The 57,671-nt window shown below is 62.8% G+C and carries 47 protein-coding genes and 2 tRNA genes (1 of these 49 running past the window's edge); 19 read left to right on the top strand and 30 right to left on the bottom strand.

The window, feature by feature from the left end:
- Positions 1-141: 141 nt before the first annotated feature.
- From msrQ to mrcB, 9 genes are all read right to left on the bottom strand, one after another.
- Complete coding sequence (msrQ, locus tag NP552_RS17950) at positions 142-768, bottom strand: protein-methionine-sulfoxide reductase heme-binding subunit MsrQ (RefSeq protein WP_123753468.1); 627 nt, start codon at positions 766-768, stop codon at positions 142-144.
- Positions 768-1,781 (bottom strand): protein-methionine-sulfoxide reductase catalytic subunit MsrP, encoded by a 1,014-nt coding sequence (msrP, locus tag NP552_RS17955; RefSeq protein WP_054916522.1) that lies wholly within the window; start codon positions 1,779-1,781, stop codon positions 768-770. Before msrP ends, msrQ begins: the two co-directional genes overlap by 1 nt.
- Positions 1,782-1,844: 63 nt before the next feature.
- The gene (gene pssA, locus NP552_RS17960) at positions 1,845-2,705 is read right to left on the bottom strand and encodes a CDP-diacylglycerol--serine O-phosphatidyltransferase (RefSeq protein WP_043863786.1); all 861 of its coding nucleotides are present in this window, start codon (positions 2,703-2,705) and stop codon (positions 1,845-1,847) included.
- Positions 2,706-2,851: 146 nt separating this feature from the next.
- A complete protein-coding gene (gene ilvC / locus NP552_RS17965; protein ID WP_043863787.1) occupies positions 2,852-3,868 on the bottom strand; it encodes a ketol-acid reductoisomerase in 1,017 nt (338 codons plus the stop codon).
- Between the two features lie 53 nt (positions 3,869-3,921).
- Positions 3,922-4,413, bottom strand: a complete 492-nt coding sequence (ilvN, locus tag NP552_RS17970; protein ID WP_043863788.1) for an acetolactate synthase small subunit — start codon at positions 4,411-4,413, stop codon at positions 3,922-3,924.
- A gap of 2 nt (positions 4,414-4,415) precedes the next feature.
- Positions 4,416-6,140 (bottom strand): acetolactate synthase 3 large subunit, encoded by a 1,725-nt coding sequence (locus NP552_RS17975; RefSeq protein WP_043863936.1) that lies wholly within the window; start codon positions 6,138-6,140, stop codon positions 4,416-4,418.
- Positions 6,141-6,562: 422 nt separating this feature from the next.
- Positions 6,563-6,892: a YqcC family protein gene (locus NP552_RS17980; RefSeq protein WP_043863789.1), complete on the bottom strand. Its 330-nt coding sequence runs from the start codon at positions 6,890-6,892 to the stop codon at positions 6,563-6,565.
- Positions 6,892-7,629 carry a hypothetical protein gene (locus NP552_RS17985; RefSeq protein ID WP_078481315.1) on the bottom strand — a complete coding sequence of 246 codons (738 nt, stop codon included), beginning with the start codon at positions 7,627-7,629 and terminating at the stop codon, positions 6,892-6,894. The genes NP552_RS17980 and NP552_RS17985 overlap by 1 nt, the downstream gene beginning before the upstream one ends.
- 27 nt (positions 7,630-7,656) lie before the next feature.
- A complete protein-coding gene (mrcB, locus tag NP552_RS17990) occupies positions 7,657-9,978 on the bottom strand; it encodes a penicillin-binding protein 1B (protein ID WP_274096990.1) in 2,322 nt (773 codons plus the stop codon).
- A gap of 118 nt (positions 9,979-10,096) precedes the next feature.
- On the opposite strand from mrcB, the gene NP552_RS17995 reads away from it, so the two are divergent.
- From NP552_RS17995 to NP552_RS18005, 3 genes are all read left to right on the top strand, one after another.
- Positions 10,097-11,659, top strand: coding sequence for a bifunctional aminoglycoside phosphotransferase/ATP-binding protein (locus NP552_RS17995; protein WP_274096991.1), 1,563 nt, complete (start codon positions 10,097-10,099; stop codon positions 11,657-11,659).
- Between the two features lie 104 nt (positions 11,660-11,763).
- Positions 11,764-12,108 (top strand): pentapeptide repeat-containing protein, encoded by a 345-nt coding sequence (locus NP552_RS18000; protein WP_043863793.1) that lies wholly within the window; start codon positions 11,764-11,766, stop codon positions 12,106-12,108.
- A 167-nt stretch (positions 12,109-12,275) separates the two neighbouring features.
- A complete protein-coding gene (locus tag NP552_RS18005) occupies positions 12,276-12,548 on the top strand; it encodes a TfoX/Sxy family protein (RefSeq protein WP_043863794.1) in 273 nt (90 codons plus the stop codon).
- A 245-nt stretch (positions 12,549-12,793) separates the two neighbouring features.
- Here the strand turns inward: NP552_RS18005 and NP552_RS18010 are convergent, their stop codons facing one another.
- The 4 genes from NP552_RS18010 to NP552_RS18025 are packed head-to-tail and all read right to left on the bottom strand — an operon-like array spanning position 12,794 to position 16,386.
- On the bottom strand, positions 12,794-13,693 hold the full coding sequence (locus NP552_RS18010) for a ChaN family lipoprotein (RefSeq protein WP_088514008.1): 900 nt from the start codon (positions 13,691-13,693) through the stop codon (positions 12,794-12,796).
- Between the two features lie 10 nt (positions 13,694-13,703).
- The gene (locus NP552_RS18015; protein ID WP_274096992.1) at positions 13,704-14,471 is read right to left on the bottom strand and encodes a heme ABC transporter ATP-binding protein; all 768 of its coding nucleotides are present in this window, start codon (positions 14,469-14,471) and stop codon (positions 13,704-13,706) included.
- Positions 14,471-15,508 (bottom strand): FecCD family ABC transporter permease, encoded by a 1,038-nt coding sequence (locus NP552_RS18020; RefSeq protein WP_088514006.1) that lies wholly within the window; start codon positions 15,506-15,508, stop codon positions 14,471-14,473. The genes NP552_RS18015 and NP552_RS18020 overlap by 1 nt, the downstream gene beginning before the upstream one ends.
- Entirely contained in the window at positions 15,505-16,386 is an 882-nt protein-coding gene (locus NP552_RS18025) for a heme/hemin ABC transporter substrate-binding protein (protein WP_274096993.1), read from the bottom strand. Before NP552_RS18025 ends, NP552_RS18020 begins: the two co-directional genes overlap by 4 nt.
- Before the next feature lie 166 nt (positions 16,387-16,552).
- Here NP552_RS18025 and NP552_RS18030 point away from each other — a divergent pair, with 166 nt between their 5' ends.
- Positions 16,553-16,870 carry a Rieske (2Fe-2S) protein gene (locus NP552_RS18030; protein ID WP_043863799.1) on the top strand — a complete coding sequence of 106 codons (318 nt, stop codon included), beginning with the start codon at positions 16,553-16,555 and terminating at the stop codon, positions 16,868-16,870.
- Here NP552_RS18030 and sfsA read toward each other — a convergent pair.
- Positions 16,863-17,573: a DNA/RNA nuclease SfsA gene (sfsA, locus tag NP552_RS18035; protein ID WP_043863800.1), complete on the bottom strand. Its 711-nt coding sequence runs from the start codon at positions 17,571-17,573 to the stop codon at positions 16,863-16,865. The two genes, NP552_RS18030 and sfsA, sit on opposite strands and share 8 nt — an antisense overlap.
- The gene (locus NP552_RS18040) at positions 17,573-18,745 is read right to left on the bottom strand and encodes a pyridoxal phosphate-dependent aminotransferase (protein WP_274096994.1); all 1,173 of its coding nucleotides are present in this window, start codon (positions 18,743-18,745) and stop codon (positions 17,573-17,575) included. Before NP552_RS18040 ends, sfsA begins: the two co-directional genes overlap by 1 nt.
- A gap of 210 nt (positions 18,746-18,955) precedes the next feature.
- On the opposite strand from NP552_RS18040, the gene dksA reads away from it, so the two are divergent.
- From dksA to NP552_RS18110, 14 genes are all read left to right on the top strand, one after another.
- Positions 18,956-19,402 carry an RNA polymerase-binding protein DksA gene (gene dksA / locus NP552_RS18045; protein ID WP_043863802.1) on the top strand — a complete coding sequence of 149 codons (447 nt, stop codon included), beginning with the start codon at positions 18,956-18,958 and terminating at the stop codon, positions 19,400-19,402.
- 66 nt (positions 19,403-19,468) lie between these two features.
- Complete coding sequence (gluQRS, locus tag NP552_RS18050; protein WP_043863803.1) at positions 19,469-20,356, top strand: tRNA glutamyl-Q(34) synthetase GluQRS; 888 nt, start codon at positions 19,469-19,471, stop codon at positions 20,354-20,356.
- A 257-nt stretch (positions 20,357-20,613) separates the two neighbouring features.
- Positions 20,614-20,790, top strand: a complete 177-nt coding sequence (locus NP552_RS18055) for a hypothetical protein (protein ID WP_003250005.1) — start codon at positions 20,614-20,616, stop codon at positions 20,788-20,790.
- Positions 20,774-23,728, top strand: a complete 2,955-nt coding sequence (locus NP552_RS18060; RefSeq protein ID WP_162484883.1) for a sensor histidine kinase — start codon at positions 20,774-20,776, stop codon at positions 23,726-23,728. Before NP552_RS18055 ends, NP552_RS18060 begins: the two co-directional genes overlap by 17 nt.
- 22 nt (positions 23,729-23,750) lie before the next feature.
- Positions 23,751-25,187: a sigma-54-dependent transcriptional regulator gene (locus NP552_RS18065; protein ID WP_043863805.1), complete on the top strand. Its 1,437-nt coding sequence runs from the start codon at positions 23,751-23,753 to the stop codon at positions 25,185-25,187.
- Positions 25,188-25,884: 697 nt separating this feature from the next.
- Complete coding sequence (locus tag NP552_RS18070) at positions 25,885-27,270, top strand: polynucleotide adenylyltransferase PcnB (RefSeq protein WP_196932671.1); 1,386 nt, start codon at positions 25,885-25,887, stop codon at positions 27,268-27,270.
- A gap of 6 nt (positions 27,271-27,276) precedes the next feature.
- Entirely contained in the window at positions 27,277-27,753 is a 477-nt protein-coding gene (gene folK / locus NP552_RS18075; protein WP_043863807.1) for a 2-amino-4-hydroxy-6-hydroxymethyldihydropteridine diphosphokinase, read from the top strand.
- Positions 27,754-28,003: 250 nt separating this feature from the next.
- Positions 28,004-28,804, top strand: coding sequence for a 3-methyl-2-oxobutanoate hydroxymethyltransferase (gene panB / locus NP552_RS18080; protein WP_043863808.1), 801 nt, complete (start codon positions 28,004-28,006; stop codon positions 28,802-28,804).
- Positions 28,801-29,658: a pantoate--beta-alanine ligase gene (gene panC / locus NP552_RS18085; protein WP_274096995.1), complete on the top strand. Its 858-nt coding sequence runs from the start codon at positions 28,801-28,803 to the stop codon at positions 29,656-29,658. The genes panB and panC overlap by 4 nt, the downstream gene beginning before the upstream one ends.
- A gap of 103 nt (positions 29,659-29,761) precedes the next feature.
- Entirely contained in the window at positions 29,762-31,426 is a 1,665-nt protein-coding gene (gene pgi, locus NP552_RS18090) for a glucose-6-phosphate isomerase (protein WP_088514000.1), read from the top strand.
- Positions 31,427-31,558: 132 nt separating this feature from the next.
- Complete coding sequence (acs, locus tag NP552_RS18095; protein ID WP_274096996.1) at positions 31,559-33,493, top strand: acetate--CoA ligase; 1,935 nt, start codon at positions 31,559-31,561, stop codon at positions 33,491-33,493.
- A 33-nt stretch (positions 33,494-33,526) separates the two neighbouring features.
- Positions 33,527-34,396 (top strand): oxygenase MpaB family protein, encoded by an 870-nt coding sequence (locus NP552_RS18100; protein ID WP_253086408.1) that lies wholly within the window; start codon positions 33,527-33,529, stop codon positions 34,394-34,396.
- Positions 34,397-34,455: 59 nt separating this feature from the next.
- Complete coding sequence (locus NP552_RS18105) at positions 34,456-35,472, top strand: class I SAM-dependent rRNA methyltransferase (RefSeq protein WP_274096997.1); 1,017 nt, start codon at positions 34,456-34,458, stop codon at positions 35,470-35,472.
- 56 nt (positions 35,473-35,528) lie between these two features.
- Positions 35,529-38,510, top strand: a complete 2,982-nt coding sequence (locus tag NP552_RS18110) for a DUF748 domain-containing protein (RefSeq protein WP_443201041.1) — start codon at positions 35,529-35,531, stop codon at positions 38,508-38,510.
- A gap of 137 nt (positions 38,511-38,647) precedes the next feature.
- Here NP552_RS18110 and NP552_RS18115 read toward each other — a convergent pair whose 3' ends face one another.
- A complete protein-coding gene (locus tag NP552_RS18115; RefSeq protein WP_043863815.1) occupies positions 38,648-39,001 on the bottom strand; it encodes a BON domain-containing protein in 354 nt (117 codons plus the stop codon).
- 326 nt (positions 39,002-39,327) lie between these two features.
- On the opposite strand from NP552_RS18115, the gene NP552_RS18120 reads away from it, so the two are divergent.
- A complete protein-coding gene (locus NP552_RS18120) occupies positions 39,328-44,394 on the top strand; it encodes a hypothetical protein (protein ID WP_274096999.1) in 5,067 nt (1,688 codons plus the stop codon).
- A 75-nt stretch (positions 44,395-44,469) separates the two neighbouring features.
- Here the strand turns inward: NP552_RS18120 and pnp are convergent, their stop codons facing one another.
- The 14 genes from pnp to ftsH form a co-directional block, all read right to left on the bottom strand.
- Positions 44,470-46,575 carry a polyribonucleotide nucleotidyltransferase gene (pnp, locus tag NP552_RS18125; protein WP_043863817.1) on the bottom strand — a complete coding sequence of 702 codons (2,106 nt, stop codon included), beginning with the start codon at positions 46,573-46,575 and terminating at the stop codon, positions 44,470-44,472.
- Positions 46,576-46,825: 250 nt separating this feature from the next.
- The gene (gene rpsO, locus NP552_RS18130) at positions 46,826-47,095 is read right to left on the bottom strand and encodes a 30S ribosomal protein S15 (RefSeq protein ID WP_010222985.1); all 270 of its coding nucleotides are present in this window, start codon (positions 47,093-47,095) and stop codon (positions 46,826-46,828) included.
- Between the two features lie 153 nt (positions 47,096-47,248).
- Positions 47,249-48,166: a tRNA pseudouridine(55) synthase TruB gene (truB, locus tag NP552_RS18135; protein ID WP_043863818.1), complete on the bottom strand. Its 918-nt coding sequence runs from the start codon at positions 48,164-48,166 to the stop codon at positions 47,249-47,251.
- 3 nt (positions 48,167-48,169) lie between these two features.
- Positions 48,170-48,571 (bottom strand): 30S ribosome-binding factor RbfA, encoded by a 402-nt coding sequence (gene rbfA, locus NP552_RS18140; RefSeq protein WP_043863819.1) that lies wholly within the window; start codon positions 48,569-48,571, stop codon positions 48,170-48,172.
- 122 nt (positions 48,572-48,693) lie between these two features.
- Positions 48,694-51,198 (bottom strand): translation initiation factor IF-2, encoded by a 2,505-nt coding sequence (gene infB / locus NP552_RS18145; RefSeq protein WP_043863820.1) that lies wholly within the window; start codon positions 51,196-51,198, stop codon positions 48,694-48,696.
- Between the two features lie 26 nt (positions 51,199-51,224).
- Entirely contained in the window at positions 51,225-52,706 is a 1,482-nt protein-coding gene (nusA, locus tag NP552_RS18150; protein WP_043863821.1) for a transcription termination factor NusA, read from the bottom strand.
- Positions 52,707-52,765: 59 nt separating this feature from the next.
- Entirely contained in the window at positions 52,766-53,224 is a 459-nt protein-coding gene (rimP, locus tag NP552_RS18155; protein WP_043863937.1) for a ribosome maturation factor RimP, read from the bottom strand.
- Between the two features lie 130 nt (positions 53,225-53,354).
- Positions 53,355-53,431: transfer RNA gene (locus tag NP552_RS18160), tRNA-Met, on the bottom strand.
- Positions 53,432-53,529: 98 nt separating this feature from the next.
- Positions 53,530-53,615 (bottom strand) — tRNA-Leu (locus tag NP552_RS18165).
- A gap of 19 nt (positions 53,616-53,634) precedes the next feature.
- Positions 53,635-54,021 (bottom strand): preprotein translocase subunit SecG, encoded by a 387-nt coding sequence (gene secG, locus NP552_RS18170; RefSeq protein ID WP_078481335.1) that lies wholly within the window; start codon positions 54,019-54,021, stop codon positions 53,635-53,637.
- 3 nt (positions 54,022-54,024) lie between these two features.
- Positions 54,025-54,780 (bottom strand): triose-phosphate isomerase, encoded by a 756-nt coding sequence (gene tpiA, locus NP552_RS18175; protein WP_058540554.1) that lies wholly within the window; start codon positions 54,778-54,780, stop codon positions 54,025-54,027.
- Between the two features lie 66 nt (positions 54,781-54,846).
- The gene (gene glmM / locus NP552_RS18180; RefSeq protein ID WP_196932667.1) at positions 54,847-56,187 is read right to left on the bottom strand and encodes a phosphoglucosamine mutase; all 1,341 of its coding nucleotides are present in this window, start codon (positions 56,185-56,187) and stop codon (positions 54,847-54,849) included.
- Between the two features lie 20 nt (positions 56,188-56,207).
- Positions 56,208-57,059, bottom strand: coding sequence for a dihydropteroate synthase (gene folP / locus NP552_RS18185; RefSeq protein WP_043863824.1), 852 nt, complete (start codon positions 57,057-57,059; stop codon positions 56,208-56,210).
- Between the two features lie 8 nt (positions 57,060-57,067).
- A protein-coding gene (ftsH, locus tag NP552_RS18190) for an ATP-dependent zinc metalloprotease FtsH (protein WP_043863825.1) crosses the window boundary here: on the bottom strand, positions 57,068-57,671 show its 3' end. 1,304 nt of this gene lie beyond the right edge of the window; 604 of the gene's 1,908 nt are visible here — the last part of the coding sequence; the start codon falls outside the window, past its right edge; the stop codon is at positions 57,068-57,070.

Here is a 57,671-nt window from a genome sequence, read left to right on the forward strand (position 1 = left end):
TTTTCACCGCTACCGATCTTTCGATCGAAGCACCTCCAGCCTGACCTGAAACGTCCAACTCGTTGATATTCAAGGAGTTTTTCGTTCCGACTGCGCCGGAAGTGGGGCGAATTATAGAGAGATTAAATCGTGCGTCAAGGGCTAATTTGAAACTTTCGTCACCGATACACGCTTGCGCCCTCCCAGACGGGGAATGCGCCTCTCTATAGAAGGCACTCTCAGCAGCATCAACAACCCACCGATGACCGCGTACACCGTCCATTCCTTGAGGTCTGCCCGCACTATCCACAGAAAATGCAGCAGCCCCAGACCCAGGATCACGTAAACAAGCCGGTGCAGCTTCTTCCACCGCGCGCCCAAGCGGCGCTGGCTGTAGCGGTTGGAGGTCACCGCCAGTGCCAGCAGCCCGACAAGCGCCAAACTCCCAACAATGATGTAAGGGCGCTTGCGCAACTCGACGCCCAACTGCCCCCAGTCCAACCCGAGGATAAAGAACAGGTAGGCACACAAGTGCATCAGCACATAGGCAAAGCACCACAGGCCGAGCTGCCGGCGCACCACGATCCAGCCAGACCAGCCTGTCAGCTTCTGCAACGGCGTCATGCAAAGCGTTACCAGCAGCATGATCAGAGCACCCTGCCCCATCCTATCCACCAGCACCTTGCCCGGATCGGGGCCCAGCGCATCGAGCACAGCCTGGGCCAGCCAGTACAGCGGCCAGACACAAGCCAACAGAAAGGCCGCGAAACGAAACAGTGGATAGCGCATCAGTAGTTCTTCCGCAGGTCCAGGCCGCTATATAAAGAAGCCACTTCGTCCGCATAGCCGTTGAACATCTGCGTATCGCGAACGTTGGGGCTGAACAGGCCGCTGGGCAGCCTGCGCTCACGGGCCTGGGTCCAGCGCGGGTGGTCCACCGTGGGGTTCACGTTGGCATAGAACCCGTACTCTTCAGGCGCGATGTTCTGCCAGGTGGTGCGCGGCTGCTGCTCGACCAGGCTGATACGCACGATGGACTTGATGCTCTTGAACCCATACTTCCACGGCACCACCAGGCGCAGCGGCGCACCGTTCTGGTTGGGCAGTTCGCGGCCATACATGCCCACCGCCAGGATGGCCAGCGGGTTCATCGCCTCATCCAGTCGCAGCCCTTCCACATAGGGCCAGTCGATCAGGGCGAAGCCCGAACGCTGCCCGGGCATGTGCTTTGGATCCTGCAGGGTTTCGAAGCGGATGTACCGGGCCTTGGAGGTCGGTTCCACCTGCTTGAGCAATGCCGAAATCGGAAACCCCAACCAGGGGATCACCATCGACCAGGCCTCCACACAACGCAGCCGGTAGATGCGCTCTTGCAACTGATAAGGCTTCATGAAGTCTTCGAGCGCATAGCGGCCCGGCTTACCGACCTCGCCATCCACCACCACCGTCCATGGCGAAGTCGGCAGCGCACCCGCGTTGGCAGCAGGGTCGCCCTTGTCGGTACCGAACTCGTAGAAGTTGTTGTAGTGCGTCGCATCCTTGAACGGCGTGATCGCTTCACCCTTGACCGTTACCGCCTGCCATTGGGTGCCCGGCAGTTTTTCGGCAAACCAGTTGGGGGCAGCACCGGCGTCGACGTCCGCATACTGCGAAACCTCGGCGGCAGCGGCCCAGCGCGGCAAGCTGCCGACCGCCAATGCAGCCGCAGTGCCACCCAGCAGAGCGCGTCGGGAGAGATAGAGGGACTCAGGCGTGATATCCGATTCTTTGCAGTCGGAAGGCCGGGACAGCTTGATAAGCATAAAGACTCCGTAGAACCGGTGAGCTGATGCACCAGTAGACTACGGAGCCTTGGGGAAATTACATCACTGCTCGGTGGTTTTCTTGCGACGCGAACGCAACAGGTACTGGATAGGACCCGACGCGGCATACGCGAGGAAAATCAGCAGCAGAATGCGTGGCGGATCGCTGAACACCACCGCGAACACCAGCACCACCACAAGGATCGCCACAAACGGCACCCGCCCCTTGAGGTCCAGCTCCTTGAAGCTGTTGTACTTGATGTTGCTGACCATCAGCATGCCGGCAGCCGCCACCAGCAGCGCCACCAGGAACGAGAGCTTGGAACCCTGGATGCCATAGTCGCTGAACGCCCAGACCGTACCCGCAACCACGCCGGCTGCCGCCGGGCTGGCCAGGCCGATGAAGTAGCGCTTGTCGGCCTTGCCGACCTGGGTATTGAAGCGTGCCAGGCGCAATGCCGCACCCGCCACATAGATGAAGGCAACCATCCAGCCGACCTTGCCCATGTCACCCAGCGCCCAGCCGAAGGCCAGCAACGCCGGGGCCACGCCAAAGGCGACCATGTCGGACAACGAGTCGTACTCGGCGCCGAAGGCGCTCTGGGTGTTGGTCATGCGGGCAACACGCCCGTCCAGACCATCGAGCACCATGGCGACGAAGATCGCGATGGCAGCGAAAGCGAAGTACTTGCTCGCTTCGCGCGGATCACCGGCACTCAGGGCGCTCTGCGCACTCATGGAGTTGATGATCGAATAGAAACCGGCGAACAGGTTCGCAGTGGTGAACAGGTTGGGCAGCAGATAGATGCCGCGATGCCGTACCTTGCGTCCTTCGGCGTCATGCCCTTCTTCAACATGCTCATCGATCGGTAGCAGGCTTTCGGCGTCAGAGGCCTTGTTCGGCTCTTCGGGACGTTCGCTCATGGACATTACCTTGCAACGGTTTGGAAAGTTTCGACAGACGTCTGCGACGAGGGTTCGCCGGCAAACGATGAAGCTTTATACCAGAAGCTGACTGCCTAAACGAAAAAACGCGGCCGAAGCCGCGTTTTCATCGCATCAGATCAAGATCAGTTCTTGGCCTTGTCGACGATTTTGTTCGCTGCGATCCAAGGCATCATCGAGCGCAGTTGCTCGCCGATGACTTCGATACCGTGGGCAGCGTTGTTGCGACGCTTGGCGGTCATCGAAGGATAGCCGGTAGCGCCTTCGCTGATGAACATCTTGGCGTATTCGCCGTCCTGAATGCGTTTCAGGGCATTGCGCATGGCCTGACGGGATTCGGCGTTGATGACTTCAGGGCCGGTCACGTACTCGCCGTATTCGGCGTTGTTGGAGATCGAGTAGTTCATGTTGGCGATACCGCCTTCGTACATGAGGTCAACGATCAGCTTCAGTTCGTGCAGGCACTCGAAGTAGGCCATTTCTGGCGCGTAGCCCGCTTCAACCAGGGTTTCGAAGCCGGCCTTGACCAGCTCGACGGTACCGCCGCACAGAACGGCCTGCTCGCCGAACAGGTCGGTTTCGGTCTCGTCCTTGAAGGTGGTTTCGATGATGCCGGTACGGCCGCCACCAACGCCTGCGGCGTAGGACAGGGCAACGTTCTTGGCATTGCCGGAAGCGTCCTGGTAGATGGCGATCAGGTCAGGGATACCGCCGCCTTTCACGAACTCGGAACGCACGGTGTGACCAGGCGCTTTTGGCGCGATCATGATCACGTCCAGGTCAGCACGTGGAACGACCTGGTTGTAGTGGATAGCGAAACCGTGGGAGAAGGCCAGGGTGGCGCCCTTCTTGATGTTCGGCTCGACTTCGTTCTTGTACAGCTGCGACTGGAACTCGTCCGGGGTCAGGATCATGACCAGGTCGGCACCGGCAACAGCGCTTGCCACGTCAGCCACTTTCAGGCCGTGGGCTTCGGCTTTGGCAACGGTGGCCGAACCTTTACGCAGACCGACAGTGACATCCACACCGGAGTCTTTCAGGTTGCACGCTTGAGCGTGGCCCTGGGAACCATAACCGATGATGGCAACTTTCTTGCCCTGGATGATCGAAAGGTCGCAGTCTTTGTCGTAGAAAACTTTCATGAAAATACCCCTGGTTATCTCGGCCCTTTCAGGCCATTCGCTAATTTTTTGAGTTAGATGCTGAGCACTTTGTCGCCACGGGCAATGCCGGTGACACCACTGCGTACTGTTTCGAGAATGGACGCGGTACCAATCGACTGGATGAAGCTGTCCAGCTTGTCGCTGGTGCCCGACAGCTGCACGGTATAGACCGTGCTGCTGACGTCGACGATCTGCCCACGATAGATATCGGTGGTGCGCTTGATCTCGGCACGCTGCGCACCCGTGGCCTTGATCTTGACCAGCATCAGTTCACGCTCGATGTGCGCGCTTTCCGACAGGTCGACCAGCTTGACCACTTCAACCAGCTTGTTCAGGTTCTTGGTGATCTGCTCGATCACCTCGTCATGACCGACCGTGGTCAACGTCAGGCGCGACAGGGTCGGGTCTTCGGTCGGGGCGACGGTCAGGCTTTCGATGTTGTAGTTGCGCTGCGAGAACAGGCCGACCACACGGGACAAGGCACCTGGTTCGTTTTCCAACAGCAGGGAAATAATGTGCCGCATGATTAGGTCCGCTCCGTCTTGCTCAGCCACATATCGCGCATCGAGCCGTCTTTGATCTGCATCGGATAGACGTGCTCGCTGTTGTCGACCTGGATATCGATGAACACCAACCGGTCTTTCATGGCGAAGGCTTCCTCGAGCTTGGGCTTGAGGTCCTTCAGGTCGGTGATGCGGATACCCACGTGACCATAGGCTTCGGCCAGCTTGACGAAGTCAGGCAGCGATTCCATGTAGGAGTGCGAGTGACGGCTGTTGTAGGCCATGTCCTGCCATTGGCGAACCATGCCCAACACGCCATTGTTCAGGTTGACGATCTTTACCGGCAGGTCGTACTGCAGGCAGGTAGAGAGCTCCTGAATGTTCATCTGGATGCTGCCCTCGCCGGTGACACAGGCAACGTCCTGATCCGGGAAGTTCAGCTTGACGCCCATGGCCGCCGGGAAACCGAAGCCCATGGTGCCCAGGCCGCCGGAGTTGATCCAGCGGTTCGGCTTGTTGAAGCGGTAGTACTGCGCCGCGAACATCTGGTGCTGACCCACGTCGGAGGTGACGAACGCATCCCCCTTGGTGACTTCGCACAGGGTTTCGATCACGGTCTGCGGCTTGATGACGCTGCCATCGCCCTTGTTGTACGGGAACATGATGCCGTCGCCACGCCATTCGGCAATCTGCTTCCACCAGGCATCCATCGCCGCCTGATCAGGCTTCTCGCCGATTTCGCGCAAGGTGGCGAGCATTTCGCTCAACACGCTCTCGACCGGACCGACGATAGGCACATCGGCCTTGATGGTCTTGGAGATCGATGCCGGGTCGATGTCGATGTGGATGACCTTGGCATTCGGGCAGAACCGCGCCGGGCCGTTGACCACACGGTCGTCGAAACGCGCACCGACGGCCAGGATCACGTCGGCATGGTGCATCGCCAGGTTGGCCGTGTAGCTGCCGTGCATGCCGAGCATGCCCAGGAACTGACGGTCGGTGCCCGGATAGCCACCCAGCCCCATGAGGGTATTGGTGACCGGCAGGTTGAGCAGTTGCGCGACCTCGGTCAACGCAGCCGAGCCACCACCGAGGATCACGCCACCGCCGGAGTAGACGATCGGGCGCTTGGCGGCCAGCAGCATCTCGGCGGCCTTGCGGATCTGACCCGAGTGCCCGCGAACGGCCGGGCTGTAGGAGCGCAGCTTGACCTTTTTCGGGTAGACGTACTCGAACTTCTCGGCCGGGTTGGTCATGTCTTTCGGAATATCGACGACAACCGGGCCAGGACGACCGGATTCAGCCAGGTAGAAGGCTTTTTTCAGGATTTCAGGAATTTCCGAGGCATGTTTGATCATGAAGCTGTGCTTCACGATCGGCCGCGAGATACCGATCATGTCGGTTTCCTGGAAGGCATCGGTACCGACCATGGTGCTGGGCACCTGACCGGAGAGGATGACCATCGGGATGGAGTCCATGTACGCCGTGGCAATACCGGTGATGGCATTGGTGGCACCCGGACCGGAAGTCACCAGTACCACGCCGGCCTTGCCGGTGGCACGGGCATAGCCGTCGGCCATGTGGGTTGCCGCCTGCTCGTGGCGAACCAGGATGTGGCTTACTTCCGGTTCCTTGAACAGGGCATCGTATACATGCAGGAGAGCACCGCCAGGGTACCCGTAGATGTGCTTAACGCCTTCGTCACGCAAAAAGCGGACGACCATTTCAGCGCCAGATAAAAGCTCCACGTTGTTCACCTCTAAAACGCCAGAATACCGTCCAGGCAGGACGGGTCTTAATAGGTTTACTGCCAAGTAGAGCATGAGCGACGAAATCGCCGACTACGTCAGCACTGACTGAGCAAGTATTGGGAGCGCCCCAAAGTGTTGCGGGGTTTTCCCACCCAGCGCGAGGTAACGCGTTGCGGGGTGTAACAGGTCGGCGCGGGTGTGCGCCTCATGATCTGCTTAGCGGGTCTGCTTCTGGCAGTCCCTCTACAGCGGAAACTGGATTCTTCTGATTCTGCGCCTGCAAGTCAAGAAAAATTATTGCCAATTTTTCCAAATGACGATCCGCAGCCACCACGAATTACAAAGACAGCAGCAGAAAAACAAACTTCAGAAACAAAAAGAGCCACAATCTGCGGCTCTTAGGGTGAAAATAGGGAAATTCAGGCAGAAGCACTGATCAATTGGTCAAACTCTGCTAATAGACGACGCAACTCGCGACTTTCTTGCGGCCGATCCACGTACACCGTTTCAGCCATCACCAGGATGCCCGAGGCACTGGGCAGCGGCGCACCGTTTTCGAGTATCTGTTTCATCTTCGGCAGAAAGATCCACTGCAGCCACTGATCGAAGTTCATGGCGTCGACGGCGAACGGCGTGGTGCTGGCCAGGGCTTGCGCACTGGGCGCCTCGGCGGACCACCAGCCCTGCCTGTGCAGCTCGTGCTCTATCAGCAGCAGGTGGTCTGCAATCGCCAGGATGCGCGCCTCCATTACAGGCTGACCTTGGCTTTCTGGCGAGCCAGCGCGGCGCCGGCGGCGTCACCCTGCTTGTCGCGCGCCTGGGCGATGATGTCCCACAGGCCGGCCTGCAGATCGGGGCGACCGTTGGCGTAGGTCAGGGCACGTCGCGCCAGCTGTTCGGACTGCGCCGCATCGCCCTGGGCCAGTCGCACCTGGGCCAGACGGTAGAGTACCTGCGGTTCACGCGGGGCAATGCGCTGGGCACGCTCAAGGCTGGACGAGGCGCCGTTGAGATCGCCCCCGGTCTGCTGCGTCTGCGCCGTGGTCAACAGCGCCAGCACCGGGCCATCGAGCTGTTCGTCAGCCGAGAGGCCGCCGCTGCCGGCGTTCGAACTGGGAATGCCGGTGGGTGCGCTCGGTGCGCTGTAGCCACCGCTGCTGGTGCTCGGGAACGGCGCCGAATTCTGCGGGCCTGGGGTAATCGGCCCGGTGTCGATCGACGCTGGCCCGGTAGGCGCCGCAAAGGTCTGGATCGGCTCGGAGCCGGCGCCCTGGGGCACCATCACCGTCACCCCGGAATCCTGCGGCATCGCCTGCGCCTGGCGAGTACCGGTGTTCACGGCAGCGCCGGCACGGTTGGCCGACACTCGCTCGCTGTTGGAAACCCGCGTCCCTGAATCCACTACGGGGATCGAGCCACGCTGCACGCTGGCGCAACCTGTAAGCAAAGCCAGTGCCGTCAAGGCAGGAAACAACCACTTGTTCACGTCACACCCTCTTTGCTGTGCTTTGGCTTAATTCATCCAGCCCTTGACCCAGTCCATCACGGACTCGGCAGGTGCCTGCTCGCCGCCACAGGCGGCGCCGGCCACTGGCTCACTGCCGCGAATATACGGCATCTGTACCGCGCCCGGGCAGCTGGCATCGGAACCTTGGCCGGTATGCGGATCGACCCAGGCCTGCACCACGTTGTCAGGCTGTGGCATGTCCAGCGGCAGCGGGTCGGCCTTGCGCATGAAGCTGGTCCAGACCTGCAACGCGCCGGTGGCGCCGGTGAACGGTGTCTTGCCGTTGTCATCGCGACCCAGCCACACCACTGCCAGCAGGTCCTGGCTGAACCCTGCGAACCAGCTGTCACGCGAATCGTTGCTGGTACCGGTCTTGCCGGCCAGGTTCAACGAACTGGGCAATACACTGTAAACCGAGCGCCCGGTACCTTCACGCATCACCCGCTGCATGGCGTTCTGCACCAGATAGATGGACCCCGGGTCGAAGGTCTGCTGGATCTGGAACGGGTAGCGCTTGAGCGGCTCGCCCTCGGCGGTCAGCACGCTGCGGATGCCTCGCATCGGCGTGTTGAAGCCGCCATTGGCCAAGGTCTGGTACATGGTCGCAACCTGCACCGGCGACATGCCCCCGGCACCCAGCAGCATCGAAGGGAAGGCCGGCCAGTCGACGTTGACACCCAGGCGGCCAATGGTCTTGAGCACGTTGGGCACGCCCACTTCCAGGCCAAGCTTGGCGGTCGACAGGTTGTAGGAATTGGCCAGCCCCTGGTACAGGAAGATCGTGCCATGGGCGCGCCGGTCGTAGTTCTGCGGCTTCCACACCTGGCCGTCGGCGCCCTTCACCGAGAAGGGTTCATCCTGCACCCAGCTGGTGAGGGTGAACTGGCTCGGTTTTTCCAGCGCGGTCAGGTACACCGCGGGCTTGACCAGCGAGCCGATGGGACGCACGGCGTCGATGGCACGGTTGAAACCGGCAAACCCGGCCTGGCGGCTGCCGATCAGTGCCTGCACCTCCCCGGTTTCCGGGTTGGTCACCACCATCGCCGCCTCGACTTCGTCCGCCCCCTTGCGCCCGCTGAGGCGCTTGAAGGTTTCGTTCATCGCCGCTTCGGACTTCATCTGCAGGATCGGGTCGAAGCTGGTGAAGATACGCAGCCCCTCCTCGGTCAAGTCTTCGTCACGGTAGTCCTGGCGCAACTGGCGCTTGACCAGATCGAGGAAGCCGGGGAACGAGCTGTCCGCCAGGCTGCCGCGCTTGGTCACACCCAGTGGCATTTTCTTCGCGGCCTCGACCGCTTCGGGGGTCGCCACGCCCTGCTCGGCCAGCAAGTCGAGCACCAGGTTGCGACGCGTCAGCGCGCGTTCCGGAGAACGACGCGGGTTGTAGTAGGACGGTCCCTTGACCATGCCCACCAGCAGCGCCACCTGGTGCAGCTTGAGCTCGGACAGCGGCTGGCTGAAGAAGAACTGGCTGGCCAGGCCGAAACCGTGCACCGCACGCTGGCCATCCTGGCCCACGAACACCTCGTTGAGGTACGCCTCGAGGATGTCGCGCTTGCTGTAGTGGGCTTCGAGCAGCAGCGCCATCATCGCTTCGTTGAGCTTGCGGCTGAGGCTGCGCTCGTTGGTCAGGTAGAAGTTCTTGACCAACTGCTGGGTCAGGGTACTGCCGCCCTGGCGCATGGCGCCGGACGAGGTGTTGACCCATATGGCCCGCGCAATCGACTTGGGCGACACCCCGAAGTGGTGATAGAAGTCACGGTCTTCCACCGCCACCAGGGTTTCGAGCAGATAGGGCGGCGCCTGATCGAGCTTGATCAGGATGCGGTCTTCGAGGTTCTTCGGGTAGATGCCGCCGATCAGCAGCGGCTCCAGGCGCACCACGTCGAGCTTCGAGCCATTGGTACCGCTCAGGCCGGCAACGTAGTCGCCCGAGAAGCGTACGCGCACGCCCTGGGCTTTTTCCATGCCTTCATAGAACTGGAAGCCGCGGGTATTGAGGTCGATGGTGTTGCCATTGACCGAGGCTGCGCCCGGGCCGTTGGCCACGCTTTCGCGGCGATAGCCCAGGGCATCGAGCTCGATCAGGAAGTCGTTCTTGCTCAGCTTCTGCCCGACGAACAGCTCGAGCGGGCGTGCGTAGACCTTGGCCGGGATGGTCCAGCGTTTGCCGGAGAATTTCTCCTGGACCACGGCATCGAGATAAACCGCAAAGCCGGCCAGCACCACAAGGCCGACCAGGCTGAGCTTGAGGGCCCAGCCCAACCAGGCGCGCGCGCGGCCAGAAGGGCGTTTTTTAGAGGTATGGGAAGATCGGGTACGAGTCATGGCGGCGGATTATACGCACTTTATGGCTTGTCGACAGACGCCCTCCGGCGGTTTGCAGCGGCCCCGCTTGCCGCCATAATGGTCGATTCGAATCTCCCACGACCCAGAAGGATCGACCGTGAGCCAAGCCTTGATCGCCGCCCTGCAAAACCCGGCCCTGTTTGCGCACCCTGTAAAGGAATTCCAGGTCATCGAGACGCACATTTCCTGGGTGCTGCTCACGGGCGAATACGCCTACAAGATCAAGAAACCGATGAACTTCGGCTTCCTGGACTTCACCGAGCTGTCGGGTCGCGCGCATTTCTGCGCCGAAGAACTGCGCCTCAACCAGCGCCTGACCGACGACCTGTACCTGGAAGTACTGCCCATCACCGGCAGCGTCGAGGCCCCGCAGCTGGGAGGTGACGGCGCGCCGATCGAGTACGCGCTGAAAATGCGCCAGTTCCCCCAGAACCAGATGCTCAGCACGCTGCAGGCCAATGGCGAACTGACCGCTGCGCATATCGACCAGATGGCCCGCCAGATCGCCCAGTTCCACCTGGCCGCACCGAAAGTGGCTGTCGAACACCCGTTGGGCACGCCCGACAGCGTGATGGCTCCGGTTGAACAGAACTTCGAACAGATTCGCCCGTTCCTCAGCGACAAGGCCGACCTGGTGCAGCTCGATGCGTTGCAGGCCTGGGCGCGCAGCAGCTTCGATCGACTGCACGGCCTGTTCGAAACGCGCAAGGCCGAAGGTTTCATACGCGAGTGCCATGGCGATATCCACCTGGGCAACGCCACACTGATCGACGGCAAGGTGGTGATTTTCGACTGCATCGAATTCAACGAACCCTTCCGCCTGACCGATGTGTACGCCGATACGGCGTTCCTGGCCATGGACCTGGAAGACCGCGGCCTCAAGTCGCTGGCGCGGCGCTTCATCAGCCAGTACCTGGAAATCACCGGCGATTACGCCGGCCTCGAACTGCTGAACTTCTACAAGGCCTACCGTGCGCTGGTGCGGGCCAAGGTCGCGCTGTTCAGCATGCCGGCCGACGCCGATGGCGTACAACGGGCCACCACCCTGCGTCAGTACCGCAACTACGCCAACCTGGCCGAGAGCTACAGCGCCATCCCGTCGCGCCTGCTGGCCATCACCCACGGTGTGTCGGCCGTTGGCAAAAGCCATGTCGCCATGCGCATGGTCGAAGCACTGGGTGCCATTCGCCTGCGCTCGGACGTTGAACGCAAGCGCCTGTTCGGCGAGCAGGCCGAGCAGGCCGCCGGTCAGCTGCAACAAGGCATCTACGCCGATGACGCCAGCCAGAAGACCTACCAGCACCTGCATCAGCTGGCCGGAACAATCCTGCGCGCGGGGTTCCCGGTGGTGATCGATGCCACCTACCTCAAGCAGGCACAGCGCCAGGCCGCCGCCGACGTTGCCAGCGAAACCGGCGTTCCCTTCCTGATCCTCGACTGCAATTCACCGGACGCCGTGATCGCCAGCTGGCTGGCACAGCGCCAGGCCGACCAGAACGACCCGTCCGACGCCACTCTGGAAGTGGTCGCCGCCCAGCAAGCCAGTCGCGACCCGCTGACAGGCGAAGAGCTGCTCAAGGCCAAGCGCGTGGAAACCAACGAAAGCGGCAGCCTGGATGAACTGGTCAAGCAGATTCGCCAGCGCCTGCCCGGCCTTTAAAACGGCGAGGGCGTGAAGCAGTCCACACTTCACGCCTCTATCTCGGGCGCCTCCGCACAGTGGCACTATAATGCCATCATCAGGCCACACAAGGAGGCGCCCTCATGAACCAGCCACGCCAGCTCGACAGCGCGCTATACGCTCTGGTGCACAAGGAACACATCGCGGAATTCAATCGTGAGAAGCCCAGGAACGCCATTGTCGACTTCAAGGATGGTGACTTTCGAGGACTGGACCTGCGCAAGCTGGACACCGAGGGCATCGATTTCAGTGGCGCCTACTTTCGCGCCTCCGACCTGCGTGGGCTGGACCTGCGCGAGAACTGCCTCGAAGGTGCCAGCCTGGCCCATGCGCAGATCTCCGGCACCTACTTCCCCGCAGAACTGAGTGCCGACGAGATTCTGATGTCGGTCAATTTCGGCACCCGCCTGCGTTACCGCACCCGCTGAAAGCATCTGCCGACAGCCACCGCCTGGTAATGCCGGCGGTGGCTGCAGGCCCCGCCGTGCACCGCCCATGGCAAAACGCCGCGTATTTTCCAACTGCCGCTACACTCCTTCTTGACCTGCCCACGAATCAATCTCCAGGACCCGTTCAGCCGTCGCAAGGAGGCTTGATGAACGATGAACTTCAGCATCTGAAAAATCTTGGCAAGACGTCGGCGCAGTGGCTGCATGCGGTGGGCATCCACAGTCTCTCGGACCTTCGTCGGCTGGGCGCGGTGAACGCCTACCACGCGGTACGCAGCCGCGGCTTTCGTGCCTCGAAGGTGCTGCTCTACGCGATAGAAGGCGCGCTGCTGGATGTGCACTGGAACGACATCCCCGTTGAACGCAAGGATGCGCTGAACAAACAGCTGGATGCCAAGGCGCCCTGCAAAAATAATTGAAATAAGCAGAATGAAAGGATTGACTTCGAAATGAGAATCGTTATGATTATCACAACTGGTCGCGAGACTGGTTGGATATTCTGAAAGACCTTGGTTCGGACTCTCAGATTATCTCCTCATCAGGCTAATCACGGTTATTGACCCGGCACTTTGCCGGGTCTTTTTTTGCCTGGGATTTGAGTTGCCTGTCATGGCCTATGCACTGGCAAGCCAACGAAAAGGGCACCACACATTCACAGCCTGTATCACCCGCCCTTGCGCAGGCTCGCGCAGTAATCCTGCTCGGCCACGCCAGCGGTAAACCACACGTAATCGGCCATGCCTGCGTCCACCTTTTCCCCCACCTGCGCCAGCATCAGCACGCTGGTGCCCTGTTCTACCCCCAAGTCCAGCAGATGCAAGGGCACGCCCAGGTCGTTGCGCACGTGATAGGCCCCCGCCAACAGCAGGGCCGGCGTCGGCGCCTGCATCAGGCGCTGGGCAATTCGCCGGTCACGCTGCTGCTGTACCGCCAGCATGGCCGGCATCTGCGATTCAGGCAGCAGCCCGCAATGCCCTTCACGTACCTGGTCGAGCAAGGCCTGGGTAACCGCAGCGGTCGTAGCGTGCTGCCCCTCCAACTTCGGTACCTGGCGGTAGATATCCCGCACCTCGGCGCGATCAAGGTTCGCCGCCAGCAACGGATAGGGCTGCCCCAGCGCATGGCGCACGATCGGGCCATACAGGGCCCAATCCCAACCTGATTGCCAGTGCAGCGCCGACACCAGGTCGACCGGTAGCGTGGGCTGCTGCTTGAGTGCATCCACCCGCGCCTGCTGCGCCGGCTCCAGCATCTCCAACAGCAGGCTGCCCTGCGGCCGTTGCTGCTCCAGCGCGCGTAACAACCACAACTGCAAGGCATGGTGATCGGGGTTGTCGTGCTGCTCCCCCACCAGCACCCGCGGTGCCGCAGCCAGGCGCCGGACCAGTTGCTCCGGTGTCAGTAACCGGCCTGTGCTCAACTCGCGGATCTGCCCCAGCTCGGCATGCTCGCGTCCCTGCGGGCCTTGCCACTGCGGCAGTGGCGCCAACGCTGCGCCGGACTGGCAAGCGCTCAGTCCCAACGCCAGCAGCAACAGGGTGCCAAACAGCAACGTGCGAGGCATGGGCGAGCTCCTAGCGGGCGATGATGAGCGGGTGCCCCCGCTCGGGGTGAGGTTGAACCAGTACTTCAAGGCCGAACACGGCGCGCAGCGCTTCGGGCCGAAGCACCTGTTCAGGGGTATCCAGCGCATGCGGGCAGCCACGTTCGAGCAGCAGGATGCGGTCACAATAGCGCGCCGCCAGGTTCAGGTCATGCAGGATCACCAGTACCGCCGCACCACGGTCGGCAAAGGCTCTGACCGCCTGCAACGTGGTGTGCTGATGCAAGGGGTCGAGCATGGACGTCGGCTCGTCGAGCAACAGCGTGCAGCCGTCGCCCCCTGGCCAGAGCTGCGCCAGCACCCGCGCCAGGTGCACTCGCTGACGCTCGCCCCCCGACAGCGCCAGGTAGCTGCGCCCCACCAGGTGCCCGGCATCCGCCGCCTCCAGCGCCTCGACCACGATTGCCTGGTCGCGCACCTGACCAGTGCGGTGGGGCAGTCGCCCCATGGCCACCACCTCCTCGACACGAAACGCAAAGCCCAGGCTTGAAGTCTGCGGCAGTACCGCCAGGCGTTGTGCCCGCTCATGACCGCTCCAGTCGCCCAACGCACGCTCATCCAGCAGCACACGGCCATGAGGGGCAGGCAATTCGCCGCACAACGCTGCGAGCAAGGTGCTCTTGCCAGCACCATTGGGGCCCAGCACACCCAGCACCTGCCCCGGCTCGATGCCCAGGGTGATGCCATCGAGCACCCGGGTCTGCCCGCGCACCACCTGCAGGTTCTCCACCCGTAGCATCAGGCACGCCCCCGTAGCAGCAGAAAAAGGAAGAAGGGGGCACCGATAAATGCAGTGACGATGCCAATCGGCAGTTCTGCCGGCGCCAGTGCCAGCCGCGCGATCAGGTCGGCGAACAGCAGCAGCGACGCTCCGGCCAGCAGCGACGCCGGCAGCAACACGCGATGGTCGGGGCCGGACAACAGTCGCACCATGTGCGGCACCACCAGCCCGACAAAACCGATCAACCCCGCCGCCGCTACCGCCGCCCCCACGCCCAGCGCGGTGCAGAACACCAGTTCGCGCTTGAGTGTTTCGACCTCGATACCCAGGTGGCGCGCCTCCGACTCACCCAGCAGCAGGGCATTGAGCGCCTCGGCCCGGCGTGGCAGCCACCAGGTCACCACCACCGCCACCAGCAACAACGGCCACAGGCGCGTGTAGCTTGCGCCATTGAGACTGCCCAGGTTCCAGAACGTCAGCGTACGCAGCGTGGCGTCATCGGCAAGATAAGTGAACAGCCCCACCACCGAGGCGGCCAGGGCGGTCAGGGCGATGCCCGCCAGCAGCATGGTGGCGACACTGGTCTGACCGTCACGCCGGCCCAACCGGTAGACCAGCGCCGTCACGCCCAGCCCGCCGAGAAAGGCGAAGATCGACAACAGATAGGGCGCGAACACCTCGGGCACGCCCCCCAGCCAGTTGCCGCCCACAATCGCCACCGCCGCCCCGAGTGCAGCACCGCTGGACACCCCGACCAGGCCGGGGTCGGCCAGCGGGTTGCGAAACAGGCCCTGCATCGCCACCCCGGAAATCGCCAGCACCGCGCCGACCACCAGCCCGAGCAAGGTGCGCGGCAGACGAATCTGGCCCAGGATCAGTTCGGCCTGCTCCAGCCCCTGGGCCTGAATCGGCACGCCTATCAGGCGCAGCCCGGCTCGCAGGGTGTCGAGCAACGGCAGGCTGACCGGCCCCAGGGCCAATGACAGCCACACCGCCAAAAGGCACAGCAGGCTCAGGCCGATGAACAGAGCACGCGGTGGTACCAGTCGATTCATGGGGCCAGTTGCGCCTTGGCCGCCGGGTAGAAGGCTTGCGCCAGCGCTTGCAGGCTGGCCGGCTGACGCGGCCCGAGGCCGCCCACCAGCAAGGTCGGGTCAAGTTCGACCAGACGCTTGTCCCGTGCTGCGCGAGAGGCCGCCAGCGCCGGGTTTTCCTTGAGCAGGGCCTGCAGCGCCGCCTCGCCCGACAGGCTGCGATCGGCAAACACCAGCACCTGGGGGTTCAGCGCCGCCAGCGCCTCGACCGAGAAGTTCTTGTAGCCGTCATTGTCGGCCAGGTTGCGCCCGCCGGCCTGGCGAATCATCCAGTCGCCTGCGGTCCCCTTGCCCGCGATCATCGGCTTGGCACCGCCATGCCCCACCAGCAGAATCACGCCAGGGGCCGCCTGACTGCCCTGCACTGCCTTGATTCGTGCCGCCAGCCCGTCAAGCTGCTGCCAGTACTCGCCGAACAGGCGCTCTGCCTGTGCCTCGTCGCCCATCAGGCGGCCCAGTTGCCGGAGGTTGCCATGCACGGCCTGCAGCTCGGGCGTGCTCGAAAACAGCTCCACCTTCACCCCGGCCCCCCGGAGCTGCTTGAGCACCTCTGGCGGGCCCATTTCCTCGGTGCCCACCAGCAGGTCCGGGCGCAAGCTGAGCACCCCTTCGGCCGACAGCTGACGCTGGTAGCCGATGCTGGGCAGCGCCTTGAGGCTCGCCGGGTGCTGGCTGGTGGTGTCGACGCCCACCAGCCGCGACTCGCCGCCCAGCGCCACCACCCACTCGCTCAGCGCACCGCCGGCACTGACCCAGCGGGTGGCCAGGGGTTCGGCCTGGGCCGCCGAGTTGAAAACAAGCCCGATACACAGGGCGATCAGGCTGGCACGTCGGCGCATAGCAAGGCTTCCTTAGATGAAGGCGGACCGTTGTCCAGGTGGATAACGGTTGGGCAGTGCCCGTACTCGCGGTATAAAGACGCCGGGCACGGCTATTGCGGGCAATTTGATAATTATTTGCATTTGGACGTCAAGCCGACTCTCGTTTCTTCAAGTGAACCTACCCATGCACCTTCTTTGCCGCCCGTCCGAGCTGGGCGAGGGCCAGAGCCGCGGCTTCAAGGCCGCAGGCATCGACCTGTTCGGCGTACGTCGCCAGGGCCGCGTCTACCTGTACCGCAACCGCTGCCCGCATCGTGGCATCGGCCTGAACTGGGAGGCAGACCAATTCCTGGACCCCAGCGCCCAACTGATCGCCTGCGTTCATCACGGCGCACTGTTCGTGCCGGAGTCCGGTGAATGCGTGGCCGGCCCCTGTACCGGGGATGCATTGCAGGCCCTGGACTGCCGGGAAGACAGCCAGGGCATCTGGCTCATTACGTGAGCATCACCGGCAATGCGCGGTCGATGCTGATCTGCTCGCCGTCCAGGTGCACGCCGTAGGCCAGCACCTCGACACCTTCGGCTGCCGCTGCACGCAAGGCCGCGGCATAGGCGCTGTCGATTTCCTCGGCCGGGCGCACCGCATCGATGCCGCTCAGGTTCACGCAATACAGTTGTACCGCCCGCACACCCTGGCGCACCAGTGCCGACAGTTCGCGCAGGTGCTTGGCGCCACGTTGGGTCACCGCGTCGGGAAACGCCGCTATCCGCGAGCCGTCGAAGCCCAGGGTCACGCTCTTGACCTCGACATAGGCCGGCCCTGTGGGGTACTCCAGGCGAAAATCGATGCGGCTGCGTTCCTCGCCATAGGCCACCTCCCGCCGGAGCGCCGTGAAGCCGGCCAGCTCGGTGATGCGCCCGGCGTGCAGCGCCTCTTCGACGATGGCATTGGCCCGCCCGGTGTTCACACAGGCCAGCCGGCCTTGCGGGGTCTCGGCGATTTCCCAGGTGCCCGGCAATTTGCGCTTGGGGTCGCTGGACCGACTGAACCAGACCTTGCCGCCCTCCAGCATGCAGTTGAGCATCGACCCGGTGTTGGGGCAGTGGATGGTCATCTGTTCGCCGTTGGCCAGTTCGATGTCGGCCAGAAAACGCTTGTAGCGCCGCAGCAGGCGCGCCTGCTCAAGTTCGGGGAAAAAACGCATCAGCCTTGCCAACTCCGCAAACCGCGGGCGATCCGCTCGACCGCCTGCTGCAGGCGCGGCAGGCTCTGGGTGTAGGCAAACCGCACATGGTGCCCGGCCTGGTGACGACCGAAGTCCAGGCCCGGGGTGAAGGCTACGTGCTCGGTTTCGAGGAAGTACTGACAGAACGCGAAGGCATCACCGCCGAACGCGCTGATATCGGCGTACAGGTAGAACGCCCCTTGCGGTTCCACCGCGATACCGAAGCCCAGCTCGCGCAGGGCCGGCAACAAGAAGTCGCGACGCCGCGCGAACTCGGCGCGACGCTCCTCGAAAATCGCCAGCGTGCGCGGTTCGAAACAGGCCAGCGCAGCATGTTGGGCCATGCTCGGCGCACTGATGTAGAGGTTTTGCGCCAGCTTCTCCAGGTCGGCGACCGCTGCAGGCGGCGCTACCAGCCAGCCGAGGCGCCAGCCGGTCATGCCGAAATATTTTGAGAAACTATTCAGCACGAAGGCTTCGTCATCGACTTCCAGCACGCTGGGGGCGTCGATGCCGTAGGTCAGGCCGTGATAGATCTCGTCGACCACCAGGTGGCCATTGTGCGCACGGGTGGCCTGCGACAGGCTGGCCAGTTGCTCGCGGTCGAGCACCGTGCCGGTGGGGTTGGCGGGCGAGGCCACCAGTGCACCGACGGTCTCGTTGTCCCAGTAACGCTCGACCAGGTCGGCATTGAGCTGGTAGTTGGCCTCGGGGCCGACCGGCACCAGTTGCGCACCGCCCTCGACCAGGCGCAGAAAGTGCCGGTTGCACGGGTAGCCCGGGTCGGCCAGCAGCCAGTGCTTGCCTGGGTCGACCAACAGGCTGGCCGCCAGCAGCAATGCGCCCGAGCCGCCCGGGGTGATCAGGATGCGCTGCGGGTCGATGTTCACCCCGTAACGCTGGGCATAGAACCCGGCAATCGCCTCGCGCAGCGCAGGCAGGCCACGTGCCGCGGTGTAGCGCGTGTGGCCTGCGGCCAGGGCAGCCTGGCCGGCTTCGACGATGGGCGCGGCAGTGGTGAAGTCCGGCTCGCCGATCTCCAGGTGGATCACGTCATGCCCGGCTGCCTGCAGTTCGTTGGCCCGCGCCAGCAGCGCCATGACATGAAAGGGTTCGATGGCGCGACTGCGCGCACTGTAGGGCTGGGCCATGGCCTTCTCTCAAATGGGTCTAAAATGATGATTCTACCCATGCATGGGAACGAACGTGTGGGTAAAGCCGTGGTCAACCGGGGAGACAACCGGGAGTAGCGCGCCCCGATTCGATCTGGTAAGTTCGGCGGCTCGCAGTCGCAGGGCCGGCGGGCGCCGGAGATGGAGAAGCCTGCGCAATGGATTAGAAGAGTGAGAGGCGGTCTATTCATGTCCACCCAAGAAAAGAAACAAACCGTTCAAGCCGTTGGCGACTTCACCCCCTATGAAGCTGGTAAGGGTGAGGAGTACATGAGCGATGACATGCGGGCCCACTTTGTCTCCATCCTGAACAAGTGGAAGCAGGACCTGATGAAGGAAGTGGATCGGACTGTAGACCACATGAAGGAAGAGGCAGCCAACTTTGCCGACCCGGCAGACCGTGCCAGCCAGGAAGAAGAGTTTGCGCTGGAACTGCGCAATCGTGACCGCGAGCGCAAGTTGATCAAGAAGATCGACAAGACGCTGCAACTGATCCAGGACAAGGACTACGGCTGGTGCGAAGACTGCGGTGTTGAAATCGGTGTGCGCCGCCTGGAGGCCCGCCCTACCGCTGACAAGTGCTTCGACTGCAAGAACCTTGCGGAAATCAAGGAAAAACAGGTCGGCAAGGCCTGACCTGAACAGAACGGGGCGCTCAAGGCGCCCCGTTTCATTTATGGCTGTCGGATCTACCCGCCTGTGATGAACACCCCGCGCTACATCGGGCGCTTCGCCCCCACCCCCAGTGGTTTTCTGCATTTCGGCTCGCTGGTCGCCGCCCTCGCCTCGTGGCTGGACGCACGCGCCGTGGGCGGGCAATGGCTGCTGCGCATGGAAGACATCGACCCGCCGCGCGAAGCCCCCGGCGCACAGGCCGCCATCCTGCACACCCTGGAAAACTACGGCCTGCACTGGGACGGCGCAGTGGTGTACCAGAGCCAGCGTCACGACGCCTATGCCGCCGTGGTGCAGCGCCTGTTCCAGCAGGGCCTGGCGTACGCCTGTACCTGTTCGCGCAAGCAGCTGGAAGGGTACAACGGTATCTATCCGGGCCTGTGTCGCAACCTGGGCCACGCCCAGGAGGACGCGGCCATTCGCCTGCGCGTGCCCGAGCTGAGCTATCACTTCACCGACCGTCTGCAGGGCCGCTTCGAGCAGCACCTGGGACGCGAGGTGGGCGACTTCGTGATCCGGCGCCGCGATGGCCTGTACGCTTACCAGCTGGCAGTGGTGCTGGACGATGCCTGGCAAGGCGTGACCGATATCGTGCGCGGCGCCGACCTGCTCGACAACACCCCGCGCCAGCTGTACCTGCAGGAGCTGCTGGGCCTGTCGCAGCCGCGCTACCTGCATGTGCCGCTGATCACCCAGCCCGACGGGCACAAGCTGGGCAAGTCGTATCGCTCGGCACCGTTGCCGGCGGACCAGGCCACACCCTTGCTGTTGCGGGCCTTGCGTGCTCTCGGCCAACCGGTCGAGGCGGGCATGGCGCTGGGTACGCCGAGCGAGGTACTCGCGCACGCCGCCCAGCACTGGAATACCGACGCCCTGCCCCGGCGCCTGAGCGTGCCGGAAGCCGACCTTCATTGATCGCTGCCCACTGCTGACACAGGCGTTGAGCCGTTCGCTGGCAGGCCAGCGCCCATCGGTGCACCGTTGCCCTCCAGGCCAGTACAGAACCTGGGCAGCGAAGAGGCCGGAACAGCTTGCACAAAGCCCAACAAATTCAATTCGTTGGGCATTCTGGCGAAGGTCGTTTGCAGGCACCGGCCCTTCCGTTACCATCGACGCCGATTTGCGCCAATAATAAGCCCAGGCACGCAGCGTCCACAGCCAACGAGGCCCGCATGTACATCTATCGCTTGGTCCTGCTTCTGGTAGTGGGGATCTACCTGTTCTCCCCGGCCATCATGGACTGGTGGATCGAACCCACCGGCGCCTGGTATCGCCCCTACCTGCTGTGGCTGATCCTGATCGTCGTGACCTTTATCCTGCAGAGCCAACGTGATGCCGATGAGCTTTAGCCTGACCCAGATGATCCTGATCAGCGCCGCCTACCTGCTGGTGCTGTTCGGCGTGGCCTGGATCAGCGAGCGCGGCATGATCCCGCGCTCGATCATTCGCCACCCACTGACCTACACCCTGTCGCTGGGCGTGTACGCCAGTGCTTGGGCCTTCTACGGCACAGTCGGCCTGGCCTACCAGTACGGCTACGGTTTCCTGGCCTGCTACCTGGGAGTGTCCGGTGCATTCCTGCTCGCCCCGGTGCTGCTCTATCCGATCCTGAAGATCACCCGCACCTACCAGCTCTCGTCGCTGGCCGACCTCATCGCGTTCCGCTTTCGCAGTACCTGGGCCGGCGCCCTCACCACGATCTTCATGCTGATCGGCGTGCTGCCGCTGCTGGCCCTGCAGATCCAGGCCGTGGCCGACTCCATCAGCATCCTCACCGGCGAGCCGGTCAAGAGTCGCGTGGCCCTGGCCTTCTGCGCCATGATCACGCTGTTCACCATCTTCTTTGGCTCACGCCATATCGCCACCCGCGAGAAACACGAAGGGCTGGTGTTCGCCATCGCCTTCGAGTCGGTGGTCAAGCTGCTGGCGTTGGGCGGCATCGGCCTGTATGCGCTGTACGGGGTGTTCGGCGGCCCGCACGAGCTGGAGGTGTGGCTGCTGCAGAACCAGACCGCCCTCGCCGCGCTGCACACACCCTTGCAGGAAGGCCCGTGGCGCACCCTGCTGCTGGTGTTCTTCGCCTCGGCCATCGTGATGCCGCACATGTACCACATGGCCTTTACCGAGAACCTCAACCCGCGCTCGCTGGTCAGCGCCAGCTGGGGCCTGCCGCTGTTCCTGCTGTTGATGAGCCTGGCGGTACCGCTGATCCTGTGGGCCGGGCTCAAGCTGGGCGCCAGCACCAGCCCGGAATACTTCACCCTGGGCCTGGGCATCGCCGCCAACAATCAGGCCCTGGCGCTACTGGCCTACATCGGCGGGCTATCCGCTGCCAGCGGGCTGATCATCGTCACTACGCTGGCGCTGTCGGGCATGGCGCTGAACCACCTGGTGCTGCCGCTGTACCAGCCGCCGGCCGAAGGCAACATCTATCGCTGGCTGAAATGGACGCGCCGCGCGCTGATCGTGGCGATCATCGCCGCCGGTTTCGGCTTCTATCTGCTGCTCGGCGCCCAGCAGGACCTGGCCAACCTGGGCATCGTCGCCTTCGTTGCCACCCTGCAGTTCCTGCCCGGCGTGCTGTCGGTGCTGTACTGGCCCACTGCCAACCGGCGCGGCTTCATCGCCGGCCTGCTGGCGGGGATCCTGGTGTGGATGGTGACCATGCTGCTGCCGCTGGTGGGCAACCTGCAGGGCTTCTACATTCCGCTGCTGAACATGATCTATGTGCTCGACGACACCAGCTGGCACATGGCGGCGATCGCCTCGCTGGCGGCCAACGTGCTGCTGTTCACCCTGATCTCGCTGTTCAGCAACGCCAGCGCCGAGGAAGTCGCCGCCGCCGAGGCCTGCGCCGTGGATAACGTGCGCCGTCCGCAACGGCGCGAACTGCACGCCGCCTCGCCGCAGGAATTCGCCACCCAGCTGGCCAAGCCGCTGGGCGCCAAGGCCGCGCAGAAAGAAGTCGAGCAAGCCCTGCGCGACCTGTACCTGCCCTTCGACGAACGCCGCCCGTACGCCCTGCGACGCCTGCGCGACCGCATCGAGGCCAACCTGTCGGGCCTGATGGGCCCCAGCGTGGCACAGGACATGGTCGAGACCTTCCTGCCGTACAAGTCGGGCAGCGAGAACTACGTGACCGAAGACATCCATTTCATCGAGAGCCGCCTGGAAGACTATCACTCGCGCCTCACCGGCCTGGCCGCCGAGCTCGATGCCCTGCGCCGCTACCACCGCCAGACCCTGCAGGAGCTGCCCATGGGCGTCTGCTCGCTGGCCAAGGATCAGGAGATCCTGATGTGGAACAGGGCCATGGAAGAGCTGACCGGCATCCCCGCCAAGCGTGTGGTCGGCTCGCGCCTGACCACCATCGGCGAACCCTGGCGCGGCCTGTTGCTGGGGTTCATCAACGTGCCCGACGAGCACCTGCACAAGCAGCGCCTGGGCCTGGACGGGCAGACCCGCTGGCTCAACCTGCACAAGGCGGCCATCGACGAGCCCCTGGCACCTGGCAACAGCGGCCTGGTGCTGTTGGTGGAAGACCTCACCGAAACCCAGATGCTCGAAGACAAGCTGGTGCACTCCGAGCGCCTGGCCAGCATCGGCCGCCTGGCCGCCGGGGTCGCCCACGAAATCGGCAACCCGGTCACCGGCATCGCCTGCCTGGCGCAGAACCTGCGTGAAGAGCGCGAGGACGACGGTGAGATCACCGAGCTGAGCAGCCAGATCCTGGAGCAGACCAAGCGCATCTCGCGCATCGTCCAGTCGCTGATGAGCTTCGCCCACGCCGGCAGCCACCAGCACAGTGACGAACCGGTGTGCCTGGCCGAAGTGGCGCAGGATGCCATCGGTCTGCTGGCCTTGAACCGGCGCAATTTCGAAGTACAGTTCTTCAACCTGTGCGACCCCGAGCACTGGGTCGACGGCGATCCGCAGCGCCTGGCGCAGGTACTCATCAACCTGCTGTCCAACGCCCGCGATGCATCGCCGGCCGGCACGGCGGTACGGGTCAAGAGCGAAGCCAGCGAGCACACCGTCGACCTGATCGTCGAGGACGAAGGCAGCGGCATTCCGAAGAGCATCATGGACCGGCTGTTCGAACCCTTCTTCACCACCAAGGATCCGGGCGAAGGCACCGGGCTGGGGCTCGCTCTGGTCTATTCCATCGTGGAAGAGCATTATGGACAAATCACCATCGACAGCCCGGCCGATACTCAAAGCCAGCGTGGCACCCGGATCCGTGTGACCCTGCCGCGTCATGTCGTAGCGACGTCCGCTGTGAACTGAGACCGTCGAGAGAATTGAATCAATGCCGCATATTCTGATCGTCGAAGACGAAACCATCATCCGCTCGGCCTTGCGTCGCCTGCTCGAACGCAACCAGTACCAGGTCAGCGAAGCCGGCTCGGTACAGGAGGCCCAGGAACGCTTCAGCATTCCGAGCTTCGACCTGATTGTCAGCGACCTGCGCCTGCCCGGCGCACCGGGTACCGAGCTGATCAAGCTGGGCGAAGGCAAGCCGGTGCTGATCATGACCAGCTACGCCAGCCTGCGCTCGGCCGTCGACTCGATGAAGATGGGCGCAGTGGACTACATCGCCAAGCCCTTCGATCACGACGAGATGCTCCAGGCCGTCGCCCGCATCCTGCGCGACCGCCAGAACGCCCCCGCCGCCCCTGCCGAGCGCAGCAGCGCCGGCGCCAAGGCGGCCCCGGCGGACAAGCCGGGCAATGCCAATGGCGAAATCGGCATCATCGGCTCGTGCCCGCCGATGCAGGACCTGTACGGCAAGATCCGCAAGGTCGCGCCCACCGACTCCAATGTACTGATCCAGGGTGAATCGGGTACCGGCAAGGAGCTGGTGGCGCGCGCGCTGCACAACCTGTCACGCCGGGCCAAGGCGCCGATGATTTCGGTCAACTGCGCGGCGATTCCCGAAAGCCTGATCGAGTCCGAGCTGTTCGGTCACGAAAAGGGCGCGTTCACCGGCGCCAGCGCCGGCCGTGCCGGCCTGGTCGAAGCGGCCGACGGGGGCACACTGTTTCTCGACGAGATCGGCGAACTGCCGCTCGAAGCCCAGGCCCGCCTGCTGCGCGTACTGCAGGAAGGCGAGATCCGACGGGTGGGCTCGGTGCAATCGCAAAAGGTCGATGTGCGCCTGATTGCCGCCACCCACCGCGACCTGAAGAACCTGGCCAAGGTCGGCCAGTTCCGCGAAGACCTTTACTATCGCCTGCACGTGATCGCCCTCAAGCTGCCCGCCCTGCGCGAGCGTGGCGCCGACGTCAACGAGATCGCCAATGCGTTCCTCGCCCGCCAGAGCGCACGCATCGGGCGCAACGACCTGAAGTTTGCCCATGACGCCGAACAGGCCATTCGTCATTACTCCTGGCCGGGCAACGTGCGAGAGCTGGAAAACGCTGTGGAGCGCGCGGTGATCCTGTGCGAAAGCCCGGAAATCTCTGCCGACCTGCTGGGCATCGACATCGAGCTGGCCGACCTGGAAGACGATGACGTGTTCGCCGGCCTGCCGTCTGCCGGCGGCGCCGCCAGCAACACCAGCCACGAACCGACCGAAGACCTGTCACTGGAAGACTACTTCCAGCACTTTGTACTCGAACACCAGGACCACATGACCGAGACCGAGCTGGCCCGCAAGCTCGGTGTCAGCCGCAAATGCCTGTGGGAACGTCGTCAGCGCCTGGGTATCCCGCGGCGCAAGAGCGGGGCCACCAGCGAAAGCTGAGCCAGCACGCGCACCGGTGTTACCGGCAGGTAACACCAGGGCGTGTGAAAAAAATGTTACCTCACGCTGATCACGTAACAGAAACCGGGGCATACGGTAACGAATCCCCGGTTTTTTTATGCCCGCCAAACGCCCCCAAAACCGCCTAACCCCTTGTTTTACTGGGGTTTGCAAAAGTTGGCACGGCACCTGCTATATGTTCGGTACAAGAACAATAACAAGCACTGCAAAAGACAATAAAAATAAGACGAATCGGCTCACGCACAATAAGAACAAGACGGCGGAGGCGCAGCTAACTGATTCTTTTGGAGAGGAGTTGTATTTGGGGCTTGCCCCACAACCAGGCAGAGAACAACAAAAACTGCACTCAAGCAGGGCCTGAACTGGTTGGATCGCATGATCACTGCAACCTCAGCGACCAAAGCAATCCGTTTGCTCTTGACTCCCGGTTAGGGAGAACACCCACAAGCCTTGCGGTTTTGTGGGTAGGGCACTCAACAAAAACAAGAAGCCCGGCAAAAGAACAATAAGAGCATGCAACTACTTCTTGGGGAGCTTCGGCTCCCCTTGTAGTTTCCGGCTTTCAGCCCGCCCGATGCACCCGCCTACACCATCCTTCGAGTAAATGCTAGAATCCCCGCCCATCATGCGGCCATTCTTCGTTTTTGGCCGAACATTCCTTCAAACAGTGCATCCCATGCTGAAGAAGTTGTTCCAGTCATTCCGTCCTACCGTGCGTGGCCAGCACCACATTCGCACCACGCCCGAAGTGATCAATAGCGGCCAGCATTCACTGCAACGTGGCCAGTTCAGCCGCCACGCGGTGAACATCGTCGAGCGCCTGCAGAACGCAGGCTACCAGGCCTACCTGGTCGGCGGTTGCGTTCGCGATCAACTCCTGGGCATTACCCCCAAGGACTTCGACGTCGCCACCAGTGCCACCCCCGAACAGGTCCGTGCAGAGTTTCGCAACGCCCGGATCATCGGCCGGCGGTTCAAGCTGGTGCATATCCATTTCGGTCGCGAAATCATCGAAGTCGCCACCTTCCGCGCCAACCATCCCGAGGTCGAGGAAGAGAACAGCCACACCTCTTCACGCAACGAGAGCGGGCGCATCCTGCGTGACAATGTATACGGCACCCTGGAAGAAGACGCGCAGCGCCGCGACTTCACCATCAACGCCCTGTACTACGATCCGGTCAGCGAGCGCATTCTCGATTACGCCAACGGCGTGCACGATATCCGCAACCGTCTGATCCGCCTGATCGGCGACCCTGTGCAGCGCTACCAGGAAGACCCGGTACGTATGCTGCGGGCCGTGCGCTTCGCGGCCAAGCTCAACTTCGGTATCGAAAAGCACACCGTGCAGCCGATCCGCGAGCTGGCCCCGATGCTGCGTGAAATCCCTGCCGCACGCCTGTTCGAAGAAACCCTGAAGCTGTTCCTGTCCGGCTATGCGGCCGACACCTTCGAGATGCTGGTCGACCTGCAACTGTTCGACCCGCTGTTTCCGGCCAGTGCCCAGGCGCTGGAAGACCAGCCGACCTACACCCACACCCTGATCAGCCAGGCGCTGATCAACACCGACCTGCGCATCAAGCAAGGCAAGCCGGTCACCCCGGCCTTCCTGTTCGCCGCCATGCTCTGGCCGGCGCTGCCAGGGCGTGCCCTGCGCCTGCAGAGCCGCGGCATGCCGCCGATCCCGGCCCTGCAGGAAGCCGCCCACGAGCTGATCGCCGAACAGTGCCAGCGCATTGCGATCCCCAAGCGCTTCACGATGCCGATCCGCGAGATCTGGGACATGCAGGAGCGCCTGCCACGGCGCAGCGGCAAACGTGCCGACCTGCTGCTGGACAACCCGCGTTTTCGCGCCGGCTACGACTTCCTGCTGCTGCGCGAGAGCGCGGGCGAGGAAACCGACGGCCTGGGCCAATGGTGGACCGACTACCAGGAATGCAACGACAGCGAGCGCCGCGACATGATCCGTGACCTGGGCAGCCGCGACGACGGCGCCGGCGCGGGCCCGCGCAAACGCAAGCGCAGCCCGAGCAAGCGCAAGCGCGCCGACGGCGCAGGCGAGTAACGCCGCATGGTGCGTGCCTACATCGGCCTGGGCAGCAACCTGGCCGACCCGCAACAGCAACTGCGCAGCGCCCTCGAGGCGCTGGGCCGGTTGCCGGGTTCGCAACTGGCCGGTGTGTCGTCGTTCTACGCCAGCGACTCGCTGTCGCCTGGCCAGCCGCGCTACACCAACGCGGTTGCGGCGCTCGATACTTCGCTGGCGCCGCTGGCGCTGCTCGATGCCCTGCAGGCCATCGAGGCCGACCAGGGCCGCGAACGCAAGGAACGCTGGGGCCCACGCACCCTGGACCTGGATATCCTGCTGTATGCCGATCAGGTGCTCGACGAGCCGCGCCTGAAGGTTCCCCACTATCACATGCACGCCCGCCCGTTCGTGCTGTACCCCCTGGCAGAGCTGGTGCCCGGCGACTTCTGCCTGCCCGACCAGCGCCCCCTCGCGCAATGGCTGGCAGAATGCCCGTTCGTTGGCCTCGAGCGCCTGTAACCGGGCGCTCCCCCACGCGGTAACGCCCGTAACAGCGCCTTCGTAACAATGCGGTAACAGGGTAATTGACTTCAGTCTTCGTGCTCACGACTATAGGCGTCCCGCAGCGCCCCGGCGCCGCATAAGGCGTATATAGGCCTGGAACAGGGTTGTACTCCAAACACCACAATCGATGATGTGCTGTTCCAGTAGATGAATACACGCGTTGTACGCAGTCGTTTTTCACAGCGCCTGAACGAGGATTCCTTTCATGCCAGAAGTAACCCTGACCACCCTGCAAGGCCTCAAGGCCAAGGGCGAGAAAATAACCATGCTGACCTGCTATGACGCGACCTTTGCCAAGGTGGCGAGTCAGGCCGGCGTGGAAATATTGCTGGTGGGTGACTCCCTGGGCATGGTCCTGCAGGGCCATGACAGCACCTTGCCGGTGACCAACGCCGAAATGGCCTACCACACCGCCTGCGTCAAGCGCGGCAACCAGGGTGCGCTGATTCTGGCCGACCTGCCCTTCATGGCCTGCGCCACCACCGAGCAGGCCTTCGCCAATGCCGGCGCACTGATGCAGGCCGGCGCGCACATGGTCAAGGTCGAGGGCGCCGCCTGGCTGGCCGAGACCATTCGCCTGCTGGCCGAACGCGGCGTGCCGGTGTGTGCGCACATGGGCCTCACGCCGCAGACCGTGAACATCCTGGGCGGCTACAAGGTCCAGGGCCGCCAGGAGAACCAGGCACGGCAGATGCGCGCCGACGCTATCGCCCTGGAGCAGGCCGGCGCAGCCATGCTGCTGCTCGAATGTGTGCCCAGCGAGCTGGCGGCGGAAATCACCCAGGCCGTGACCATTCCGGTCATCGGCATCGGTGCCGGCAGCGCCACCGATGGCCAGGTACTGGTGATGCACGACATGCTCGGCCTGTCGCTCAGCGGCCGCGTGCCCAAGTTCGTGAAGAACTTCATGCTCGGCCAGCCCGACATTGCCGGTGCTTTCGGTGCCTACGTGCAAGCCGTCAAGGGCGTGACCTTCCCCGGCACCGAACATGGGTTCAGCGCATGAACACCGTCAAGACCATCCTTGAACTGCGCGCTGCGGTCGCCCGCGCACGCAGCGAGGGCAAGCGCATCGGCTTCGTGCCCACCATGGGCAACCTGCACAGCGGGCATGCCGCGCTGGTGACCAAGGCCGCGCAGCGGGCAGATTTCGTGGTGGCGAGCATCTTCGTCAACCCGCTGCAGTTCGGCGCCAACGAAGACCTCGACAAGTACCCGCGCACCCTCGCCGCCGACCAGGAAAAACTCCTGCAGGCCGGCTGCCACCTGCTGTTCACCCCCGACGTCGAAGAAATGTACCCCGACGGCATGGCGGCCCAGACCCTGGTCAGCGTGCCGCACCTGTCCGAAGGGCTGTGTGGCGCCAGCCGTCCCGGGCACTTCGAGGGTGTTGCCACGGTGGTCAGCAAGCTGTTCAACATGGTCCAGCCCGACCTGGCCGTGTTCGGCCAGAAGGACTTCCAGCAACTGGCGGTGATCCGCGCGCTGGTGCGCGACCTCAACCTGCCCATCCAGATCATCGGCGAACCGACCGTGCGCGCCGAGGACGGCCTGGCCCTGTCGTCGCGCAACGGTTACCTGACCGACGCACAACGTGCCACTGCGCCCACGATCTACCGCACCCTGAGCCGGATCGCCCAGGCAATCGGCCAGGGCCGCCGTGACTTCGAGGTGCTGATCGCCGAAGGTCGGCAACAACTGGTGGAGGCCGGCTTCAAGCCCGACTACCTGGAAATCCGTCAGGCGCTGAACCTGCGCCCGGCAGCGGCGCACGACCGCGACCTGGTGATTCTGGTAGCAGCGGTACTGGGCGCCACGCGCCTGATCGACAACCTGCACCTGAACCTCGACGAACAGTGACAACGCACCCGGCCGGGCTGCCGGGCAATTAACCTGCCACACTGGAAACGGGCCCGTCTTTCCAGTGTCAAAGGCAGTTCACGTACCAAGGAAACCTGCAGCGATGGCGTACTACCGCACCCCCCACGATGTCACTACGCTGCCCGCCTGGCAGGCGCTCCAGCAACACCGCAGCGCCATGCAGGGCTTCAGCATGCGCGATGCGTTCAACGCCAACCCGCAGCGCTTCGAGCAGTTCAGCCTGAGCAGCTGCGGGCTGTTTCTGGACTATTCGAAAAACCTCATCGACCACCAGACCCGCGACCTGCTGGTGGGGCTGGCCAACGAAGTGGGCCTGCAGGACGCGATCAAGTCGCTGTTCGCCGGCGAAATCGTCAACGCCTCCGAAGGCCGCCCGGCACTGCATACCGCGCTGCGGCGCCCGGTGGGCGACAAGCTGAGCGTCAATGGCGTGAACATCATGCCCGACGTGCACAAGGTGCTGAATCAGGTCACCGAGCTGGTGGGGCGCATCCACGACGGCCTGTGGCGCGGCTATAGCGAAAAGCCGATCACCGACGTGGTCAACATCGGCATCGGCGGCTCGTTCCTCGGCCCGGAGCTGGTCTCCGAGGCCCTGCTGCCCTACGCCCAGCGCGGCGTGCGCTGCCACTACCTGGCCAATATCGACGGCAGCGAATTCCACGAGCTGTCGGCCAAGCTGCGTGCCGAGACCACGCTGTTCATCGTGTCGTCCAAATCCTTCAATACCCTGGAAACCCTGAAGAACGCCCAGGCGGCTCGGGTCTGGTACCTGGCCCAGGGTGGTTCGGAAGCCGAGCTGTACAAGCACTTCATCGCCGTATCGAGCAACAAGGCCGCTGCGGTGGCCTTCGGTATCCGTGAAGAGAACATCTTCCCGATGTGGGACTGGGTAGGCGGACGCTATTCGCTGTGGTCGGCCATCGGCCTGCCGATCGCCCTGGCCATCGGCACCGCCAACTTCAAGGAGCTGCTGTCGGGTGCCCACACCATGGACCAGCACTTCCAGACCGCACCGTTCGAGCAGAACATGCCGGTGCTGCTGGCCTTGCTGGGCGTGTGGTATGGCAACTTCTGGGGCGCCCAGAGCCACGCGATCCTGCCGTACGACCATTACCTGCGCAACATCACCAAGCACCTGCAGCAACTGGACATGGAGTCCAACGGCAAGAGCGTGCGCCAGGACGGCACCCCGGTCGACCACGACACCGGGCCGGTGATCTGGGGCGGCGTGGGCTGCAACGGCCAGCATGCCTATCACCAGTTGCTGCACCAGGGCACCCAGCTGATCCCGGCCGACTTCATCGTGCCGGTGGTGAGCTTCAACCCGGTGGCAGACCACCACCAGTGGCTGTACGCCAACTGCCTGTCCCAGAGCCAGGCGTTGATGCTCGGCAAGACCCGCGCCGAGGCCGAGGCCGAGCTGCGCGACAAGGGCATGGCCGAAGCCGAGGTACAGCGCCTGGCGCCGCACAAGGTGATCCCGGGCAACCGTCCGAGCAACACCCTGGTGGTCGAGCGTATCAGCCCGCGGCGCCTGGGCGCGCTGGTGGCGATGTACGAGCACAAGGTGTTCGTGCAGAGCGTGGTGTGGGGCATCAATGCCTTCGACCAGTGGGGTGTGGAGCTGGGCAAGGAACTGGGCAAGGGCGTGTACCAGCGCCTGACCGGCGGTATCGAAGAGCCGGCCGAAGATGCCTCGACCCAGGGCCTGATCAACTACTTCCGCGGGCGTCACCGGGGCTAAGGGCTACACTGTCGGGATGTTGTTATCCCCATCGCGGGCCAAGCCCGCTCCCACAGGTACGATGCACACCGCGTGGGAGCGGGCTTGGCCCGCGATGGGAGCGACACCTATCCAACAGGAAAGGGCCCCCCAATGTTCGATATCAGCGACTACCCCGAAGCCGATGCCGTCAGCAAGGCGGCACAACTCTCCCAGGCCGACTACCAGCGCCTGTATCGCCAGTCCGTAGACGATCCCGACACCTTCTGGGCCGAACAAGCCAGGCGCCTGGACTGGATCAGCCCCTGGTCGGCTGTTCAGCAGAGCGATCTGCGCACGGGCCAGGCAACCTGGTTCAAGGATGCCAAGCTCAACGTCAGCTACAACTGCCTGGACCGCCACCTGGCTCAGCGCGGCGACCAGCCGGCGATCATCTGGGAAGGCGACGACCCGCAGCAGTCCACCACCCTCACCTACCGCCAGGTTCATCAGCAGGTGTGCCGCCTGGCCAACGTGCTCAAGCAGCGCGGGGTGAAAAAGGGCGACCGGGTGTGCATCTACATGCCGATGATTCCCGAAGCTGCCTTCGCCATGCTGGCCTGTACCCGCATCGGCGCGATTCACTCGGTGGTGTTCGGCGGCTTTTCCCCCGACGCCCTGCGCGACCGCATCCTCGACGCCGACTGCCTCACGGTGATTACCGCCGACGAAGGCGTGCGCGGCGCCAGGAGCATTGGCCTGAAGAACAACGTCGACAAGGCCCTGCAAAGCTGCCCGGACGTCAGCAGCGTGGTGGTGGTACGCCGCACCGGCGGCCCGGTGGACTGGAACGAAGCCCGCGACCTCTGGTACCACGAGGCAATCAGCCAGGTGGGCGACGACTGCCCGCCCGAGCCGATGGATGCGGAAGACCCGCTGTTCATCCTCTACACCTCCGGCAGCACCGGCAAGCCCAAGGGCGTGCTGCACACCACCGCCGGCTACCTGCTGCAGGCCGCCCTGACCTTCAAGGTGGTGTTCGACTACCGCGACGGCGAGGTGTTCTGGTGCACCGCCGATGTCGGCTGGGTAACCGGCCACAGCTACATCGTCTACGGCCCGCTCGCCAACGGCGCCACCACCCTGATGTTCGAAGGCGTGCCCAACTACCCCGATGCCTCGCGCTTCTGGCAGGTGGTCGACAAGCACCAGGTGAACATCTTCTATACCGCCCCCACCGCTCTGCGGGCACTGATGCGCGAAGGTTCGGCGCCGCTCGACGGTACCTCGCGCAAGAGCCTGCGCCTGCTGGGCAGCGTGGGCGAGCCGATCAACCCGGAAGCCTGGGAATGGTACTTCGAGAAGGTCGGTGAGAAGCGCTGCCCGATCGTCGACACCTGGTGGCAGACCGAGACCGGCGGCATCATGCTCAGCCCGCTGGTCAGCGCCCGCCACATCAAGCCCGGTTGTGCCACCCGTCCGCTGTTCGGCGTGCAGCCGGTGCTGCTGGACGACAAGGGCGCGCTGATCGAGGGCCCCGGCAGCGGGCTGCTGGCGATCAAGGCCAGTTGGCCGGGGCAGATCCGCAGCGTATACGGCGATCATCATCGCATGATCGACACCTACTTCAAACCCCTGCCGGGCTACTACTTCACCGGCGACGGCGCGCGCCGCGATGCCGATGGCGACCTGTGGATAACCGGGCGCATCGACGACGTGATCAACGTGTCCGGGCACCGTATCGGCACTGCCGAGGTGGAAAGTGCCCTGGTGCTGCACGACAGCATCGCCGAAGCCGCCGTGGTCGGGTACCCTCACGACCTGAAGGGCCAGGGCATCTATGCCTTCGTCACGCCCATGAACGGCGTGACCCCGGACGACCACCTCAAGCAGGCACTGCTGGCGCTGGTCAGCAAGGAGATCGGCAGCTTTGCCAAACCCGAGCTGATCCAGTGGGCGCCAGCACTGCCCAAGACCCGCTCGGGCAAGATCATGCGCCGCATCCTGCGCAAGATCGCCTGCAACGAGCTGGACAACCTGGGCGACACCTCGACCCTGGCCGACCCGAGCGTGGTCCAAGGCCTGATCGACAAACGCCTGAACCAATGAACGGCACCGCGGCGACGGTGCCTCAAGGTATCCATGGAAGCGCTACGCCGCCGTATCGAAACACAGTTGCTGAGCCTCACGGGCCTGGCCCTGGGCCAACTCGACCTCGAACAGCCCAAGGGCGACCCCGGGCTGTTCGGTCCGCGCAGCATCAGCTGGCAGGTGCACGGGGATTTCCCCAGCATGCTCATCGGCGGTATCAGCGCCTTGCTGCTGCAGGTGCTGCACCCGCTGGCCCTGGCCGGGGTGTGGGACCACTCCAGCTTTCGCCAGGACATCATCGGCCGCCTGCGCCGCACCAGCCAGTTCATCTCCGGCACCACCTTCGGCTCCACCCGCGACGCCGAATGGCTGATCGACAAGGTACGCACCATTCACCTGCAGGTGGTGGGGACCGCGGCCGATGGCCGCCCGTATGCCGCCAGTGACCCGGACCTGCTGACCTGGGTGCACGTGGCCGAAGTCAGCAGCTTCATGGCCGCGCACCTGCGCTACCGCAACCCGCACCTCTCGCTGGCCGACCAGGACGCCTACTACGCCGAGATCGCCCTGGTGGCCGAACGCCTGGGGGCTCGCAACGTGCCGCGTTCGCGCCAGGCGGTGGCGCACTACCTGCAAGCCATGCGTCCGCAACTGGCATGCGACGAGCGCAGCCGCGAAGTGGTGCGTGTGTTGCTGGAGGCCCCGGCGCCGAGCCGCCTGGCCAAACCGGTGGCCAACCTGATGATGCAGGCGGGGATCAACCTGCTGCCCGATTGGGCCGGCGAACTGCTCGAGCGCACGCCGCACCCGCTCAAGCGGCGGCTGGTAGGCTTGGGCATCGACAGCACGGCGCCGGTACTGCGCTGGGCCATGCGCGACAGTTCGCTGCACCGGGCCAGGCGGCGAGTGGGCTGCGCCTGAACAGGTGCAAGGCACCCGCCTGCTGTTAAACTGCACGCCCGCAAACCAAGGCTACGTGCATGTCCTCCTTGAATCAGGCGCTGCGCGCCGCCCTCGACGCCCGCCAGCAGCTTCTAAGTGAGCTGCACGCCCAGGGCACCGACTGTTACCGGCTGTTCCACGGCAGCCAGGAAGGCGCGGGCGGACTGACCGTCGACCGCTATGGCCCGCAGTTGCTGGTACAGAGCTTTCACCACACCCTCGAGCGCGATGCCCTGCTGGACCTGCATGGGCACATCGAGCGCGAACTGGGCCTGCCACTGCTGCTGGTGTACAACGATCGCTCCCAGGGCAACAGCCGCATCGACCGGCGCGACCCGGTCTACCAGCCCAGCGAGGCCGCGCTGGCCGACCTGGTCGGTCACGAGTGGGGCCTGAACTACCGCGTGCGCGGTCGCCATGCCGGCCAGGACCCGCTGCTGTTTCTGGACCTGCGCAATGCCCGTGGCTGGGTCAAGCAACACAGTGCCGGCAAACGCGTGCTCAACCTGTTCGCCTATACTTGCGGGGTAGGCCTGAGCGCTGCCGCCGGTGGTGCCAGCGCGGTGTGCAACCTGGATTTCGCCGAAGGCAACCTGGCCGTTGGCCGCGAGAACGGCGCACTCAACCCGCAACTGGCGCCCATGGAGTTCATCCAGTCCGACTACTTTCCGGCCATTCGCCAGCTGGCAGGCCTGCCGGTCAGCCAGCGTCGCGGGCACAAGCTGCCGGCCTACCCGCGCCTGGAGCCGCGCGAGTTCGACCTGGTACTGCTCGACCCGCCTGCCTGGGCCAAGAGCGCGTTCGGCACCGTCGACCTGCTGCGTGATTACCAGAGCCTGCTCAAGCCCGCCCTGCTGAGCACGGCCGAAGGCGGCGTGCTGATCTGCTGCAACAACCTGGCCAGGGTCGGCCTCGACGACTGGCGCGAGCAGGTGCTGCGTTGCGCACAGAAGATCGGCCGCCCGGTGCGGGAATGGCAGGTGCTCAAGCCGGCAGACGACTTCCCGTCACTGGACGGACAGCCGCCCCTGAAGTGCTTGATCCTGCAGCTGTAAGTGGAAAAAACCGCAGGTAGTCCGGTATTTCGGACTACCTTCGGAACCGAATTAACGTGCCATACTCCAAGCACTCCCGCTCTAGACAGACGACGCCGCACATGCCCAAAGGATTGAAACGCGCCCTCGGCGCCTTGTTGGCCGGCCTGGCCCTGTACAGCCTCCTCGGTTTCCTGATCCTGCCTGGCGTAGCCTTGCGCATCGCCAATCAGCAGTTGGCCAGTTACGCCACCGTGCCGGCGCACATCCAGCGTATCGAGCTCAATCCGTTCAGCCTCGAGCTGACGCTATGGGGCTTGCAGATCGGCGAGACCGGCAAGGAGCAGGTCGGCTTCGAACGCCTCTACGCCAACCTGCAGCTCGACAGCCTGTGGTCCGGTGCCCTGCACTTGGCAGCCGTCGAGCTGGACAAGCCGCGCACCGATCTGCTGTTCGCCAAGGACGGCAGCCTGAACCTGACCCAGCTGTTCAAGTTGCCGCCCAGCGAGCCCAAGCCCGAGACACCGGCAAGCGAACCGTTCCCGCTGCGCATCGGCAGCATCAAGCTGAGCGAGGGCTACCTGCACTTCCAGGACCTGCGCCCGAGCGAGCCGATCGAATTCCTCTACGACTCGATGAACCTGGAGCTGAAGAACCTCAGCACCCTGCCCGACGACAACGCCGACATGACCCTGGTGGCCGCCGGGCCAGAGGGCGGGCGCATCGACTGGGCCGGCACCATCAGCCTGGTACCGATCGCCTCCGAAGGCACCCTCAAGGTCACCGACGGCAAGATGAAGGTGTGGTGGCCGTACGTGCGCGACGCCCTGCCGCTGGTGCTTGAAGACGGCGTGCTCAACCTGGACACCCATTACAAGCTCAACCTGTCGAAGGAAACCGAGCTGCTGCTGGACAACGCCTCGCTCAGCATCGCCCCCTTCGCGATCAAGGCCCCGGACGGTCGCCCGTTGGCCCGCCTGGCCCGACTGGACGTGAGTGAAACCACGGTCGACCTGGCCAAACAGCTGGTCACGGTCGGCAAGATCCGCAGTGAAAAGCTGGAAACCTGGGCTGCCCTGGAAGCCGACGGCCAGCTCGACTGGCAAAAACTCTTCGCCAGCCAGCCTGCCAAGGCCACCCCCAAGGAAAAGGCCGAGCCGGCCACTGCCGGGCCCGCGCCGCAGGAAGCCAGCGCCAAGGCCGCGCCCGGCAAGCCGTGGCAGGTGCTGCTGCGCGACGTGCAACTGCGCAACTACCAGGTTCATCTGGCCGATCGCTCGCAGAAAGAAGCGGTGGCGCTGGATGTCGGCCCGCTCAACCTCGACCTGCAGAACTTCGACAGCCTCAACAAGAGCCCCTTCACCCTCAAGCTCGACAGCGGCGTCGGCCGCCAGGGCAAGCTGCAGGCATCGGGTGAGGTCAACCTGGCACCGGTCAGCGCCCGGCTCAAGGTCAGCACACAGGACATCGACCTGCGGGTAGCCCAGGCCTACATCAGCCCGTTCATACGCCTGGAGCTGCGCAGCGGCATGCTCGGCAGCGACCTGAACGTGGACCTGAAGAACACCGCCCCGCTGGCGTTCAGCGTCACCGGCAAGGCGCAGGTCAATCAGTTGCATACCCTGGACACCATCAAGGGCCGCGACTTCGTCAAATGGCAGCAACTGAACGTGGACGGCCTGGACTATCGCCACGGCGATGCGCTGAGCATTGCCAAGGTGACCCTGCAGCAGCCCTATGCCCGCTTCATGATCAACGAAGACCGCACCACCAGCGTGGATGACCTGCTGATTCCGCAGCCGGCCAACGGCGCCGCCAAGCCCCAGGGCAAGCGCACGGCCAGCAATGAAAAGCCCTTGGGTATCCGTATCGGTGGCATCGACATCAACGATGGCTCGGCCAACTTCGCCGACTTCAGCCTGACGCCCAACTTCGCCACCGCCATCCAGCAGCTCAACGGCCAGATCGGCACCATCGACAACCGCCAGCCACACCCGGCCAAGGTCGATATCAAGGGCAAGGTGGACCGTTATGCGCCCGTCACCATCAAGGGCGCGCTCAACCCGTTCGACCCGATGGCCAGCCTGGACATCGCCACCAGCTTCAAGCGTGTCGAGCTGACGACCCTGACGCCGTACTCGGGCAAGTTCGCCGGCTACCGGATTCGCAAGGGCCGCCTGAACCTGGACCTGCACTACCTGATCACCAAGGGCCAGCTCAAGGCCGAGAACAAGGTGGTGGTCGAGCAGTTGCAACTGGGTGAGAAAGTCGACAGCCCCGACGCCGTCAACCTGCCGATTCGCCTGGCGATCGCGCTGCTCAAAGACACCGAGGGCAAGATCTCCATCGAGTTGCCGGTGTCGGGCGACCTCAACAACCCGCAGTTCAGCGTAATGCCGATCGTGTGGCAGACCCTGCGCAACCTGGTGCTGCGCGCCGCCCAGGCGCCGTTCAAGTTCATCGGCGGGCTGGTCAGTGGTGGCGGTTCCGAAGACCTGGGCACCGTGTCCTTCGCCCCCGGCTCAAGCGAGCTGAGCAGCGATGCCCAGGGCTCGCTGGACAAGCTGGCGGCAGCACTCAAGGAACGCCCTGCCCTGCGCCTGGAAATCGAAGGCACCAGCGCCCAGAGCAGCGACGGGCCACTGATTGCCGCACAGCGTCTGGATCGTGAGTACCAGAGCACCTACTACAAGATCCTTCAGCGTCGCGGCGACAAGGTGCCGGCACAGGCCTCGCAACTGCAGGTGCCCGATGGCGACAAGCCGGCCATGCTCGAGGGCATCTACCGCACCCGTCTCAAGCAGCAGCCACCGGCCGAGTGGGAGCAGCTGGACCGTGCACAGCGCACTGCCAAGCTGCAGGAAGCGGTGATCAAGTCATGGGCCGAGAGCACCGTGCTGCTGCGTCAGCTCGGTCAGGCACGCGCCAGCAGCATCAAGGACTACCTGGTCGACAAGGGTCAGTTGCAAGACGACCGGGTGTACTTCATCGACGCCACGCTGGGCCAGGCCGAAGCGGATGGCCGGGTGATCTCGCCCCTGCACCTGGACGCCGAGTAGGGCTGGCGGGGAGCACTGACGCCAGGCCAGTGTTCCAGCGCACAAAGAAAAGCCCCGGCTGACTGCGCCGGGGCTTTAGGGTTGGCCACCTCCGTGTGGCCTTTCGCATGAACCGTCAGGATCAGCGAGCGAAACGCTTACTCGGCTTTCAGGCCATCAGCCGAAACGGCTTTCACGCCCTTGATTTTCTTGGCGATGTTCACCGCAGTGGTTTTCTGCGCTTCGGTGATCGCGGTGGTCGAGGACAGGGAAACCACACCTTTGTTGGTTTCGACCTTGATGTCGGTACCCGGGATGCCTTTCTCGGTGACCAGGTCGGCTTTGACCTTGGTGGTGATCCAGGTATCGGAAGTTTCTTCTTTGGCCTTGGTCATTTCACCAGCAGCCAGCATCATCGGTGCTTGCGATGCAGGTTGGGCTGCAAAGGCGGCGTTAGCCATGGTCAGGGTCAGCGCGGTGGCAGTAGCAGCAGCAATAGCGAACTTCTTCATACGAGACACTCCTGTTTTTCGAAAGGTCTGCGCCGTCATTCCTGGCAGCAGGTAACAGGGATATTGCAGAAGCTGTGCCAACCCGAATAAAAAATAAAACCTTTAAAAATCAACAGGTTAAAAATCACCAAAAAATAGCCCATCGTGCACATTGCATGCTTTGCGATGGATGCGCGTGCAAGTTGCATGTTCACAAAATACCGCCGCACCCATGCCCGGGAATCCAACGGGCGTTGCAATATGTACCACTGCCTTCAACAGGGCACCCTCTAACGTGGCAGGCGTCGTGAGCCGGATGAACCGGGTCCCCCGCTGCAGGAAACGCCATGATCGTGATGCCCTACTTTGAGCCCGGCACCTTGCGCGCAGGCTTCATCACCGCGCTGGAGACCGCACAGCGCGACCTGAGCCTGAGCATCATCGAAGCGCGGTGGCTGCATCGCCTGGCCGATCAAACGACCCTGCCGGCGAGCATGCGGGTGGAGGTGACAGGCAACCTGCAGCCACTGTCTGCCAATTGCCTGGTCATTCATCAGCGAGACCCACTGCTTGAGGCGACCTACCTGTACAGCCCATTGCATGGCGTACAGGGCTTCAACACGCTGCAACAGCTTGAAAGTGCCCTGCAGGCCCAGCTGACTCACCTGGGCGTGCCGAGCGAACCGCTGCAGTTCGTGAACCTGAGCGATGCCGTGTTCACGCGGTGGTCACACCACCTGATGCAACAGCAAATCGATCTGCTGCGGGGGCAATCCGGCGGGCTGGCCAAACTGCCCACCCTGACCGGTGTTCTCGACAGTTGCTTGAGCACAGCCTTCTCGACGCTGCTGGAGGGCGTCGACGACATCGCGCAACAACGGGTCCAGGTCATTGCCAGTAACGCCAGCGTGGTGCACACGCAGGCCCTGGCCGATGTTGCACTGGACGCGTTCAGCGGCCAGCCACTGGGCATCGACCTGAAGCGCCGCTTCGTACGCGATGGCACCGCAACGCACGACACGCCCGACCCACTCGCCTGCGAGCAGGCCCTTGCCAGCACTGCCAAGGCCGTTCCGGGGGCCTTTGCACAGGCCCTGCGAAGCTATTGGAGCAGTGTCGACAACGACGTGGGCAGCGATAACCGCGAAGCCCTGGCACTTGGCCTTGCCGACAACTACTGTCGTACGCTGTTGCGAGCGGCCAATGAACAACGCATCGACACCCCTCAGCTGCAATGGCTGCGTGAAGCGCTGATCCCCGACCTGGGCGCCTTGGGGGTGTGTAGCCTGGCGTTGGTGCCAGCGGCTCAGGACATGGGTAGGACGGTGCTGCTGGCCGACAGCCTGGCCCTGCAGCAACCGACCGATACCAGCAAGGGTGTGTTCCTGTTCAGCACACGAACCGGGTTCCAACACTTCGCCGATCAGGCCGCCCTTGAACGGCATTGCCAGGCCCTGCTCACACAACCTGCTTGCCCCGCCTCGATCAGCCGCGATGACTGGGAGCAGTTGCAAGCCAGCGCGACACCTGTGGTCAGGCTGGTCGAGGTCGGTCAACCGATATTCCTCGCACTTGCTGATGCGCTGATCGCACTGGTCAACCGGCGTCTTGCCCACGCACTACGCTTCCCCGGTGCCCAGAGCAGCACGGCCATGGCCGGGGTCGAAGATGCACTGGACATGCGCGCGCTGGTGGACAGGCGCCTGACCCACCTGGGGGTCAACGGTCGATGGCTGCCCGATGCACAGCCAGCAGTCGCCATGAGGCTGCCCGTGCCACCCAGCCAGAGCGTTACGCTGGTGGAGCGCCTCACCCGTGCCAGGGCACTGCATCAGCTGTTTCAATCCCTGGCCACCGCCCAGCCGAAGGTGCAGTCCTGTGTTCTGGACATGCTTGCCCCCAGCCTCGACGCCATCAGCGACGGCCAGTTGCACCCCTTGGACATCCAGCTCAAATGGGCAGAAAAGACTGGCACGGTGGTCGACAGGTTTCTCGAACAGCTGGGCGAAACAGGCAACCAGCACGCGCCGCAGGATCAGGTGCAGGTGCAGGACCGGCAAGGCTTGCCACTGTCGTGGCCGTCGGCACCCGTGATCCGGCAACAGATCGACACCCTTAAAGCGGGCTTTGCCTCGACCTACCTTGAACAACTCGAGGCGTTCGACACGGGTCGGTTGCGCCTGAAGGACAGTGTGGTGTCCCCGCTCACGAGCATGCGCAGCTTGTACGAAGCGCTGCTGCGCATCGAACTGGAGCAAGCCCGCGAGAACGGCGTGATCGATGACGCGCTGCTCGACCTGCTGCAGCAAGCATTGGACCGGCCGGGGCACAGTGCCATTCGCCTGCACAGCCTGAGCTTGTCGGTACCCGGCAAGGCCGGGCTGCTGCTACTGGCCGATGCATTCGTGCTGCAGCGGGCAACGGCCGACAATGACAGCCTGTTGCTCTGGTCACCGCTGGAGCCACTGAGTCAATTCAGCAGCGAAGCAGCCTTGCGCTCTGAAATGACCGGCGCATTCGACGACCCAGAGAAGCTTCATCAGTGGCTGAGCCTGGTGAACGCCGAAGACCTGCGCAACTGGCACACCCTGGCGCAGCTTCCAGGTGCCAGTCAGCCCAGCGTACGCCTCATCGAACAAAGCGAGCTGTTCGCGTTTGTTGAACACAGTGCGGCACGCTTTCGTGCTGCAACCCGGCGTTACTACCTGGGCTATGCCCTGCGCAGCAGGCTCGGCACCTCATTGCTGCAACGCTTCATCGATAACCAGGCCGCCAGGCACCCGTTCGAAGGGGCCTTGCAGCGGGTACGCGACAGCCTCGAGGTTCAGTATTTGCGCACCCTTCTACCGGCATGGCTATGCAACGCGACACCGCAGCAAATGAAAAACTACGCGCAACTGGTGCAGGCCTGCGCCCGTGTCAGCAACCCCAAGTTCAACTACCTGTTCTCGATCCCAACGCTCAACGACTTCGCCAACCAGCAGCTCAAGGCAGGGCTCGCCCAGGATTACCCGAGCGCACCGGACGATCCCGACCTGATTACCGTCACCTTCACGCACTTCACCCCCAACCCGGTGATGCCCGGCCAGACGCCCTCGCCGATTTCCTCGGACCTGGCCACCACCACCAAGACACTGAGCGAGTACGCCCTGACCCACAGCCGGTTGACCGGCACAGCGACAAGCATGAAGGTCAGCGTCACGCGACCAGGCATGGCACCTGAAGCGCTGGAAGCAGCCACCATCCGCAACATGATCGACCGCCTCGACGTGGCCAGTGCATACCGTGCCCTGCTCGAGAAGAAGTTAACCCCGCAGGATCCCGACTACCTCGAACGCCGTCATCGCTACACGCTGGTAGCCACCGCCTACCTGATGGAAGAGGGGTATCAGCATTTTCTGGACAACAAACTATCGGCCAAGGCGCTTTACTACTTTTCCCATGTGCTGGCCAAGCCGGATGCCCTCGCCCGCGACCTGGTCGAGGGCAGGAAGATCACCCTGTGCCAATTGCAGCTACGGGCCGAGCAAGGCTTCGCCCCCGATACCGTGAGGGGCATGTATGTGATCGGACCGCAGGGCGAACAGGACGGGCCCCTGGTGTTGTACTGCGCATACCGACCACACAAGATGTTGCTCGAGTTCAAGGACCAGGGCGCACTGCGCAGTGCCATCCTCTCGGACCCAGAGCTGCAACGAGATATTCTGAACCGGCTTCCCGACACGGTGCAGTCGCGATACGACCACAACGGCTTTCTTCACCCCCATTTGTTCTGGTCCTCATCGGACCTGTTCGATTTCTCGCCCACCCCCGGTGCGGTTCAACTGGTGCGCAGCGAGATCGAAGGCAATGCCCTTGACTACCTGTTCACCGAGAACGTGGCATTCCTGCGGGCACTGACCAAGGCACGCACGGTAACTACCGCCGAGGAATACTGGAATGTGCTGCGCTATGTAATGGGCCTTGCCATCGAGCAGAGTTCGTTTTTCCTGCCTGGAAAGCTGGCAGCCATGCTCAGCTCGCTACAGAGTGTCCAGTGGTTGCAGGCATCCGGTAACGCCGCTTTGCAGCACAACTGGGGCGAATCGCTTGCGGAGTTCGTCACCGCCCTGAGTGGCCTGGTCATGATGCGCCCAGGTGGCTCGAGCGTGAGCAGGAAGACCCCTGACGAGCCGTCACCCGTCACGCCTGCACTGGAACTGGACCCTGCCTGGAACGAGGTACTGCTCAACCCCCTGGTACCCAACCGGCTGAGTGACCTGCAGGCGCAGAACGTGCAACTCAAGGACATGGTCCGCAACACCACCCTGGGGCTTTATTTCGCCCCGGGTACCGAGCGTTTCTATTGCGTGATCGCGGGCCACGTCTATGAAGTGGCCAAGCCAGCACAGCAGTGGCAGATCATCAAGCAGGGCCGACTCGGGCCCACGCTGCAAAGAACGGGAAATCAGTGGCAGGTTGATCTGCAGGAAGGCTTGCGTGGCGGCGGTGCGGCCTACAGCAGTTTCGAAACGGCCCTGGCCGACGAAGACATATCCCTGCGCTACACCACGCTGGCTTCGGGGATGAAGAACATTGCCGCGCTCCAGCCGACCAAGTACCAGATGCTACTGCGTGCCCATGCCTTGAGCCGTCACTATCTGGACACCTGCCTGAAGAACCTCAACCTGTCTTCGCCCCAGGCGCCCCTGCCGCCCGAAACACTGAGCATCTTGCAAAACGTGTTCGACCACCCTCCCTCAGACCAGACAGTACGCCTGCTGCGTGACTATACCCAGCGGATACTGGACGAGCTGTTGTCGGCCTCGATGGACACGGTCACCTCCAAACGCCTCGTGGTGGGCATGAACATGCCCGATCAGCGCGATACCTACGGTTTCACCTACCACAACGACCCCGGCAAGCGGATCTTTCTCACCGAGCGCGTGTTCACCCTGCCATGGGACGTTTCGATTTACGCAACGCCACCGGCCATCGAGCTGCTCGCCCACCAGCAAGCAACGACGCTGATACACGAGCTGTCACACCAGGTACTTCGAACCGTGGATATCGCCTACGTGGAAGCCGCGGCCCCCTTCCCGGACCAGATCAGCCAGCACACGCGGGGCGGGCGTATCGCCTATCAGACGATCCTTGGCTACAAACAGAACGGGCTCTCGATCAACACCCCCGCCCAGGCGCTGTTCAGAACCTTCGACACCTCGAGCCAGACCTGGAGAGATATCAGGAAAAAGGATGGACGAGCCCTGCCCGCGATCTTTCGGCTAAGCAAGACAAACACCCTGGCAGCTGCACGCACTGCGTTCTACAGCGATCCGCAGGTACGCACCGACTTGATCCTGGCCAACGCCGACTCGCTGAGCCTGATCATCACCAACCTGGGGCGCAGGCGCTTTGCCGGCGCTGCCGGCTGAAAGCAAAAAAAATGCCCCGTATCCTGCGATACGGGGCATTGGCACTTCCGGGCAGTTACCTGCCCTGCTGCATCATCAGACGCCCGACGCCTTGGCGGCGGCAACGTCCTTGATCGACAGCTTGATACGGCCGCGGTTGTCCACGTCCAGTACCAGTACTTCGACTTCCTGGCCTTCTTTCAGGATGTCGGTCACTTTCTCGACGCGAGCATCGCTCAGCATGGAGATGTGAACCAGACCGTCCTTGCCCGGCAGGATGTTGACGAATGCACCGAAGTCGACGATGCGCTCGACCTTGCCGACGTAGATCTTGCCGATCTCGGCTTCGGCAGTGATGCTCAGAACGCGCTGGCGCGCAGCTTCTGCAGCATCCTTGGTTTCGCCGAAGATCTTGATCGAACCGTCGTCTTCGATATCGATCGACGCCTTGGTTTCTTCGCAGATGGCACGGATGGTTGCGCCGCCCTTGCCGATGACGTCGCGAATCTTGTCGGTGTCGATCTTCATCGCGATCATGGTCGGTGCGTTTTCCGACAGCTCGGTACGCGACTGGCCAATGATCTGGTTCATCTGGCCGAGGATGTTCAGGCGCGCTTCCAGGGCCTGGCCCAGGGCGATTTCCATGATCTCTTCGGTGATGCCGTTGATCTTGATGTCCATCTGCAGCGCGGTCACACCCTTGGCGGTACCGGCTACCTTGAAGTCCATGTCGCCCAGGTGGTCTTCATCACCCAGGATGTCGGTCAGGATGGCGAACTTCTCGCCCTCTTTGACCAGACCCATGGCGATACCGGCTACCGGCGCCTTCATCGGTACACCAGCGTCCATCAGGGCCAGGGAAGCGCCACAGACCGAAGCCATCGAGCTCGAACCGTTGGATTCGGTGATCTCCGACACCACGCGGATGGTGTACGGGAACACGTCGGCGGCCGGCAGCATGGCCTGGACCGAACGACGGGCCAGACGGCCGTGACCGATTTCGCGACGACCAGCACCGCCCATGCGGCCACACTCGCCCACCGAGAACGGCGGGAAGTTGTAGTGCAGCATGAAGGGGTCTTTGCGCTCGCCTTCCAGGGTGTCCAGCAGCTGTGCGTCACGTGCAGTACCCAGGGTCGCAACGACCAGGGCCTGGGTTTCGCCACGGGTGAACAGGGCCGAACCGTGGGTTTTCGGCAGCACGCCGACTTCGATGTTCAGCGGGCGCACGGTCTTGGTGTCGCGACCATCGATACGTGGCTTGCCGTTGACGATGTTTTCGCGAACGGTGCGGTATTCGATTTCACCGAAGATCTCTTTGACTTCAGCGGCAGTCGGCTGGCCTTCTTCGCCGGAGAACTTGGCGATGACCTGCTCGCGCAGCTCGCCCAGGCGAGCATAACGGTCGGCCTTGACGGTGATGGTGTAGGCATCGGACACCGCGGCACCGAATTCGCCACGAATGGCGCTCAGCAGCGGGGTGTTCTCGGCCTTGGCAGTCCAGTCCCAGGTAGGCTTGGCGGCTTCGGCAGCCAGCTCCTTGACGGCCTGGATCACGGCCTGGAATTCATCGTGGGCGAACAGCACGGCGCCCAGCATCTGGTCTTCGGTCAGCTCCTTGGCTTCCGATTCGACCATCAGCACGGCGTCGGAGGTACCGGCAACGACCATGTCCAGGCTCGAGGCAGCCAGTTGCTCGTAGGTCGGGTTCAGCAGGTAGCCGGTGCTTTCGTGGAAAGCGACACGGGCGGCGCCGATAGGGCCTTCGAACGGAATGCCGGAGATGGCCAGCGCAGCCGAGGTACCGATCATGGCTGCGATGTCCGGATCGGTTTTCTTGCTGGTGGAAACGACGGTGCAGACAACCTGCACTTCGTTCATGAAGCCTTCAGGGAACAGCGGACGGATCGGACGGTCGATCAGACGCGAGGTCAGGGTCTCTTTCTCGGAAGGACGGCCTTCACGCTTGAAGAAACCACCAGGGATCTTGCCGGCGGCGTAGGTCTTTTCCTGATAGTGAACGGACAGGGGGAAGAAGCCTTTGCCTGGATCGGCCTGTTTGGCACCGACCACGGTCACCAGCACGGTGACATCGTTGTCGACGGTGACCAATACGGCGCCGGACGCTTGACGAGCAATACGGCCCGTCTCGAGGGTAACGGTCGATTGACCGAACTGGAATTTCTTGATTACCGGGTTCACGGTTTCCTACCTTCTTCAGTGGCTCTGGGGGAACTGGTTCTTGCGAATTCTTGGGCAGCACAGGGAATCGGCCCTGTTGGCAGTCCAGATAAAACTAGAGGTTGGGAGCCTGCCCTGCCCTTGCGGTAAACCGCGCGGGCGAGGCAGACAGCCAACCTCATAGATACGCGCGGCGTGCTCACCCGCGCGGGGGCCGAAGCCCTCGGCGGATGACAGCAGCACGCCGTGCACACCACTGACCAGGCCGCTATTAGCGACGCAGGCCCAGACGACCGATCAGGGCGCTGTAACGAGTGGTGTCTTTACCTTTCAGGTAGTCCAGCAGCTTGCGACGCTGGTTTACCATGCGGATCAGACCACGACGGGAGTGGTGGTCTTTACCGTTGGCCTTGAAGTGGCCTTGCAGCTTGTTGATGTTGGCGGTCAGCAGGGCAACCTGCACTTCCGGGCTACCGGTGTCACCGGCTGCTTGCTGGTATTCGCCAACGATCTTTGCTTTTTCTTCAACGCTGAGTGCCATCTGGCTTCTCCAATATCAAGGGAAACCGTACGCACGGTTTCCAATAGGCCAGGGACAGATCCCTGTATTTAAAAGTGAGGCGTGACCGTGCCTATTGACAGCCATCCTCTTGCCCGCCAGTGCCGGGCCTGAACCCGACACTGAAGGTTTCGATCATTCCGACCGAATCAGTCGACGTGGCGCAATGCGCCCGTCTTCGCTCACTTCACCGATACCGATGAAACGACCGTTGTGATCCTGCACGCGGACCATGCCGAACTTCGGCGCATCCGGTGCACGCACCGGCTGACCATGCAGCCAGTAGAACGCGCTGTGCTCGGAGAAGTGCAGCAACGGCCAGTCCTGCAACCCGCTGTCCGATGGCATCAGGAAGCGGTCGACCGCTTCGTTCCCACCTTCGGCGTGCACCTGCTCGAGCTCTTCGAGGGTGACGGTCTGGGCCAGTTCGAAGGGGCCTGCATGCGTACGGCGCAGCTCTGCAACATAGGCGCCGCAGCCCAGCTGCTCACCGATGTCCTCTACCAGCGTACGGATGTAGGTGCCCTTGCTGCAGCCTACCGAGAGGCGTACCCGGGTGCCTTCGCACTCGAGCAGCTCCAAGCGGTTAATAGTAACAGAACGCGCTTCACGCTCCACTACTTCGCCTGCACGTGCCAGCTTGTACAGCGGCTGGCCATCGCGCTTGAGCGCCGAGTACATCGGCGGTATCTGGCTGATTGGACCACGAAACTGTGGCAGTACGGCTTCAACGTCGCTGCGACCAACGGTCACTTCGCGGGTTTGCAGAATTTCGCCTTCGGCGTCGCCCGTGTTGGTGGTCTGCCCCAGTTGCATCACCGTCTCGTAGCCCTTGTCGGACTCGAGCAGGTATTGCGAGAACTTGGTCGCCTCGCCGAAGCACAGCGGCAGCACGCCACTGGCCAGCGGGTCGAGGCTGCCGGTATGTCCGGCCTTCTCGGCGTTGAGCAGCCAGCGCACCTTCTGCAGGGCAGCATTGGAGGTGAACCCCAACGGCTTGTCGAGCAGGATGATGCCGCTGACGTTACGACGGATACGCTTGACCTGAGCCACCGCTTACTCCTTGGTGTCCAGGGGGGTATCGTCGGACTTGTGCTGGCTGTCCTCGGCGACCGCGCGCTCGATCAGTGCCGACAGATGGGCACCGCGGGTCACGCTCTCGTCGTAGTGGAAGTGCAGTTGCGGCACGCTGCGCAGCTTCATTTCCTTGCCCAGTTGCATGCGCAGGAAACCGGCGGCGCTGTTGAGCACCTTGAGGCTTTGCTTGATGTCTTCTGCGCTGTCCTCGCCCATCACGGTGATGAACACCTTGGCGTGGCCGACATCGCGGCTGACGTCGACGGCGGTGATGGTCACCAGGCCGACGCGCGGATCTTTGACTTCGCGACGGATCAGTTGCGCCAGTTCGCGCTGCATCTGATCGCCGATACGTTGGGTACGGCTGTATTCTTTTGCCATGTTTTGCTACCTGTAACTAAAGCGGCAAACGCCCGGCCAGGCTTGGGCCTGACCGGGCGTTGCGTTCAGAGCCGCCGACCTGCGCCTTGCGGCGGGCGATCTGCGGCTCCCAAGCTCGCGGCTTAGAGCGTGCGAGCCACTTGGACTTTCTCGAAGACTTCGATCTTGTCGCCGACCTTGACGTCGTTGTAGCTCTTGACGCCAATACCGCACTCCATGCCGGCACGTACTTCGGACGCATCGTCCTTGAAGCGACGCAGCGACTCCAGTTCGCCTTCGAAGATCACCACGTCGTCGCGCAGTACGCGAATCGGACGGTTGCGGTAAACCACACCCTCGGTGACCATGCAGCCGGCGATGGCGCCGAACTTCGGCGAACGGAACACGTCACGCACTTCGGCGATACCCAGGATGTTCTCGCGAACATCGCTGCCGAGCATGCCGGTCAGGGCTTTCTTGACGTCTTCAATGATGTCGTAGATCACGTTGTAGTAACGCATATCCAGACCTTCCTGCTCGACGATCTTGCGCGCGCCGGCATCGGCACGCACGTTGAAGCCGAACAGTACTGCATTGGAAGCCAGGGCCAGGTTGGCGTCGCTCTCGGTGATACCACCGACACCGCCGCCGATCACGCGAACCTGCACTTCGTCGTTGCCAAGACCGCTGAGGGAGCCCTGCAGGGCCTCCAGAGAACCACGCACATCGGACTTGAGTACGATGTTGAGGGTTTTCTTCTCTTCCTGGCCCATGTTCTCGAAGATGTTCTCGAGCTTGCCAGCGTGGGCACGTGCCAGTTTGACTTCGCGGAACTTGCCTTGACGGAACAGAGCCACTTCACGGGCTTTCTTCTCGTCGGCAACCACGCTCAGTTCGTCACCGGCATCCGGGGTGCCATCCAGGCCGAGAATCTCGACCGGGATCGACGGGCCGGCTTCCTTAACAGGCTTGCCGTTCTCGTCGAGCATGGCCCGTACACGGCCGTAGTTCGAACCGCACAGCACCATGTCGCCCTGACGCAGGGTACCGTCCTGAACCAGCACGGTAGCCACCGGGCCACGGCCCTTGTCCAGGCGCGACTCGACCACGACACCACGGCCAGGGGCCGATGGGGTGGCCTTGAGCTCGAGGATCTCGGCTTGCAGCAGAACGGCTTCGAGCAGTTCGTCGACGCCGGTACCCATCTTGGCCGAAACCTTGACGAATGGCGTGTCGCCACCCCAGTCCTCGGAGGTCACGCCTTCGACGGCCAGTTCGTTGCGGATGCGGTCCAGGTCTGCACCTGGCTTGTCGATCTTGTTCACTGCAACGACCAGTGGAACACCTGCCGCCTTGGCGTGCTGTACCGCTTCACGGGTTTGCGGCATCACGCCGTCGTCCGCCGCGACCACCAGGATCACGATGTCGGTCGCCTTGGCACCACGGGCACGCATTGCGGTAAACGCGGCGTGACCCGGGGTGTCGAGGAAGGTGACCATGCCACGGTCGGTTTCCACGTGGTACGCACCGATGTGCTGGGTGATACCACCGGCTTCGCCGGCAGCTACCTTGGCACGACGGATGTAGTCGAGCAGGGAAGTCTTACCGTGGTCAACGTGGCCCATTACGGTCACGACCGGCGCACGGGAGAACGACTCGCCTTCGAACTTCAGGGACTCGGCCAGGGAATCTTCCAGCGCGTTGTCGCTGACCAGCGTGACCTTGTGGCCCAGCTCTTCGGCGATCAGCTGAGCAGTTTCCTGATCGAGCACCTGGTTGATGGTGACCGGAGTACCCATCTTGAACATGAACTTGACGACTTCAGCGGCCTTGACCGACATCTGCTGTGCCAGCTCGGAAACGGTGATGGTCTCGCCAATGGCCACGTCGCGGATAACCGGACCGGTCGGGCTCTGGAAGCCGTGGGCATTGCGCTTCTTCATCTTGCCCTTGCCACGGCCACCACGGCGGAAGCTGTCGCTTTCCTCTTCGGTGGTACGTGGGGCGGCACGTGGAGCTGGCGCCTTTTCCTTTTCCTTGACCTTGACCGATACGCGCGGGGCCTCGTTGCGGCGCTCGCCACCACGGCGGTCGTCGTCACGCGACTTGTCGTTGCGACGGGCGTCTTCGGCTTTCTTGCGCTCGACACCCGGGGCCGGAGCTGCAACCGGCTCGGCAGCTGCAGGCGCAGCCGTCACGGCTGGTGCTGCAGCGGCTGGCGCAGGTGCGCTGGCCGGCTGACGGCTGGCGGATTCTTCGGCACGTTTACGCGCTTCAGCTTCAGACTTGTCGCGTGCTGCGTTTTCAGCGGCACGACGTTCTTCCAGCTCGCGATTCTGCTCAGCCTGGATTTCTTCGGGGCTGCGCTGTACGAAAACTTTCTTCTTGCGTACTTCTACGCTGATGCTCTTGCTACCAGCAACACGCAGGGTGCTGGTGGTCTTGCGCTGCAAGGTAATCTTGCGCGGCTCTTCCACCTTCGCCTTGTGGCTGCTTTTCAAGTGGGTCAGCAGAGCCTGCTTCTCACTGTCGGTCACTACCTGACCGGCGTCGGTGTGCGGCAGACCTGCCTCACGCATCTGCTGCAGCAGGCGCTCTACCGGTGCAGCGACCTCTTGGGCCAATTCTTTCACCGTGACTTGCGTCATGCACTTCTCTCCTCAGGCCAGCCTACTTACTCGAACCAGTGGGCTCGGGCGGCCATGATCAACTTGCCGGCACGTTCTTCGTCGATGCCGTCGATGTCGAGCAGGTCATCAATCGACTGCTCGGCCAGGTCTTCGCGGGTAACCACGCCGCGCACCGCCAGTTCCGCCGCCAGATCCTTGTCCATACCCTCAAGCGAGAGCAGGTCTTCGGCCGGATGGGCGTCTGCCAGTTTTTCCTCAGTAGCGATGGCTTTGGTCAACAGGCGGTCCTTGGCACGCGCGCGGAGTTCGTTGACGATCTCCTCGTCGAAGCCATCGATGTTGAGCATTTCTTCCAGCGGTACGTAGGCAATTTCTTCCAGGCTGGTGAAACCTTCGTCAACGAGAACCTGCGCCAGCTCTTCGTCGACTTCCAGCTCTTCGATGAAGTTACGCAGAATGTCGCCGGTTTCAGCTTGTTGCTTGGCCTGGATGTCCGACTCGGTCATCACGTTCAGGGTCCAGCCGGTCAACTGGCTGGCCAGACGTACATTCTGACCACCACGGCCAATGGCTTGCGCCAGGTTGTCCGCGGCTACAGCGATGTCCATCGCGTGGGCATCTTCATCAACGATGATCGCCGCGACTTCTGCCGGCGACATGGCGTTGATGACAAACTGGGCCGGGTTGTCGTCCCACAGGACGATATCCACTCGCTCGCCGCCCAACTCGCCAGACACTGCCTGTACGCGCGAACCGCGCATACCGATGCAGGCGCCTTGCGGGTCGATGCGCTTGTCCTTGGAGCGGACAGCGATCTTGGCGCGAGAACCCGGGTCACGGGAAGCCGCCATGACCTCGATAAGGCCCTCGGCGATTTCCGGCACTTCGATGCGGAACAGTTCGATCAGCATCTGGGGCGCGGTACGCGACAGGATCAGCTGCGGGCCGCGGTTTTCGGTGCGGATTTCCTTGAGCAGTGCACGTACACGCACACCGACACGGAAAGTCTCGCGGGAGATGATGTCTTCACGGGCCAGCAGCGCTTCGGCGTTGTTGCCCAGGTCGACGATCACGTTGTCACGGGTAACCTTCTTGACGGTACCCGAGATGATTTCGCCCAGACGCTCGCGATAGGCATCGACCACCTGTGCGCGCTCGGCTTCGCGGACCTTCTGCACGATGACCTGCTTGGCGGTCTGTGCAGCGATGCGGCCGAACTCGATGGACTCGATCTTCTCTTCGATGACATCGCCAACCTTGGCTTCAGGATGGGTTTCCTGAATCTTGCTTGGCCAGGTTTCGATCGCAGGATCGTCAAGATCCTCTTCCTCGACCACCGTCCAGCGACGGAAAGTCTCGTAGTTACCGGTGTGGCGGTTGATCTCCACACGCAGGTCGACTTCATCTTCGAAACGCTTCTTGGTAGCAGTGGCCAGGGCCACTTCCAATGCTTCGAAAATCACGTCTGCCGGTACACCCTTTTCATTGGATACCGACTCAACAACCAGCAGTACTTCTTTGCTCATCGTACGCCTCGCCTTTCGCAAGCCATTGGGTCCGCACGAACTATCGGACCCGGCATGTCTCAGTCAAAACTGGGAATAATGTTGGCCTTGTCGATCATGTCGATCGGCAGAAGGAATTCGTGGTCATCTACCTGCACCACGACATCCTGCTCTTCCACACCGCGCAGAAGGCCCTGAAAATTACGTCGACCTTCGAAAGGCGAGCGCAGTTTAATCTTCACCTGCTCACCGACATACTTTGCAAACTGTTCAAGTGTGAACAGCGGGCGTTCCATGCCAGGAGAGGAAACTTCAAGGGTGTATTCAACGGAAATGGGATCTTCGACATCCAGAATGCCGCTGATCTGACGGCTGACGATGGCGCAGTCATCCACCAGCACACCGCCTTCTTTGTCGATATAAACGCGCAACATTGAGTGGCGGCCTTGAGCCGAAAACTCGATACCCCAGCATTCATAGCCTAGGGCCACGACCACCGGGGCCAACAAGGCCTGCAACTCTTCTAGCTTGCTCGACACCTGAACCCCCTTGTGCATGCTATGCAAATAAAAAATGGGCGAAGCGCCCATCCCTGATACGCCGGGTGAATACCGGCGCTGAGAACTGATCAGCTAACAAAAAGCCCCTGAAAAGGGGCTCTGCTGAAACTGGTTGCGGGGGCTGGATTTGAACCAACGACCTTCGGGTTATGAGCCCGACGAGCTACCAGACTGCTCCACCCCGCGTCAAAGCTGGGGCGAAAGTATACGACCGAACCCCGCGAGGGGTCAATCTAACCTCCACCTACAAGAAAGCCCGCTGTAGCGGGCTGTCTTGTTTCAATTGGTACCGAGAAGGGGACTCGAACCCCTACACCCTATGGGCACAACCACCTCAAGGTTGCGTGTCTACCAATTCCACCACCTCGGCAATACTACTTTGAAACCCGTTACTTCTGCTCTTGAGCTGGAGGTACATCGCCGGTGTTGCTGGCGGGTGCCTGTTGCTCCTGGAGCACCGGTACATCATCTGTTGCCGGTTTTTGCTGCTTCACTTCAAGTACCGCTGGATCTGGAAGCCCTACCTGAGTCAGCTGATGAGCTTTCTCTTTAGCAAAGTAACCTAACCCTAGGGCGGTTATGAAGAAACTGGCGGCAAGTATAGCAGTAAACTTACTAAGAAAGGTAGCAGAACCTTGGCTTCCGAACACAGTATTTGAAGCCCCTGCGCCGAAAGATGCACCTGCTTCCGCACCTTTACCCTGTTGCAGCAACACCAGCACTACCAAACCCAGTGCGCCCAACAGATGAAAAACTACTACGACTGTTTCCAGCATTTTTCAGTTTCCTGCGGCGCGACAAATTGCACCGAATTCGTCTGCGTTCAGGGAAGCTCCACCAATGAGCCCCCCATCGATATCCGGCATGCCGAACAGCTCAGCCGCATTGGCCGCCTTCACGCTGCCGCCGTATAGAAGCCGCACATTCATCGCGACCTCTGAATTCTTTGCCGCCAGTTGCTCGCGAATGGCCTTGTGCACATCCTGAGCCTGTTGCGGGCTGGCCGTGAGGCCGGTGCCGATGGCCCATACAGGCTCATAGGCAATGATTGCACTGGCGAAGGCCTCAACACCGAATGCTTCGATGATGCTGCTCAACTGACGCCCTACAACCTCAAGCGTCTTGCCAGCTTCGCGCTCCTCCAGGGTTTCCCCCACACAGAGCACAGGCTTCAATCCGCAAGCCTGAGCCGCAGCGAACTTGCGATTCAGTACTTCGTCGCTTTCGCCCAGTATCTGGCGACGCTCCGAGTGCCCGATCAGCACCAGCTCACATCCCGCATCGACCAGCTGACTCGGAGCAACCTCACCGGTCAGCGCGCCTTGCTGGGGCTCTACCGCAGAATCCTGAGCACCCACGGCTATCGACTTGCCCTGCAACCCTTCAATCGCTTGATTGATGTACAGGCAGGGCGGGAACACCGCGACTTCAACACCGCTCGGCAGGGCTAGATTGCTCAAGCCCTTGATCAGCTCAGCGACGCTGGCGCGGGTACCGTGCATCTTCCAGTTACCAGCTACCATAGGGCGACGCATGCTGTACCTCGTCGGTCAAAGTGGGCGCAGATGTTACCCAACCCGATCACCACTGGCAAGCGCTAATCAGGCGCAAACTTCAGTTACCAGCTTTGCCAGTTCCTCGGCGTAGCCGCGCACCTGACTTTCGTCATCACCTTCGACCATCACACGCACCAGTGGCTCTGTGCCGGACTTGCGCAGCAGCACGCGACCACGACCCGCCATGGCCTCGGTGACCCGCTCGCAGGCCTGCTTGACCGCCGGGTGCTCGACAGGGTCTACCTTGCTCTCGCCAAAGCGAACATTGATCAGCACCTGCGGGCACTTGCGCAGCGCCTGACGGGCCTGAGCCAGGGTTTCACCGCGACGCTTGAGCGCCATCAGCACCTGCAGGGCAGCGATGATCGCATCCCCTGTGGTGGTATGACTGAAGCACACCACGTGCCCGGAATTCTCGCCGCCGATGTTCCAGTCGCGCTCCAGCAGTTCGGCCATCACATAGCGGTCACCCACCTTGGCACGCACAAACGGTATCGAGAGCTCCTGCAAGGCCAGTTCGAGGCCCAGGTTGCTCATCAGCGTACCCACAACGCCACCATTGAGCTTGCCACGCTCCTGGAGGTCACGGGCAATGATGAACAGCAATTCGTCACCATCGACGATCGCGCCGGTATGGTCGACCATCAGCACCCGGTCACCGTCACCGTCGAACGCGATCCCCAGGTCGGCATGCCCTACCAGCACCGCCGCCTGAAGCGACTCGATATGGGTCGAACCGCAGTTCTCGTTGATGTTGAGGCCATCCGGCTGCGCTGCCAGCACCGTGACATCGGCGCCGAGCTCGCGAAACACGCTGGGGGCCACCTTGTACGTGGCGCCGTGGGCGCAGTCGACCACCAGCTTGAGGCCGGCGAAATCGGTACTGGTCGGCACGCTGCTCTTGCAGAACTCGATGTAGCGGCCGGCCGCGTCGTTGATGCGCGACACCTTGCCCAGCTTGCTCGACTCGACCACGGTCATGGGCTTGTCGAGCAACTCCTCGATCATCTGCTCCACATCGTCGGGCAGCTTGGCGCCCTGACCGGAGAAGAACTTGATGCCGTTGTCGTCATGCGGATTGTGCGACGCACTGATGACGATCCCGGCTTCGGCATGGAAGGTGCGGGTCAGGTAGGCGATGGCCGGCGTCGGCATCGGGCCGAGCAGCAGCACATCTGCGCCCGCCGCCGACAGACCGGCCTCAAGGGCCGACTCGAACATGTAGCCGGAGATACGCGTGTCCTTGCCTACGAGCACCCGGCAGGCGCCGAGCTTGCGAAAGGCCATGCCTGCGGCCCAGCCGAGCTTGAGCATGAAATCCGGCGTGATCGGGTATTCGCCGACACGGCCACGAATGCCGTCGGTACCAAAATATTTTCTGCTCATCGTGAAATGCTCCGTCACTCTTATTCGGCGGCTTCAACCGCTGCAATCATCCGTACCACGTCGACGGTCTCGGCAACATCGTGAACCCGCAGGATGCTCGCACCCCGGGTCATCGCCAGCGCAGCAAGCGCCAGGCTGCCATAAAGCCGCTCACCGACCGGACGCTCCAGCGCCAGGCCGATCATGCTCTTGCGCGAAACGCCCACCAGGAGGGGACGGCCCAGGCGATAAAGGTCCTGCATATGCTTGAACAGGCTGAGGTTGTGCGCAAGCGTCTTGGCAAAACCAAAGCCCGGATCGAGCACAATCTTTTCGGCGCCGATACCCACCGAAGCACAGGCTGCCATGCGCTGCTCGAGAAACATCGCCACCTCGACGGTCACATCGTCGTAGTGCGGGTTGTTCTGCATGTCGCCGGGCTCGCCGCGCATGTGCATAAGGCAGACCGGCAAACCGGTGGCTGCAGCGGCATCCAGGGCGCCATCGCGGGTCAGCGAGCGCACATCGTTGATCAGCCCCGCGCCCAGGCGGGCAGTCTCGCGGATCACCGCCGGCGTCGAGGTATCGACCGAGATGATGACATCCAGCTCGCGACTGATCGCTTCGACAATGGGTGCAACCCGCTCGAGCTCTTCGAGAGCAGTGACCACGCGTGCACCTGGCCGGGTGGACTCCCCACCGACATCGACAAGCGTAGCACCGGCCGCCACCATCGCTTCGGCATGGCGCAAGGCCGCATCACGCTGAGTGAAGCGACCGCCGTCCGAGAAGGAATCAGGGGTTATGTTGAGGATACCCATCACATGGGTACGGGAAAGGTCGAGAACCCGGTTGCCGCAAGGCAACCGGGTTGGGTACTGCTGTGAAGTCATGTCAACCCTTAGAGCTGCGCCGCCGGACCACCGATCGGGGACTCGGGGCGATCACCTTGCGTGGCAGAGGTGCCCGAAGTGCCCGAACCACCTTCCCAGTCACGTGGCTCACGCGGCTCGCGACCGGCCATGATGTCGTCGATCTGGTCGGCATCGATGGTCTCGTACTTCATCAGCGCATCGGCCATGGCGTCGAGCTTGTCACGGTTTTCGGTGAGGATCTGCTTGGCAGTGGCATAGCACTGGTCGATGATGCTGCGCACCTCGGAGTCGATCAACTTGGCCGTCTCGCCCGAAACGCTGGCGTGCTGGGAACCGGCACTGCGGCCCAGAAACACCTCGCCTTCTTCTTCGGCGTACATCAGCGGGCCGAGTTTTTCCGACAAGCCCCACTTGGTGACCATGTTGCGAGCGATCTGGCTGGCTCGCATGATGTCGTTGGAGGCACCCGTGGTAACGCCATCGAAGCCAAGGGTCATTTCCTCCGCGATACGACCACCGTACAACGAGCAGATCTGACTGATCAGCGCACGCTTGGACAGGCTGTAGCGGTCCTCTTCCGGCAGGAACATCGTGACGCCCAAGGCGCGACCGCGCGGAATGATCGAGACC

It is taken from the genome of Pseudomonas sp. 8209, assembly GCF_028682105.1.
GTDB classification, from domain to species: domain Bacteria; phylum Pseudomonadota; class Gammaproteobacteria; order Pseudomonadales; family Pseudomonadaceae; genus Aquipseudomonas; species Aquipseudomonas palmensis.

Coding starts and splice junctions, on each gene's coding strand:
- NP552_RS18030 (WP_043863799.1), top strand. CDS start 16,553: ATGCACCTTCTTTGCCGCCCGTCCGAGCTGGGCGAGGGCCAGAGCCGC.
- mrcB (WP_274096990.1), bottom strand. CDS start 9,978: ATGACTCGTACCCGATCTTCCCATACCTCTAAAAAACGCCCTTCTGGC.
- NP552_RS18060 (WP_162484883.1), top strand. CDS start 20,774: ATGCCGATGAGCTTTAGCCTGACCCAGATGATCCTGATCAGCGCCGCC.
- NP552_RS18040 (WP_274096994.1), bottom strand. CDS start 18,745: ATGGCCCAGCCCTACAGTGCGCGCAGTCGCGCCATCGAACCCTTTCAT.
- ilvC (WP_043863787.1), bottom strand. CDS start 3,868: ATGAAAGTTTTCTACGACAAAGACTGCGACCTTTCGATCATCCAGGGC.
- rbfA (WP_043863819.1), bottom strand. CDS start 48,571: ATGGCAAAAGAATACAGCCGTACCCAACGTATCGGCGATCAGATGCAG.
- sfsA (WP_043863800.1), bottom strand. CDS start 17,573: ATGCGTTTTTTCCCCGAACTTGAGCAGGCGCGCCTGCTGCGGCGCTAC.
- acs (WP_274096996.1), top strand. CDS start 31,559: ATGTTCGATATCAGCGACTACCCCGAAGCCGATGCCGTCAGCAAGGCG.
- rpsO (WP_010222985.1), bottom strand. CDS start 47,095: ATGGCACTCAGCGTTGAAGAAAAAGCAAAGATCGTTGGCGAATACCAG.
- NP552_RS18055 (WP_003250005.1), top strand. CDS start 20,614: ATGTACATCTATCGCTTGGTCCTGCTTCTGGTAGTGGGGATCTACCTG.
- NP552_RS18010 (WP_088514008.1), bottom strand. CDS start 13,693: ATGCCTCGCACGTTGCTGTTTGGCACCCTGTTGCTGCTGGCGTTGGGA.
- ilvN (WP_043863788.1), bottom strand. CDS start 4,413: ATGCGGCACATTATTTCCCTGCTGTTGGAAAACGAACCAGGTGCCTTG.
- msrP (WP_054916522.1), bottom strand. CDS start 1,781: ATGCTTATCAAGCTGTCCCGGCCTTCCGACTGCAAAGAATCGGATATC.
- msrQ (WP_123753468.1), bottom strand. CDS start 768: ATGCGCTATCCACTGTTTCGTTTCGCGGCCTTTCTGTTGGCTTGTGTC.
- gluQRS (WP_043863803.1), top strand. CDS start 19,469: ATGAACACCCCGCGCTACATCGGGCGCTTCGCCCCCACCCCCAGTGGT.
- infB (WP_043863820.1), bottom strand. CDS start 51,198: ATGACGCAAGTCACGGTGAAAGAATTGGCCCAAGAGGTCGCTGCACCG.
- panC (WP_274096995.1), top strand. CDS start 28,801: ATGAACACCGTCAAGACCATCCTTGAACTGCGCGCTGCGGTCGCCCGC.
- tpiA (WP_058540554.1), bottom strand. CDS start 54,780: ATGCGTCGCCCTATGGTAGCTGGTAACTGGAAGATGCACGGTACCCGC.
- NP552_RS18000 (WP_043863793.1), top strand. CDS start 11,764: ATGAACCAGCCACGCCAGCTCGACAGCGCGCTATACGCTCTGGTGCAC.
- panB (WP_043863808.1), top strand. CDS start 28,004: ATGCCAGAAGTAACCCTGACCACCCTGCAAGGCCTCAAGGCCAAGGGC.
- NP552_RS18065 (WP_043863805.1), top strand. CDS start 23,751: ATGCCGCATATTCTGATCGTCGAAGACGAAACCATCATCCGCTCGGCC.
- secG (WP_078481335.1), bottom strand. CDS start 54,021: ATGCTGGAAACAGTCGTAGTAGTTTTTCATCTGTTGGGCGCACTGGGT.
- NP552_RS18070 (WP_196932671.1), top strand. CDS start 25,885: ATGCTGAAGAAGTTGTTCCAGTCATTCCGTCCTACCGTGCGTGGCCAG.
- NP552_RS18100 (WP_253086408.1), top strand. CDS start 33,527: ATGGAAGCGCTACGCCGCCGTATCGAAACACAGTTGCTGAGCCTCACG.
- pssA (WP_043863786.1), bottom strand. CDS start 2,705: ATGAGCGAACGTCCCGAAGAGCCGAACAAGGCCTCTGACGCCGAAAGC.
- nusA (WP_043863821.1), bottom strand. CDS start 52,706: ATGAGCAAAGAAGTACTGCTGGTTGTTGAGTCGGTATCCAATGAAAAG.
- NP552_RS18025 (WP_274096993.1), bottom strand. CDS start 16,386: ATGCGCCGACGTGCCAGCCTGATCGCCCTGTGTATCGGGCTTGTTTTC.
- pgi (WP_088514000.1), top strand. CDS start 29,762: ATGGCGTACTACCGCACCCCCCACGATGTCACTACGCTGCCCGCCTGG.
- glmM (WP_196932667.1), bottom strand. CDS start 56,187: ATGAGCAGAAAATATTTTGGTACCGACGGCATTCGTGGCCGTGTCGGC.
- NP552_RS18120 (WP_274096999.1), top strand. CDS start 39,328: ATGATCGTGATGCCCTACTTTGAGCCCGGCACCTTGCGCGCAGGCTTC.
- dksA (WP_043863802.1), top strand. CDS start 18,956: ATGTCCACCCAAGAAAAGAAACAAACCGTTCAAGCCGTTGGCGACTTC.
- NP552_RS18105 (WP_274096997.1), top strand. CDS start 34,456: ATGTCCTCCTTGAATCAGGCGCTGCGCGCCGCCCTCGACGCCCGCCAG.
- NP552_RS18005 (WP_043863794.1), top strand. CDS start 12,276: ATGAACGATGAACTTCAGCATCTGAAAAATCTTGGCAAGACGTCGGCG.
- NP552_RS18020 (WP_088514006.1), bottom strand. CDS start 15,508: ATGAATCGACTGGTACCACCGCGTGCTCTGTTCATCGGCCTGAGCCTG.
- NP552_RS18015 (WP_274096992.1), bottom strand. CDS start 14,471: ATGCTACGGGTGGAGAACCTGCAGGTGGTGCGCGGGCAGACCCGGGTG.
- NP552_RS18115 (WP_043863815.1), bottom strand. CDS start 39,001: ATGAAGAAGTTCGCTATTGCTGCTGCTACTGCCACCGCGCTGACCCTG.
- folK (WP_043863807.1), top strand. CDS start 27,277: ATGGTGCGTGCCTACATCGGCCTGGGCAGCAACCTGGCCGACCCGCAA.
- folP (WP_043863824.1), bottom strand. CDS start 57,059: ATGACTTCACAGCAGTACCCAACCCGGTTGCCTTGCGGCAACCGGGTT.
- NP552_RS17980 (WP_043863789.1), bottom strand. CDS start 6,892: ATGGAGGCGCGCATCCTGGCGATTGCAGACCACCTGCTGCTGATAGAG.